Below are 55,254 nucleotides of genomic sequence, written 5' to 3' on the forward strand. Positions count from 1 at the left end.
CGTTCAGAGCGTCTCAAACGGAGCGGGCGTTGATTTTACTCGCTGATTCCGGGCGTCGTTGGATGATTGAGAAAAACAGCTCGCGATCCTTCGTCGACCCGCAAGGGGCGAAGGGACGTAGAGCGCGATCCCGGCAACCGCCAGGCTTCCGGGACGGCGCCTCAGGCCGCTTCGGGCGAGGCGGCGATCTCTTCCGTCGCGCGGATCGGGTTGACGCGGATGCGGCCGCCGCAGGGCGTGAGGCTCAGGGGCAGGGCCAGGGTGGCGGTGTCCGGGCCGAGGCGGACGGTGACGCGCGCGGCCGTCGGGCAGGTCGTCTGGCCCTGGGCCTCGTTCGGCACGACGTTCCAGGCGATGTCGAAGAAGGCGCGACCGCCGGCCAGAAGCGTGACCGGCGCGGCCGTGCCGGGGTTCTGGTCCGAGCGTACGCCGGTGACTGGGCGGCCGTTGGCGTCGAGGAGCGACACGACGGGATAGCCCGACAGGGTGCACGACGCGGTCCCGGCGTTGGTCAGGGTCAGGATCTGGGCGCGGTTGCCGGCGCCCGCGTCGCCCTCCCCGGCCGCAAGACGGAGATCGGCCGTGCGACAGGCGATCGCCGTCGCGCCGGTCGGGGCCTGCTGGCCGGGCGGCGGAAGTTCAGGGTTGGCGGACGGGCGGCTGCAGCGTTCCAGAACGGCCGTGCCGACCTGATCGTTCGGACCGATGCGGCTGAGCGTCACCTCCTCCTGGCCGTTGCGGCTGGCGGTCCACCACTCCAGCCCAGAGCCGACGTAGCGCGCGCCGCTGCCCGAGACGGCGATGCGCATGGCGTAGGTCTGGCCGTCGTAGATCACCTGGGCCGTCTCGGTGTCGATGTACTGGGCCTGGACAGTCTTGCCGCTCTCGCAGGCGTAGCCGATGGCGGGCGCGGTCGGAGCCGGGGCGGCGACGGGCGGGGCCTGAGGCACGGGCGCTGCCGGCTCTGCGGCTTCGCGGTTGCAGGCGGCGAGCGAAAGGGCGCCCATCAGGACGACGGCGAGCGGACGGGTCGATGTCATGCGGGTCTCCGTTGAACGCCCAAGCTTAACGCCGTTCGATGACAATGGCTGCGCTTGTTTGCGGGTGAGGCGCGGCTTGGCCGGGCCGGGGCTCGCCCGCTAAGGTCGGGACCAAGGAGCGCCCCATGACCGACCGCGACCTCTATCCCGTGCTACCGGAATGGGCTGCGCGCGCCCACATGAACCGGGAGGCTTATGAGGCGGCGCGCGTCGCGGCCCGGGACAGGCCGGACGTGTTTTGGGCCGAGCAGGCGAAGCGGCTGGACTGGATCACGGCGCCGACGGTGATCAAGGACGTGTCGTTCCGGCAGGAGGACTTCCGCATCCGCTGGTTCGCCGACGGGGTGTTGAACGTCTGCTTCAACTGCGTGGACCGGCACCTGCCCGAGCGGGCGGACCAGACGGCCATCATCTGGGAGGGGGACGAGCCGGACCAGTCCGGCGGCCTGACCTATGCCGAGCTGCACCGCGAGGTGTGCCGCATGGCCAATGTGCTGAAGTCGCTCGGGGTCAGGAAGGGCGACCGGGTCACGATCTACCTGCCCATGATCCCGGCCTCCGCCGTGGCCATGCTGGCCTGCGCCCGGATCGGGGCGGTCCATTCGGTGGTGTTCGGCGGGTTTAGTCCGGACAGCCTGGCGGGGCGGATCGAGGACTGCGGCTCGCGGCTGGTCATCACCGCCGACGAGGGCCTGCGCGGCGGAAAGCGCGTGCCGCTGAAGGCCAACGTCGATGCGGCATTGGAAAAGGTGGCGGTCGAGACCGTTCTGGTGATCAGCCACACCAACGCCGACGTGCCCATGACCGGCGGGCGGGATTTTCGTTATGGCGAGCTGAAGCACGGGGTCTCGGACGAGTGCCCGTGCGAGCCGATGAACGCCGAGGATCCGCTGTTCATCCTCTACACCTCGGGCTCGACCGGAAAGCCCAAGGGGGTACTCCATACGACGGGCGGCTATCTGTTCTGGGCGTCGTGGACGCATGAACTGGTGTTCGACTACCGGCCGGGAGAGGTGTTCTGGTGCACCGCCGACGTGGGCTGGGTGACGGGGCACTCCTATGTCGTCTACGGGCCGCTGGCGAACGCGGGGACGACCCTGATGTTCGAGGGCGTGCCCAACCACCCGACCGTCAGCCGGTTCTGGGAAGTGGTGGACAGGCGCAAGGTCGAGATCTTCTACACGGCCCCCACCGCGCTGCGAGCCCTGATGCGGGAGGGGGACGGGCCGGTGCAGGCGACCAGCCGGCAGTCGCTGCGCCTGCTGGGAACCGTCGGCGAGCCGATCAATCCGGAGGCCTGGCGCTGGTACCATGAGGTGGTCGGCGAGGGCCGGCTGCCGATCGTGGACACCTGGTGGCAGACGGAGACGGGCGGGGTGCTGGTCTCTCCCCTGCCCGGCGCGACCGACCTGAAGCCGGGGTCGGCGACGAAGCCCCTGCCGGGCGTGGAGCTGGAGCTGGTCGACGCCGAGGGCGCGGTGCTGCAGGGCGCGACGAGCGGCAATCTGGTGATCACCGACAGCTGGCCGGGCCAGATGCGGACGGTCTATGGCGACCCGCAGCGGTTCTTCGACACCTACTTCAGCGCCTATCCGGGCAAGTACTTCACCGGCGACGGCTGCCGGCGGGACGAGGACGGCTACTACTGGATCACGGGGCGGGTGGATGACGTGATCAACGTCTCGGGCCACCGCATGGGCACGGCCGAGGTCGAGAGCGCGCTCGTGCTGCATCCGGACGTGGCCGAGGCGGCGGTGGTCGGCTTCCCGCACGACATCAAGGGCCAGGGCATCTACGCCTATGTGACGCTGAACGCCGGGGTGGAGGCCACCGAGGCCCTGCGCGCCGAACTGGTCGCGCATGTGAGGAAGGAGATCGGGCCGATCGCGGCGCCGGACGTGATCCAGTGGGCGCCGGGCCTACCCAAGACTCGGTCAGGCAAGATCATGCGGCGGATCCTGCGAAAGATCGCGGAGGGAGAGACCGGAGCGCTGGGCGACACCTCGACCCTGGCCGATCCGACGGTGGTCGAGGCCCTCGTGGCGGGCCGGGACTGATCTCGAACTCACAGCCTCGAGCGCCGCTTGGTCGGGGCGGCGAGGTCTACCTAAGGCTAAGCATCCGGCGCGGACGGTACAGGCTGGCCCCGGGCTCATAGGCCCCCGGCCGTCGACGGGTCAGCGCCAGCGCGAACCCCATCGTCAGCCCCATCGCCAGCATGGACGAGCCGCCGTAGCTGATGAAGGGCAGGGTCATGCCCTTGGTCGGGATGAGGTTCAGGTTCACCGCTATATTGATGCAGGCCTGCAGCCCGAGCAGCATGAACAGCCCCGCCGCCGCCGTCTGCTCGAACGGGTCGTTCAGCATCCGCGCCTTCCGCATGCCGCGCACGACGATGAAGGCGTAGAGCCCGATCATGATGAGGCTGAGGACCAGGCCGAACTCCTCGGCGCCCACGGAATAGATGAAGTCGGTGTGCAGGTCGGGCACCGAGCGCTTCATCACGCCCTCGCCGATGCCGCGCCCGACCAGGCCGCCGGCGCGGATGGCCTCGGACGCGCGGTCGATCTGGTGAGTGTCCTCGGCGCCCGGGGAGACGAACTTGGCCACGCGCGACTGGACGTGGGGGAACAGCAGATAGATCCCGGCCAGACCCGCCGCCCCGATACCACCCAGCACCGCGACCCAGCGCAGCGGCACCCCGGCCATGAAGAAGACGGCCATGAAGGTGGTGGTGATCAAGAGCGTCTGGCCGATGTCGGGCTGGATCAGCAGGAGCGCCACGACGACAGCGTAGGTCCCGAAAGCGATGGAGACGCCGGGCACCCCCTGCCCCTTCTGGCCTTCGGAGAACATCCAGGCGGCGAAGACGATCAGGGCGGGCTTGGCGAACTCTGATGGCTGCAGGCTGAATGGGCCCAGATCGACCCAGCGCGCCGCGCCCTTCACCGTGTCCCCGATGAACGGGAGCAGCATCATCACCACGATGGCACCCAAAAGCGCCAGCACCGCGATCCGCCGGACGCCGCGCGGGGAGAGCAGCGACATCAACAGCATGCCGGTCAGACCGCCGGTCGCGAAGACGATCATCCGCCAGGAGTAGTGGAACGGGTCGGTGATCGATTCATCGGCCAAGATGGCGGCGGGCGAGGAGGCGAAGCTGAGGGCGACGCCCAGGAACATCAAGGCCAGGGCCGCGCCCAGCAGCGCGCGATCGACCGTCCAGAACCATTTGGCGATGGGGCTGGGGTCGTTGCGGCTGAACGGCGGGACGTAAACTGTGGCGGTCGCCTCGGTCATGGTTTCTCAACCTTGAACGAAAGGCGTAGCTCCGAAGTTAAGAACGGCAGCGCGAAAGGCTTCTCCGCGCGCCTCGAAGTCGGGGAACTGGTCGAAGCTGGCGCAGGCCGGCGACAGGAGGACGACCTGGGGTCCTTCCGTCTCGGCGGCCTCGGCGGCGTCGGCGGCGGCCTGACGCACGGCGGTGGCCATGTCGCGGCAGAGGGTGTGGGGCGTGGAGGACAGGGTGCGCGCGAAATCCTCGGCCGCTTCGCCGATCAGATAGGCGTGGGCGACGCGGGGGAAGAGGTCGGTCAGATCCTCGATCCCCCCGTCCTTGGCGCGACCGCCGGCGATCCAGAAGACGCGGCCGTAGCTGGACAGGGCCTGACGCGCGGCGTCGGCGTTAGTGGCCTTGGAATCGTTGATGAAGCGCACGGCGCCGAGGCGAGCGACCTCCTCCATCCGGTGAGCGAGGCCGGGGAAGGTCATGAGGCCCTGGACGGCGGTGTCGTGCGGGACGCCGAGCGCGCGGGCGGCGGCGTAGGCGAAGGCCGCGTTCTGGGCGTTATGGCGCCCGGGGAGCGAGCGGGCGGGGGCGAGGTCGATGGCCTTCCCGTCGGCATGCAGAAGGCCGGGCCACGCCCATGTCCCTTCTCCCCTTGCGGGAGAAGGTGGCTCGCGAAGCGAGACGGATGAGGGGTGAAACTCGGTGTGGGTAGGGTGGGCTGGCGGCAAAGTCTCCTGTGCGACCGCGTACCCCTCATCCGGCCCTGACGGGCCACCTTCTCCCGCAAGGGGAGAAGGGAGACTTCGCACAGCCTCGACCCTCACGCCACGTTCGCCCAGCGCGTTCGCTATCGCCTGCCCTTCCGCCTCATCGATGCCGATCAGCGGCACGGCCTGCGGCCCCAGCGCCTGGAACAGCCGCGCCTTGGCCGCGACGTAGCCCTCCATGCCGCCGTGGCGGTCGAGGTGGTCGGGGCTGATGTTGGTCAGGATGGCGACGTCGGGGGCGAAGCTGGTGGTCAGGTCGAGCTGATAGCTGGAGACCTCGATGACGTAGACAGCCTCCGGGGTCGGGGCGGGAAGCGCCAGGACGCCGATGCCGATGTTGCCGCCGACATGGACGGTCAGGCCCGCCTGCTTGAGCACCCAGCCGATCAGGGCCGTGGTGGTCGACTTGCCGTTGGTGCCGGTGATGGCGACGACCCTCGGACGCCGGCCCTCAGGTAGTGCGGCAAGGGCGCGGGCGAACAGCTCGATGTCGCCGATGACGGGCACGTTGGCCGCCTTGGCCCTGTCAACGGTCCAGTGCGGCTTGGGATGGGTCAGGGGCGCGCCAGGCGAGAGCACAAGCGCCGCGAACCCGGACCAGTCGGCGGCGGTCAGGTCCTCGACGGCGAAGCCTTCGGCCTCGGCCTGCATGCGCGACGACACGCTGTCGTCCCACAGAATGGGCTGTGCACCACCGGCCTTCAGCGCGCGGGCGGCGGTGAGCCCTGAGCGGCCCAGGCCGAAAACGGCGACGCGGCGCCCCTCGAAGCCGGGGACCGGGATCACCGCAGTTTCAGCGTCGACAGGCCGATCAGGGCCAGCATGGCCGCCACGATCCAGAAGCGGATGACCACCGTGGATTCCGGCCAGCCCATCTTCTCGAAGTGGTGGTGGATCGGGGCCATCAGGAAGATGCGCTTCTTGGTGGCCTTGAAGTAGGCGACCTGGATCATCACCGAGGCGGCTTCCACCACGAACAGGCCGCCGACGATGCCCAGCACCAGCTCATGCTTGGTGGCCACCGCGATGGAGCCAAGCGCGCCGCCCAATGCGAGCGAGCCGGTGTCGCCCATGAAGATCTTGGCCGGCGGGGCGTTGTACCAGAGGAAGCCCGTGCCTCCGCCGATGATGGCGGCGCAGAAGATGGCGAGCTCGCCCGATCCCGGCACATGGTGGACGCCAAGATAGTCCGAGAAGATGAAGTTGCCGACGAGATAGGCGATGATCCCGAAGGCCGCCGCCGACATCATCACCGGCACGATGGCCAGACCATCCAGCCCATCGGTCAGGTTCACCGCATTGGAGAAGCCAACGATCGTGAAGGCGGCGAAGGCGACGTAGAACCAGCCGATGTTCAGCAGCACGTCCTTGAAAAACGGAAAGGCGATCGAGGTCTCCAGCCCCGGCGAGGTCGGCGACCGCGTCATCCAGAGCACCACGAGAACGCCCGCGACCACCGACACGGCGATCTGGGCCGCCAGCTTCTGCTTGGACGTCAGGCCGGCCGAGCTCTGCTTGGTGACCTTGGCGTAGTCGTCGACGAAGCCGAGCACGCCGAAGGCGGCGGTCACCAGGGACACGATCCAGATGTAGGGGTTGGTCAGGTCTCCCCACAGGAACACCGCCACGCCGATGCCGGCGAGGATCATCAGGCCGCCCATCGTCGGCGTGCCGACCTTGGACAGGTGGCTGACGGGGCCGTCGGCGCGGATCGGCTGGCCCTTGCCCTGCTTGATCCGCATCCAGGAAATGAACCGGCTGCCCATCGCCACCGCGACGATCATGGCCGTGGCCATGGCCAGGGCGACCCGCACCGTCTGGTACTGGATCAGGTTGAGCAGGGGGTAATCCTGCGCCACGTCGGCGTAGTAGAGATACAGAAGATAGAACATCAGGCCCCCGCTGTGTCCGCCCGCTCTAGCCGTAGGAGCGCCGCCGCCACAAGCGACGCCTTCGATCCGTTCGAGCCCTTCACCATGACGATGTCGTTCGGCCCGACGAGGTCCTCCGCCTGCTCGGCGAGGTCGGCGGCGGTCGGGGCCCAGACGCCCCGGCGCTCGGGCGCGACGGCGTCGTAGAGGTGGCGCATCTCGGGGCCTGCGGCATGGACCACGTCGATGGCGGCGGCCTCGATCGGCTCGGAAAGCCCGGCGTGGAGCACGCGAGACTGGTCGCCCAGCTCGAGCATGTCGGTCAGGACGACGACGCGACGTCCGCCGCGCTGGATCGCCTTGGCCCCCAGCGACAGGAAGCCCGCCTTCATCGACAGGGGATTGGCGTTGTAGCTCTCGTCGATCAGGGTGAAGGTGCCGCCGGCTATATGGACCGTGCGGGTCTCGCCCCGCCCCTTCAGCGGCTCGAACTCGCCGAGCGCGGCCAGCGCCGTCTCGACCGGCACATCCAGCGCGTCCAGCATGAGGATGACGGCCAGGCTGTTGAGGCCCCAATGGAAACCAGACTGGCGGAGCGGGAAGACGTGGGTGCGACCCCACACCTGGGCGGTCACGCGCGCGCCACCATCGAACGGGGCGAAGTCGATCAGGCGGGCGTCGTGGAAGGTCTCCGACCCGAAGGTGGCCACCCGCGCGCCGACGTGCAGCGCGGCCTGATGCAGGGTCTCGAACCAGGGATTGTCGCCGTTGACGACGGCCAGGCCGCCGGGGCCGAGGCCCTGGAAGATCGACGCCTTCTCGCGCGCCACGCCCGCCTCGCCATCCGAAAACGCCTCGATGTGGACCGGGCCGACGGTGGTGACGCAGGCCGCGTGCGGCTGGACCTGACGAGACAGGGGCGCGATCTCGCCGGGCGCGTTCATGCCGATCTCGAAGACCGCCCGCTCGACCGAGGCCGGCATGCGGGCCAGCGTCAGGGGCACGCCGATGTGGTTGTTGTAGCTCTTGATCGAGGCATGGGCCGGACCCGCCAGATCGAGGCCGGCCTTGATGGCTTGGGTGACGCTGGTCTTGCCGACGCTGCCGGTGACGGCCCCACGCCGGATGTGGGGGGCGCGGTCGCGGGCGGCGGCGCCCAGCGCCTCCAGCGCCTTCTGCGTATCCGGCACCACGATACAGGGGCCGCCGTCGACGGGACGCTCGACCAGGGCGCCGGCCGCGCCCGCTTCGAAGGCCGAACCCGCGAAATCATGGCCGTCACGCGCGCCCTTCAGCGCCAGGAACAGGTCGCCCGGCTGGATCTCGCGGCTGTTGTAGGTGACCCCGGCGACGTCGAAGACGCCGCCTTCGATCCGGCCGCCGGTGGCCAGGGCGATGTCTTGCGCCGTCCACAGCGGCGAGTTCGTATCAGGCATGCAGTCTCAGGGCCTCGGCGACTTCGGTGGCGTCGTCGAAGGGGTGGGTCACGCCGCCGACGATCTGGCCCTGTTCATGCCCTTTTCCGGCGACGACGACCACATCTCCGTCCTTCATCATGCCGATGGCCTCGCGGATGGCGGAGCGGCGGTCGCCGATCTCCAGCGCGAAGGGGCAGCCGGTGCGGACCTCGGCGCGGATCGCCTCGGCGTCCTCGGAGCGCGGGTTGTCGTCGGTGACGATGGCGATGTCGGCCAGACGCCCGGCGATCTCACCCATGATCGGCCGCTTGCCCCGGTCGCGATCGCCGCCCGCGCCGAAGACGACGATCAGGCGGCCGGTGGCGTGGGGGCGCAGCGCCTTCAGCACCGTCTCGAGACCGTCGGGCGTGTGGGCATAGTCGACATAGGCCTCGCCGCGACCCGGTCCCGCGATGCGCTGGAGCCGTCCGGCCGCGCCAGTGATGTGTTCCAGCGCCGCCAGCGTCCGCCCTGCGTCCTCGCCCGAGGCGATGCACAGGCCCGCCGCGACCAGGGCGTTCGAGGCCTGAAAGGCGCCGGCGAGCGGCAGAAGCACCTCGTGGCGCTGACCTCGGACGTCGAGGATCAGGCGCTGGCCCTCGGGCACGGCGCGGCGCTCGATCAGGCTGAGGTCGCGGCCCCGCTCGCCCACGCCCATGACGCCCAGCCCGGACATGATCGAGGCGGCGGCGAACTCGGAATAGGCGTCGGAATCGGCGTTCAGGACGGCGGTGCGACCGCGCGGCAGCAAGGTCTCGAACAGCCGCAGCTTGGCCTCGCGATAGGCCTCCATGGTGCCGTGATAGTCGAGGTGGTCCTGGGTCAGGTTGGTGAAGGCCGCCGCCTTCAGCGTCACCCCGTCCAGACGCCGCTGGTCGATGCCGTGGGACGAGGCTTCCAGCGCCAGATGGGTCACGCCGCCTTCGGCCAGCGTCGCCAACAGGCGGGCGGCGTCGGCGGCGTCGGGGCTGGTCAGGCCGGGCGGGGTCAGGGCCTCGGTGGTCTTGCCGGACTGGGCGACGACGCCGAGCGTGCCCATGCTGGCGGACTTCCGACCCAGCGCGGCCCAGATCTGACGGCAGAAGGCGGCGACCGAGGTCTTGCCGTTGGTGCCCGTCACGGCCACGCAGGTGGCGGGCTGGGCCCCGTAGAAGCCGCGCGCGGCCAGAGCATAGGCCCGACGCACGTCGCCGGAGCGGACCAGCAGCGGGGCGACCCCGTCGGGCGTATCCTGGGGCGCGAGGACAGCGGCGGCGCCCTGCGCCAGGGCCTGGGGGATGAAGGCGCGGCCATCGGCGGCCGTGCCCGGTAGGGCGACGAACAGATGGCCGGAGGCGACCTTGCGGCTGTCGGCGGTGATGCCGGTGATCTCCGGGTCCGATGGGACGTCGCGGCGCAGCAGGTCGGACAGGCGGACCGCGCTCATTGGGCCGCCTCGACGGGCGCGGGCGGGTCGATGCGGCGCTGGACACCGAGGAAACCCGCTATGCGGTCGATGACGCGGCCGACGACCGGGGCGGCCACGGCCCCGCCCAGGCGCGAGCCCTGGCTCGGCTCATCGACCAGAACGAAGACGACGTAGCGACGTGCCGTGTCCGGCCCGTCCGCCGGAAAGACCGAGGCGAAGGAGCCGACGCCGTGAGAGGCGTCGTAGCGGCCGTTGACCAGCTTGTTCGCCGAGCCGGTCTTGCCACCGACGCGCAGACCTTCCGCGTCCGCCGAGCGGCCGGAACCGCGCAGCACATTGGCGCGCATCAGCTCGCGGATAGCGGCCGAAGTCTCGGGGCTGACCACGCGACGGCCCTCATCACCGGTTCCGCCGCGCCGTAGGGTCAGGGGACGATAGACGCCGCCGTTGACCAGGGCCGCCGTCGCCGCCGTCATCTGCAAGGGCGTGATCATGATGCCGTAGCCGAACGAGAGCGACGCGCGGGTCGAGTCGTCCCACTGGCGCGGACGGCGCGGCCGGGCGCTTTCCTTCAGCTCGATGGGTGCGGCGTCGAGCAGGCCCAGGCGCTGGAAGTAGTCGCGCATGGTGTCGGCGCCCATTTCGACCGCCAGACGCGAGGTGCCGATGTTGGAGGAGTGGATGAACACCTCCTCCAGCGACAGGATCTTGTTGGTCGCGTGGAAGTCCGCGATCCGGCGGTTGCCGATGTAGAAGGCCTCGGACGCATCGATCATCGTATCCAGGTCGGCCCGGCCGGTGTCGAGCGCGGCGGCGACGGTGAAGGTCTTGAACACCGAGCCCATCTCGTAGTGGGCCGAAGTGACGCGGTTCAGGGTGGCCCCTTCCGGCGCGTCGCCCCGGTCGTTGGGATCGAATGTCGGCCACGACGCCATGCCCAGGACCTCGCCGGTCGTGGCGTCGGCGACGACGCCCACGGCGCCCTTGGCCCCGGCCTCGGTCGCGGCGGCGGCGAGTTCGTTCTCCAGCACGCCCTGGACGCGCAGGTCGATGGACAGGGCGAAGTCCTGGCCCTGCGCCCCCGCCTGACGGATGGCGTCGTCGAATGCCAGTTCGGCGCCGGAGATGCCCTGCCCGCCCGTATCGGCCGCGCCGATGACGTGGGCGGCCGCGGTCCCGAGCGGATAGACGCGGCGATCCTCGGGCTCGAAGGAGACGCCGCCCAGGGCGAGCGCATGAACCGCCTGACGCTCGGCCGGGGTCAGGCCCGGCTGGACGATCAGGCGGCGATCGCCGTCCAGAACGCGACGCAGGCGGCGCGCCGAGACGCCCGGCAGGGCCTGGCGGATCTGGCGGAAGGCGGCCTCGCGGTCCCAGACCTCGGTCGGGTCGATGTAGAGGCCGTAGTGGGTGATGTTGGTGGCCAGAAGCGCGCCGTTGCGGTCGGTCAGGTCAGCGCGCTGGAGGGCACCGGGGGCGGAGGCGAAGCGGGCACCCCCCTGGGGAGCCAGAAGCGCGGCCCGGGTGGCTCCGGCCGCCAGCAGGACGAAGACCCCGATGAACAGCGCCTGGATCAGGACGATGCGGACGCGGGTGTCCTCTTCCGGCTTGGCGTCTGCGCGGGCGCGCTCAAAGGCGTGCTCGACGAACCAGATCGCCTCCGACAGCCAGCGCAGCCAGGGCGAGACCGCCGAGGTCACCGGGCGGGCGCCGGGCGCGGGGCGGAAGGCGCGGTGATCCTGAATGGTCATCGCACCGGCTCCTCAGCGGAGGCGACGACAGGCTCGGCCGAGGCGACGTCGGAGGTCGGCCCGGCGTCGTCGGCAGCAGCCTCAGCAGGCGCCGCCGCGACCGGCACCGGCTCGGGGAGAGGGACGAGACGGTCCAGCGCGCTCGCGTCCGCCTGACGCTCCATCTCGACGGGCGCGAGACCGGCGGTGCGCGACAACGCCTCCAGACGTCCGGGCTGCTCCAGGCGGGCGGCCTCGGCGCGGAGCAGACGGACGCGCTGCGTCGTCTCGGCGATCTCGCGCTCCAGCTGGGCGATCTGGGCGCTCTCGCGGGCGGCGGCGGCCTTGGCGACGTAGACGCCCAGCACCAGGGCGACCACCACTACCGCCAGGATGATCTCGATCCAGCGGATGCCGCGGACCTTCCAGTCGAACAGGGTCTGTACCGGGTTGCGGGTCATGCCGCCGCCCTCCAGGCCGGGGCCTCGGTGCGCACGGCGGCGCGCAGACGGGCCGAGCGGGCGCGGGGGTTGGCGGCGAGCTCAGCCGCCCCGGCCTCACGCGCGCCCTTGAACGACAGGACGAAGCTGGGTTTGCGGGTCTCGACCGCGACCGGGGCGTGGCGCGAGCCGCCCGGCGCATTGCCGCTGCGCTCGGTCAGGAAGGCCTTCACGATCCGGTCTTCCAGCGAATGGAAGGTCACGACCACCAGACGCCCGCCCGGCGACAGGGTCGCCTCGGCCGCTTCCAGCCCGGCGGTCAGCTCGCCCAGCTCGTCGTTCACGGCGATGCGCAGCGCCTGAAAGGTGCGGGTCGCCGGATGGGTCGGAGCCCCGCGCCGGCCGCCCAGCGCCTTCTCCACCACCTCGGCCAGATCCAGCGTGCGGGTGAAGGGATGGCTGATCCGGCGGCGCAGGATGGCGGTGGCGATCCGGCCCGATTGACGCTCCTCGCCATAGAGCTTGAGGATATGGGCCAGCGGCCCGTGGTCCCAGGTGTTGACGATGTCGGCGGCGCTCTCGCCCTCGCCCGACATGCGCATGTCCAGCGGCCCGTCGCGCATGAAGGAGAAGCCGCGCTCGGCCTGGTCCAGCTGCATCGACGACACGCCGATGTCGAACACCGCCCCGTCCAGCCGCGCCTTGCCGCTGTCGGCGAAGGCCTCGGCCAGGCCAGAGAACGGCGTGCGGACCAGCTGGAACTTTCCGGGGAAGTCGTTCGCGACGGCGTCGGCGTGGGGCTGGACCGTCGGGTCGCGGTCGAGCGCAATGACCTCGGCCCCCGTCGCCAGGATGGCCCGGGTGTAGCCGCCCGCGCCGAAGGTCGCGTCGACCACGACGTCGCCGGGCTTCGGGGCCAGGGCCTCGATCACCTCGGCCAGAAGGACAGGCGCATGCGGGCCGCTCACTGGTCGTTCCCCGGCAGGCGGCGACGCGCGAACTCGCCGCGCTCGCGCATAGCCTTGCGGGCCAGCTGGCGACGCTCTTCCTTGCGGCCCATCCAGCGGGCGCGATCCCAGATCTGGAAACGCGGCCCCATGCCGACGATGACCACGTCTTCCGACAGGCCAGCGTCCTCGATCAGGCCCTCGGGCAGGGTGATGCGGCCGCCGGAATCGTAGGCCAGCGGCTTCTGGCCGGCGTACACCGTCTCTTCCAGCGCGGTGCGCCAGTCGTCGCCGAAGGGCAGGCTTTCGATCAGGGCGACATACTCGGCCATCAGCTTGTCGCCGCCGGCCTCCAGACAATCGGATTCCACCGAGAAGAAACAGAACACCCCGTGCTCGGCGCCGTTTTCGGGCGTGCGGAACTCCTGGGGGATCAGGAGACGGCGCTTGCCGTCCAGCTGCTTCTCATAGGTCGAGAGAAACACGCCCTGCCCACCCGGACCCGTCGGCCCGTCCCTGAACTCATCCCCGCGCCCGACATGCCGGCGCCGCACCCCAACTCAGTGATTGGGATAGCATGGGATGGAATGGGTCTCAATGGGATTAGTTGACGAGATTTAACCACGATGCCCGGGTGTGGCCGGCTCTAGACTGAACAATTAGGAACATACACAGAACAGACAAAGTATTAACAAGCTGGGGATCATGCGGCGCCGTCTTGCCTCACGGGTTAACAGCGGCTGGCGATCCAGCATTTGCCTTCCGTATGGGCAGCCGGTTAAGCGTAGCCAAACGAAACGGAGCGAACGCCATGGCCATTCCCGCCTCCCTGACCAAGGGCCTGAAACTGCCGGTGATCGCGGCGCCCATGTTCCTGGTGTCCGGGCCCGATCTGGTGGTCGAGGCCTGCAACGCCGGGGTGATCGGCACCTTCCCGTCGCTGAACCAGCGGACGACCGAGGGCTATCGGGAATGGCTGCAGGACATCAAATCCCGGCTGACACCAGACGCGGCCGCCTTCGGGGTCAACCACATCGTCCACCCGACCAACCCGCGCCTGATGGCCGACATGATGGTCTCGGTCGAGGAGAAGGTCCCGCTGATCATCACCTCGCTGGGGGCCGTGCGCGACGTGGTCGACGCGGTCCACGGCTATGGCGGCGTGGTCTTCCACGACATCGCCAATGTCCGCCACGCCCGGAAGGCGGCCGAGAGCGGGGTGGACGGCCTGATCCTGGTGGCCAACGGCGCGGGCGGGCACGCGGGCATCATCAATCCCTTCGCCCTGATCAACGAGGTCCGGACCTTCTTCAAGGGCACGATCATCCTGTCGGGCTGTCTGTCGACGGGTCAGGACGTGGCCGGCGCCCTGATGATGGGGGCCGACTTCGCCTACATGGGCACGCGCTTCATCAACACCACCGAGGCGATGGCGCCCGCCGCCTACAAGGACATGATCATCGAAAGCGGCGCGACCGACATCGTCCACACGCCGGCGGTCTCGGGCATCCCGGCCAACTTCATGATCAAGTCGCTGCAAGCCAACGGGATCGACCCCAAGACCCTGCCCGAGCACAAGCTGGACATGGGCGACGAGGCCAAGGCGTGGAAGACGGTCTGGTCGGCCGGGCAAGGAGCCGGCGCGGTTCACGACGTCGTCCCGGCGGGCGAACTGGTCGCGCGGCTGCGGTCGGAATACGCTCAGGCGACGGAAGAGTTCGCCAACAAGGTCGGGGTCGCCTAGACGGGGCGGATGTGCCGCGTCCCCGCCTTCGTCTCCGCTCTTCTCCTCGCCCTGCCCGGCCTGGCCTACGCCCAGGATCGTGACAACGCCCGCTATGATCCGGAGCGCGGCTCGCCCTGGACCTTCGAACTGGGCGGCGGCACCGAGAACCGCTCCAAGGGCGCGTCCAAGAGCGGCGGCGACGCCTACGTCTTCGGCGAGGTCCAGTACAACGCCGCCAGCGGCTTCTATGCCGACGCCGAGTTCGAGACGATCGACGCAGGCGGCTCGGACGTCGAGACCGAGGTCGAGGCGGGCTGGCAGTTCTCGGGCGGCGGCTTCGACTTCGACACTTCGGTCTCGCACAAGTGGCGGGTCGACGCCGATCCCGGTCAGGACCACGCCGCCGTGGAGTTCCAGTTCGACGTCATGCGCGACTTCGGCGCCGCCGACGCCCGATTCCGCGTCGAGCATTCGCCCGACGGCCTGGGATCGACCGAAGCCTGGACCTGGATCGAGACGCGCATGCGCTTCCCCGTGGCGGATCGCTGGCAGGCCGGGCTGACCGTCGGCCGACGCGAACAGGACGACGCCCCCGACTACACCGGCTGGAGCGCGGGCGTGGCCTATGAACTGACCGAGATCGTCGAACTGGAGCTCGCCTGGCACGGCACCGACATCAGCGACCAGGGCGAGCAGTATGAAGACGCGCTCGTCGCCGCCGTACTGATCGCCTTCTGACAGGTGCGACCCCTGCGGCGGCTCGCCGCGCGGCAAGCTGCACGGCATCCGGGCCGCAAGCGGGGTCGTCCCTGAGCTGATCGCAGCATGGCGATCGCAAGCTCAGGAACCTCCCATGACGCTCAAGATCCTCGCCGGCGCCGTCTCGGCCGCCGCCCTGCTGGCCGCCGCCCCCGTCGCCCTCGCCGATCATCACGGCGGCGGCCACGGCCAGACCGTCACCGTCGGCGGCGCGGCCATGTATCCGAACAAGACGATCGTCGAGAACGCCGTTAACTCGCCAATCCACACGACCCTGGTCGCCGCCGTCCAGGCCGCCGGCCTGGTCGAGACGCTGTCGGGCCCCGGTCCGTTCACGGTCTTCGCCCCGACCGACGCGGCCTTCGCCGCCCTGCCTGCCGGCACCGTTGAGAGCCTGGTCCAGCCGGCCAACCGCGCCATCCTGACCAAGATCCTGACCTACCACGTCGTGGCCGGCCGCGTGGCCGCCGCCGACGTCATCGCCCTGATCGAGGCCGGCGGCGGCTCGGCCGAGATCACCACCGTCTCGGGCGACACCCTGACCGCCAGCCTGGAGAACGGCGCGGTCGTCCTGACTGACGAGAAGGGCGGCAAGGCCCGGGTGACCCAGGCCGACGTCTTCCAGTCCAACGGCGTGATCCACGTCACCGACGCCGTCTCGATTCCCGAGTAAGCGGGCTCCGGCGGAGGGGGCTCGCCTCCTCCGCCGCCTTCGGGGTCAGGCCAGCGCCTGCTCCAGGTCCGCCAGCAGGTCTTCCAGATCCTCGACCCCCACCGACAGCCGGACCAGATTGTCCGTCACGCCCCCGGCTTCCCGCAGCTCCTTGGGCACCGAGGCGTGGGTCATGATCGCCGGGTGGTTCACCAGGCTTTCGACGCCGCCCAGCGACTCCGCGAGCGTGAAGACCTGGAACCGCTCCAGCACCTGCTTGGTCCGCGACAGGTCGCCGTCGACGAAGAAGGTCACCATGCCGCCGAACCGGCCGTTCATCTGGCGCGCCGCGAGCTCATGCTGCGGATGGCTGATCAGGCCGGGATAGAGCACGCGGCTGACGCAGGACCGGTCCTCCAGCCAGCGGGCGACGGCCAGCGCATTCTCGTTGTGCGCCTTCATGCGGATGCCCAGCGTCTTAAGGCCCCGGTTGACCAGGAAGGCGTCGAACGGCCCCATCACCCCGCCGACGGAGTTCTGCAGGAACTTCAGTTGGGCGGCGATCTCGGCGTCCCTCGCCACCAGCACCCCGGCGATGACGTCCGAATGGCCGTTCAGATACTTGGTCGCCGAATGCATGACGATGTCGGCGCCCAGGCTCAGCGGCTGCTGGCTCCACGGCGTGGCGAAGGTGTTGTCGACGACCAGCACCAGACCGTGCCGCTTGGCGATCTTCGACAGGCCCGCGATGTCGGCCAGCTTCATCAGCGGATTGGTGGGCGTCTCGGCCCAGATCATCCTGGTCCTCGGCGTGATCGCCGCCTCGACGGCCGCCAGGTCCGCCATGTCGACGTAGGCGAAATCCAGCCCCGCCGAGCGCCGCCGCACCCGCTCGAACAGCCGCCACGAGCCGCCATACAGATCGTCGCCGGTGACGATGTGCGACGCGGCGTCCAGCAGCTCCAGCGCCGTGGACGTCGCCGCCATGCCCGAGGCGAAGCCGAACGCCTGGATCCCGCCTTCCAGATCGTTGATGCAGGCCTCGAACGCCTCGCGCGTCGGGTTCTTGCCGCGGGCGTACTCATAGCCCTGGTTCACGCCGGGGCTTTCCTGGGCATAGGTCGAGGTGGCGTAGATCGGCGTCATGACCGCACCGGTCGTGGGGTCCGGCCGCTGGCCCGCATGAATCGCGCGGGTCGAGAAGCCCTGGCTGTTCTTGATCATCGGTCAGGCGGCCTTCAAAGCGTCCCAGCCTTTGCAGGCCAGCAGGATGGAGCGCGGCACCGGCCGCCCTCCGGAATAATAGGCGACGGTTCTGCGCGACAGGCCGAGCGCCTCGGCCGCGCCGCTGAGCGACAGGCCGTTTCGCAGCCGCCACTCGAGAAAGGCGCGCGTGTCTTCCCGCCCCCAGAACGACAAGCTGTCGAGCCACAGCGAATCCGCGCCCATCTCCGTATCACCCGGCCAGACGACCGAGTGCCCCCAGTCGCCCAGCTCGACCTGACTGAAGACGTCTGGATCGGACAACGCGCGGAACGGCCTCGTCTTCACGACGGTCGAGAGATCGATCGTCGCCTGTTCGGCCCCGTTCCAGCCGAGGACCAGCCGGAAGCCCTCCAGCGCCCGGACCGACTCCAGCGCGTGGGTCGCTTCGCCGCTCATGGATTGAGATCCCGCCAGGTTTTCAGCAGTTCCACCTGTCGCCCGGCGGCCCAAGCCGTCGCTTCGATAAAGGCCGCCTTTGGCGGGTCGCCGATAATCAAGTCGAGCGTCGCGATCGACACGGAGCACCTCCAACCCTTGCCTTCGATGTGGAAGTGCGGGACGCCGTGGTCTCGGCCATAGACCGCGATCTTCCACGATGGCGCCCGGTGGAGCGTCACCATGGGACTACATAGTGCATCTGGTGCACTATCCCAACTACCGGTTCAGACTCAGGTGGTTGATGAGATCGACGCGGGCGATCAGGCCGACGAACTTTTCCCCGTCCAGCACGATGGCGACCCGGTCGCGGTCGAACAGAGGGATCAGGGCGTCCAGAGGCTCGGACACCTGAACCGTGTCCAGATCGCGGGTCATGGCCGAGGACACCGGCTTGGCGAAACGTTCCTTCCGCGTAATCTCATCGGTATTCATGATGTGGACGATGTCGCTCTCGTCCAGAATACCGACCAGCCGGCCGTCCTGAATGACCGGCAGCTGGCTGACGTCGGCGCTCCGCATGCGCTTGAAGGCGGTGTCCAGGGTGTCGTCGGGCCCGGCGGTCACCACGTCGCCGTTTTCGTACTTGCGACTAATCAGGTCGGACAGGTCTCCGTGCAGCTCCCGCTCGCCCAGCCCTTGATCGGCCAGCCACGCGTCGTTGTAGACCTTGCTGAGATACTTCGCCCCCGTGTCGCAGACGAAGGTCACGCACCGCTTCGGCTCGGTCTGCTCGCGGCACCAACGGAGCGCCGCCGCGATCAGGGTGCCCGACGACGATCCGGCCAGGATGCCTTCCTTCAGCAGCAACTCGCGGACAGTCGCGACGGCCTCCGCATCAGGAATGGAGTAGGCCTTGTCGATCAGGCTCATGTCGGCCGTGTCCGGCACGAAGTTCTGGCCGATGCCCTCGACGGTGTAGCTGCCCTCCGGCCCCGGGACGCCATCGTTGACGATGCCGGCCAACACCGAGCCGACTGGATCGGCCAGCACGATCTCGGTCTTCGCGCCCCGGCTCTTCAGGAACTGCCCCACGCCCGTAATGGTCCCGCCCGAACCGATGCCCGCGACGAAGGCGTCCATGTCTCCGCCCATCTGTTCCCAGATTTCAGGCCCAGTGGTCTTCACATGGGCGGCGCTGTTTGCGTGGTTGGCGAACTGATTGACGAAGAAGCCGCCCGGGATCTGCTGGGCCAGCCGCTCGGCCATGTCGGTGTAGTATTCCGGATGGCCGTGGGCGACGTCGGAGCGCGTCAGGCGGACATCGGCCCCCATGGCCCTCAAGTGTTGAATCTTTTCCTTGGACATCTTGTCCGGGATGACCAGCAACACCTTATAGCCCTTGGCCTGACCGACCAGGGTCAGGGCCAGACCCGTGTTTCCGGCCGTCGCCTCGACGATGGTTCCGCCCGGTTTCAGCCACCCCTCGGCTTCCGCCGCCTCGATCATCGACAGGGCGATGCGGTCCTTGATGGACCCCCCGGGGTTCTGAGCTTCAAGCTTCAGGAACAGGCGGCACGGGCCGGTGTCGATCCGCGTCACCTCCACCATCGGTGTCTTGCCGATCAGGTCGAGCAACGACCCCGTCGGGGCGATCAAGGTGGGCACAGGCGTGAGGGACATGAACGGCTCCGGATTCGAGGCCGGAAGCTAGAGGCGGCCCGGCGGGGGGACAAGCGTTGTCGGAAGAGCCGATTATGGCTATATTTATGGCCAGAACAGGAGAGCCGTCATGGCCACCTATGGCGTCGCCGAAGCCAAGAACAACTTCACCCACCTGCTTGATCGAGTGCAGGAAGGCGAGAAGATCACCATCACGCGGCATGGCAAGCCGATCGCCGAACTGAACCCGGCGCCCAAGCTGACGGTCGAGGAGCGATGGGCGCTGATCGACCAATTGAACGAGCGACGCAAGCAGCGCCCGCCGCTGGGCATGTCGGCTGCCGAGCTGGTTCGCAGCATGCGCGACGGCGATCCTGAGTGAGCCTCTATTTCGACGCCAGCGCGCTGGTGGCGATCATCGCTGACGAGCCGTCCAGTCAGGCGGTCTATGAGACCCTGCGCCACGGCGAACGACTGCCTCTGGTGAGCGATTTCTGCCGGGCAGAAGCCTCAGCGGCCCTGGCCAAGCGGGTTCGGACAGGTGCGGCCCAGCTAGGCGATATCGATCTCTTCTATGCCGATCTCGACCACTGGGCGCTGAACGCGGGCGAGGCGGTCAAGGTATCGTCGGCTGACATCCATCGCGCAGCGGAACTGGTCCGACATCGCGAGCTCGCCCTTCGCGCGCCCGACGCCATCCACATCGCCGCCGCCCATCGCCTGGGCGCGACCCTTCTGACGCTCGATCGCGGCTTGGCGCGCGCCGCCGCCGCCCTGGGCGTCCCTTATCTCAATCCCGGCGAGGCCGATGCGCCCGGCGAACCGAAAGACTGAATGACAAAGACACCCAAACGACCCGCCGCCGGATTGCCGGACGAGGCCACGCTGCTGGCCTTCCTGCGCGACGCCGGATCAGCGGAGAAGGGCGACATCGCCCGCCACTTCGGCCTCAAGGGCGAGGACCGCCGCCGCCTGCGCGAAATGATCCGTGAGCTCGAAGCGGCCGGAAAGCTCGGCAAGCGAGGCCGCAAGGGCTTCTCCGAAGCCGGCGCCCTGCCCCCCGTCGGCGTGGCCGACGTGACCGAACGCGACGTCGACGGCGACCTCCATGTCCGTCTCGTGGAGGCCTCGGCCGATGCGCCGAGCGCGGTGCTGATTCCAGACAAATCCAAACCCGGCCCCGCGCCGGGCCTGGGCGACCGCGTGCTGGTCAAGTTCCAGCACGGCCCCAACGGCTGGGAAGCCCGCCTCATCAAGCGGCTGGACGCCGGGACGAACCGGGTGCTGGGCGTGATCCGCAAGGCCGCTCGCGAGACCCGCGTCGAGCCCGTCGACCGCCGCTCTAAGGACGTGCTGATCGTGCCAGCCGTTCAGGCGACCGACCTCAAGGACGGCGACCTCGTGCTGGCCGCCATCGAGAAGGGCGACCACCGCTATGGCTTCAAGCGCGGCAAGATCCTGGAGACCATCGGCCGTGAGGACGACCCGCGCGCCGCGTCGCTCATCGCCATCCACGCCCACGGCGTCCCGACCGGCTTTTCCGAAGCGGTCGAGCAGGAGGCCGAGGATCAGGACCTGCCGACGCTCAAGGGCCGCGACGACCTCAGGGACATCCCCTTCATCACCATCGACCCCGCCGACGCGCGAGACCATGACGACGCGGTCTATGCCGCCCGCGACGACGACCCCAAGAACGAGGGCGGCTGGGTGGTCTGGGTCGCAATCGCCGACGTGGCCGCCTACGTCCGGCCGGGCACCAACCTGGACCGCGAGGCCCGGGCCAAAGGCAACTCCACCTACTTCCCCGACCGGGTCGAGCCGATGCTGCCCGAGCGCCTGTCGAACGGGCTGTGCAGCCTGAAGGAGGGTGAGAACCGCGCGACTCTGGCCGTGCGGATGGTCTTCGACAAGGATGGGCGGAAGCTGTCTCACCGCTTCCATCGCGGCCTGATGCGCAGCCAGGCCAAGCTGTCCTACGAACAGGCCCAGTCCGCGATCGATGGCGATATCGACGACGCCACCGGCCCGATCATGGAGACCATCCTCTATCCGCTGTGGAACGCCTACCGCACCATGCTGAAGGGCCGACTGAAGCGCAGCCCGCTGCAGATCGAGAGCGCCGAGCGCCGCATCCGCATGTCGCCGGACGGCGGCATCGCCTCGATCGAGAAGCGCGTCAGCCTGGAGGCCCATCGGCTGATCGAGGAGATGATGGTGCAGGCCAACGTCTGCGCTGCCGAAACCCTGGAGCAGCAGAAGACGCCGCTCATCTTTCGGGTCCACGAAGCCCCCAGCCAGGAGAAGGTCTTCAACCTCGCAGACTTCCTCTCGACCATCGGCAAGCCGTGGAACAAGGGCGAACCGGCGACGACCAAGCGCTTCAACAAGCTTCTCGACGAGACCCGTGACGGCCCCCACGCCGAGGTTGTCAATGAGGTGGTCCTGCGCAGCCAGATGCAGGCGATCTATTCGCCCGAGAACGTCGGCCACTTCGGCCTGAACCTGGACCGCTACGCCCACTTCACCTCGCCGATCCGGCGATACTCCGACCTGATCGTCCATCGCGGCCTCATCCGTGCGCTGGGCCTGGGCAAGGACGGCCTGACCGATCGCGAGATCGCCGAACTGCCCGCCATCGCCGATCAGGTGACGACGACCGAGCGCCGCTCCATGGCCGCCGAGCGCGACGCCATGGATCGCTACATCGCCGCCTTCCTGGAGGACCGCGTCGGCGCGACCTTCACTGGCCGCATCACCGGCGTGACCCGCTTCGGCCTGTTCGTCCGGCTGGACGAGACGGGGGCCGACGGACTGGTGCCCGTGTCGTCGCTTGGCAACGAATATTTCACCCACGACGACCGCGCCCACGCCTTGGTCGGCGAACGCAGCGGCCAGCGCTACAGCCTGGGCCGCATGGTAGAGGTCAAGCTGACCGAGGCCACCCCGGTCACGGGCGGCCTGCTGTTCGAGATGCTGAGCGATCCCGAGCCGCGCGATCCCAATGCGCCGGCTCCGCGGCTGGGCATCCGGGGACGCGGTGGCGACGCACGCCCTTCACGGGGCAAGGGACGGCCAGGCGGGCCCAAGCCCCGCAACGACGGCCGAGGGGGCGGCAAATCCTCCGGCGGACTGAAAGGCGTGCGCAAGGGCAAACGGCGCTGAAGCCGGGTCGAGGGGCGCATGGCCAATAGGTCACGCTTCCCGCTGGGGACCGGACGCCCTAAGTCAGCCTGCAGGTCTTGAAGGAGTGATCGGCATGGCGCGTTGGGTTCTGGGTCTCTCGGCGGTCGCGGCGTTCGCCGTCTCGGCGTGCGGCGAGATCGATGTGGAACAGGCCGGGCGCAACGCCGCCCTCGCCGCGCTCGAGGCCAGCAACCCCGAGATCGTCCAGGGCATCCGCGCCGCCCAGACCCTGCGCCAGGCCGCCGCGACCTGCGGCTGGCAGGACGTGGACGCGACCCGCTTGGCCCAGACCGCCGTCGCCGGCATCGAGGAGCCGCCGCTCCGCGCCGCCGCCGAGAGCCTGGTCGAGGACCTGATCGTCGCGCCCGCTCCGACCGCGTCGGCCGAGGCCACTGCTCCCGCCAGCGAATGCTCGCCCGAGGTTCGCCAGGCGCTGGAAGCCCAGATCGCGGCCATCGCCAGCAGTGAAGGCGGCAGCGAAAGCGAGGCCGAGGGCGGCTGATCACGGTCTCGCGATGTTCGGGTCAGGGTGCCTTGCGCCATTCCGTGAGTTGGCGCGCAAGGATCCCGGGTTCGCAGGGAACCTCGCCTGTCAGCCACAGCCTGAGCACGGCCAGTTGCGACGCAGCGACCGCCGCCGCAGTCAGAGCGGCGGGAACCGTGCCGGCACGGTCTGACGGCAACCGCGCCTCGATCATGGCCGCGAGCTTGCGCTGGAGTTTCGGCCCAAGCGGCGGCTCGAACATGACGCGGGCAAGCGCCCGGCGCTCCCAAAGATGGTCCAGCACGAAGTGCAGGCGCGGCAGGCTGGCCCGCCCCGCCCCCGCCTCGGCCAGCGGCTCGAACACCGGGTCGATGGCCCATACCATCACGTCGTCCTTGTTGCGGAAATGCTCGTAGAAGGTCGAACGGCCGACGCCGGCCTCCTCGATCAGATCGGTCGTGCGGATGGCGTTGTAGCGGCGCGTAAAGATCAGCCGCGTGAAGGCCTCGAAGATCGCCTTTCGCGTCCTCTGGCTGCGCCGGTCGAGATCGTGAGCCTCCGACATGGCCCCGAGCCTAGCCCATCAGCCCCGCCGCGCCAGCCGTGGTCACGCATCAAATGCGGACACTTTGCCCGAACTGTCCGGTAGCGGCCGGAGCGTCCGCATCGTTCGTCGCCACAGCGCCCCTCGCCGCGCGACACATTCGGCACGCAAGGGGAGGACGAACCGTGACCACCAAGACCCATTCAGACGACCGCAACGACGGCGTCCTGATCGCCGGAGCCACGCTCGCGGCCCTGTTCCTGATGCTGCACCACCCGACGTCGGCGTCAGGCGCGGGCGAGGACGGCCATCTGCTGTCGGACTGGAGCAACAGCCTCGTCCACGGCGCCATGATCGCCTGCCTGATCGCGCTGTCGGTCGGGCTGGACGGCGTGCGTCATCGGATCGGCGAGCAGGCCCTGCTGACCCGCGCGGGCGCCATCCTGATCGGCGGGGGCTTCCTCGCTCTGGCGGGCGCCGCGCTGGTCAGCGGCTTCGCGACCGGACGGCTCGTCGCCCAGACGACCGACCCGGCCGTGCACGAATCCGGCAGCCATGTCTTGTGGGCACTGAACCAGAGCCTGACCTCGCTCGGCAGCCTGCTGGTCGCGGCGGGCGCGGCGGCCTGGGCACCCCGAATTTGGGGACTCGGCGTCGCGGGCAAGGCCAGCGCCACTTTGGGCGTCGGCATGGCGGGACTGGCCGTCTGGTGGAACGCGACGGATGGAGGCTTCGGCCTGATCGTCGCGGCGACCAGTCTGGCCGTCTTCGCCCTCTGGTCCCTGTCGGTTGCCGCCGTCATGCTCACCGGCACCAAGGGAGACGCCCAATGAGTGGACAACACCACGTCGCGGCCATCGTCCCAGCCCGCGACATCGACGCCTCTGAGGCATTCTACCGACGCCTCGGGTTCGAGACGGTCAGCGACCACGGCGACTATCGTTTGATGGACGACGCCCGAGGGTGGCGACTGCACCTGCGCGCCACGCCTGACTGGCCGCGCCGGATCGAGGACAATCCGCTGGGCCTATACCTCTATGTCGACGACGTGGATGCGGTGGCGGACCGGGTGCGCGATCTGATCCTGGAGCCCCAAGGCCCCCACGCCCGCGCCTGGGGCACCTATGAGTTCTCGATCAGCGATCCGAGCGGCACCTTGATCCGGATCGGCCACGTGCTCGGCTGACCAGCCTCAGATCGCCACCCAGACGAGCGCGATGCCCGCCAACAGGGAAATCGGAGCCAGCAGGCGAACGGCCCAGACCGGAATGCGCGCCGCCCACCAGCTGGAGTATCGCGCATGCCATCGGCGCGGGATAAGCATCAGAACCCCGGCGCTGATCATCAGGAAGCCGCCGATGGCGGCCACGGTGACGGGATAGCGGGTCGCCGGGGCACCCAACACGAAGATCCCGCCGACGACCGCCCGTAACGAAAGCTCGCTAAAGTGGATGGTCGGTGTCGAACCGAACCGCGACAGCGCCTGAAGCGCACGGCCAGGCGCGGCGAGGATCAGCAGCGACAGGACCGCAAGCCCGACACCCGTCGCCGCGATCAGGAACGCGCATATGGAAGCGAGCAAGTCCCAGCCCTCGCACACAGCACAGGTCGCGCCCTCTACGCCTCTTGGGGCGCGCCCGCAAAGGCGTTAGCTCGTACGCGGTGACCAAGCCACCCGAACCCTTCGACGCCGCCCAGGACCTGGCCGACGCCCCGGCGCGTCTCGGCGTGCGCCAGCGACCAAAGGACGCCGCGACCCTGATCCTCGTCAGACGCGGCAAGCATCCCGAGGTGCTGATGGGCCGGCGGGCACCGGGACACGTCTTTATGGCCTCCAAGTGGGTGTTTCCCGGCGGACGCATCGACCGGTCCGACTTTACGGCCGCCGCCGCCCGCGAACCGGACGGAACCACGCGCGCCCGGCTGGAAGCCGAGGTCGATCCCCGTCGGGCACGCGCCCTCACCCTGACCGCCGTGCGCGAGACCTTCGAGGAGACGGGTCTGATTGTGGGCCACCATGCCCCGGCCGCCTCCGTCGCCGGGCCGTGGCGGGAGTTTCGCCAAGCGGGCGCCCTTCCCGATCTGGCCGCCCTGACCTACGTTGCCCGCGCCATCACGCCACCGGGCCGCACGCGACGGTTCGACGCCCGCTTCTTCCTCGCCGACGCCAAGGCGCTGCTGACGCCCGAACCCACCGCAGGATCAGGCGAACTGGACGAGATCGCCTGGCTGCCGCTGGCCGACGCCCGCGCGCTGGACCTGCCCGCCATCACTCGCTTTGTGCTGGCAGAAGTGTCGGAGCGGCTGTCGAACCCGGATCGCCCCCTGCCATTCGTCCGCTGGCATCGCGGGGCGCACAAGGTGACGCATGACTGAGACCCTGACCCTGCGCCTGACCATCGCCGATCCGGTTCAGGGTCTGCACTACAGCCTGCAGGACCCGAAGAACGTCCCGGTCGACATCCGGATCTCCGGCGGCGGGCCTCTGTCATTCGATGTGCCCGTGACGTTGCGCCCTGATGGCAAGCTTTCCGGGCCGTTCGTTCGGCGCGAGGGCAAGGAACGCCGCTTCGTCTACATCGCAATCGCCGGTCAGGCCGGGCAGGCCGACGCAGCGGGCCAGCGCATCAGCCGCCGAGCCAAGATCGACGTCCACAACATCCCCGCCGAACTCCTGCTGCCAGGCGCGACGCTGGAGGCCCGGCTGCCCGGGCGCGGCAAGGACGGCACGCCGGCCTGCGCCACGGTGCGCCCGCTCGGCGCCTGGACCCGGATCGGCTGAGCCCGCCCTGATCCCGCCACGGTCGCTGTTCAGCGTGTCTTGGTCGGCGGGGAGGGTGCGTGGCGCACGCGGCGTTCAGTATCGCGAAGGCGACCGGCCTGACGGACCCTGCAGGGCGACGCAGGGCGGCGATCCTGCTGGGATCGATCGCCTTTCACGTCGCTGTCCTGACCCCGCTCGCGCTGCGGATGGTCGACACTTCGGATGCACCCGCGTTCGATGCGACGCCCTCGCCGATCTTCCTCGAAATAGAGCCGCGCCCGCTGCTGGAGGGGGAAACCGCGCGCGAGCCGACCTTCGCCCGCGCCGTCGAGACCACGCCCGCCCTGTCCCGCGCCACGAACGCGGAGCGCACGCCCAGCCTCGATGACGAAGACGACATCCCCACGCCGCCCTCGCCCCGCATCGCCGCCGGAGCGCCGCCGGGATCGCCCCCCGCCCCGGCCAACGCCTGGCGCGTGACGCCCGAGAGCACCGGCGCGGCGATCGCCCGCTCCATGCGCACCGGCGCGGGCGGCTGCCGCATCATGGACGGACGCCTCGATCCCGGCGAGCAGGCGCTTTGCGACGAGCGGTTCAACGAGGCTGCCGGACGCGCCGGGCCGCTCGGTCCTCGCACGCTGAACGCTTCCGAGGCCCGCCGCGAGGCCCAGTTCGCCCGCGACGGAGCTCAGGCCCTGGCCCAGTACGAGGCGCGGCGCCGTCCGCTTTCGGGTGGGGTGGGAATCGTCGGGCCGGGCGACTGTCCGGGCTCGAACCTGGGGGCCGGATGCGCGGGGGCCCATCTGGACCCGGCCATGCGCCAGGGGGCGACAACCGTGGGCAATCCCGGGATAGGGTTGAACGACCTGACGCCGATGCGGCCGATCCCCGGTTCGGAATAGGGTCTACCCCTCAAGATCCAGCGAATAGCCCGCCGACCGCACGGTCCGGATCGGATTGGCGCTCTCGTCGACGTTGAGCGCTTTCCGCAGGCGACCGACGTGGACGTCGACGGTCCGGGCCTCGACGTAGACGTCCGAGCCCCAGACCGCGTCCAGCAGCTGTTCGCGGCTGAACACCCGCCCCGGATGGCGCATGAAGTGGTCCAGCAGGCGGAACTCCGTCGGGCCCAGGTGCACCTCCTTGCCGGCGCGCTTCACCCGGTGGGCGACGCGGTCGATGATGATGTCGCCGTGGCCCACGCGGTCGTCGGCCAGGCCCGGACGAATGCGGCGCAGCACCGCCCGGATGCGGGCGATCAGCTCGGTCATCGAGAAAGGCTTGGTCAGGTAGTCGTCCGCCCCGGTATCCAGACCACGCACGCGGTCCGACTCCTCGCCCCGCGCGGTCAGCATGATGATCGGCAGGTTGCGCGTCTCGGGTCGGCCACGGATGCGACGGCAGACCTCGATCCCCGATACCTTGGGCAGCATCCAGTCGAGCAGGACGAGGTCGGGCTGACGCTCATCTATCTGGACAAGGCCTTCCTCGCCGTCGGCGGCGACGACGACGTCGTAGCCTTCCTTCTCGAGGTTGTACTGGAGGAGCGTCGCCAGCGCGTCCTCGTCTTCCATCACCAGGATATAGGGCTGCACGATCTACTCTCCGTCGGGGCAGGCGTCAGTTGGCGGGCGGCGTCGGGCCGCTGAAATCGGCGTCCCAGTCGCCTGGCGAGGGCTGCCAGCGCGGCCGCTCGCCGGTCATCTCGTCGCCGGTAATCTCGTAGTGGATGACCTCGGCGATGTTGGTCGCGTGGTCGCCGATCCGTTCCAGGTTCTTGGCCATGAACAGCAGGTGGGTGCAGGCGCTGATCGTGCGCGGGTCGCCCATCATGTAGGTCAGCAGTTCGCGGAACAGGGCGTTGTAGTGTTCGTCAACCTCGTCGTCCGAGGCCCAGACGGCCATGGCCCGGTCGATCTCCGACGCCGTGTAGGCATCCAGCACGTCGCGCAGCCGCATGGAAACCAGCTTGCCCATTCGTTCGATCGAGCGGGTCAACGGCTGCATGGGCTCGGTCTCGGCCAAAGACAGCGCCCGCTTGGCGATGTTCTTGGCCAGGTCCCCGGTACGCTCCAGATCGGTGGCCAGCTTCATGGCCGACAGGGTCTTCCTGAGGTCCGACGCCACGGGCTGGCGCAGCGCGATCAGGCGGATGGCCTTCTTCTCGATGTCGCGGTGCATGGCGTCGAGCTTGGAATCCCGTTCGACCACGGCACGGGCCAGGGCGATGTCGCGCCGGGCCACGCTTTCGACGGCGTCGGCGACCTGGGCCTCGGCCAAACCGCCCATGCGAGCGACCTCAGCCGTCAGCTGGTTGAGCTCGTCCCCATAGGCCTTGACGGTGTGCTGGTTCATCAACGCCCTTAGCCGAACCGGCCGGTGATGTAGTCGAGCGTGCGCCGTTCGCGGGGATTCGTGAAGATTTCCTCGGTGTCGCCGTGCTCGACCAGGCGGCCGAGGTGAAAGAAGGCCGTTCGCTGGCTGACGCGGGCGGCCTGGGCCATGGAGTGGGTGACGATGACGATGCAGTAGCGTTCGCGCAGCTCGTCGATCAGCTCCTCGATCTTGGCCGTGGCGATGGGGTCCAGAGCCGAGCAGGGCTCGTCCATCAGGATGACTTCGGGATTGACCGCGATTGCGCGGGCGATGACCAGGCGCTGCTGCTGGCCGCCTGACAGGCCGGTGCCGGCGGTGTGCAGCCGGTCTGCGACCTCGTCCCACAGGCCGGCGCGCTTGAGCGACGCCTCGACGATGCCGTCCATCTCCGCCTTAGAGTTCGTCAGGCCGTGGATGCGCGGGCCGTAGGCGACGTTCTCGTAGATGGTCTTGGGAAAGGGGTTCGGCTTCTGGAACACCATCCCCACCTGGGCGCGCAGAAGCACGGGGTCGACCGAGCGGGCGTTGACGTCCTGGCCGTCCATCAGGATCTGGCCGGTCACCTTGGCGCCCTGGATGGTGTCGTTCATCCGGTTGATGCAGCGCAGGAAGGTGGACTTGCCGCAGCCCGACGGGCCAATGAAGGCGGTGACTGTCTTGTCCGGGATGTCCAGGCTGATGCCGTGCAGCGCCTGCTTCTCGCCGTAGAAGACCGAGATGTCGCGCGCAGCGATCTTGGTCGGGCCGACCGGCGCCTTGGGGGCGGTGACAGTGGGCGTGAAGGACTCCTCGGACGCGGCCTCGCCCTGCGGCAGGACGGTCTCATCGCGACGGTTGGCGTCGGCCGTGGGCTCGGCGGTCGTGCCGCCCTCGCGGCCGTCGGGGCTGCGGAAGAAGGGGAGTTTCATTGCACTTACCACCGGCGTTCGAACCGCCGGCGCAGCAGGATGGCGGCGGCGTTCATGACGATCATGAAGGCGAGGAGAACCAGGATCGCGGCGGCTGTCCGTTCGTGGAAGGCCAGCTCGGATGCGTTCTCCCAGATGTAGACGAGCGACGGCAGGGCGCCCGCCGGCTCGGTGATGGCGCCCGGGATGCCCGGCACGAAGCTGACCATGCCGATCAACAAGAGCGGCGCGGTCTCGCCGAGCGCATGGGCCATGGAGATGATGGTGCCCGTCATGACGCCCGGCATGGCCAGGGGCAGGACGTGGTGGAAGACTGTCTGTGTCTTGGACGCGCCCATGGCCAGCGCGGCCTCGCGGATCGAGGGCGGCACCGCCTTCAGCGACGACCGCGTGGCGATGATGATGGTCGGCAGCGCCATGAGCGCCAGCACCAGCCCCCCGACCAGCGGCGAGGAGCGCGGCAGGTGGGCGACATTGATGAAGAGGGCCAGACCCAGTAGGCCGTAGACGATCGACGGCACCGCCGCGAGGTTGTTGATGTTGACCTCGATCAGGTCGGTGATCCGGCCCTTCCGGGCGAACTCTTCCAGATAAACCGCCGCGCCGACGCCCAGCGGAATGGCGATCAGCGCCGTGACGAGCAGCATCAGCGCCGAGCCGACGACGGCGCCCAGAACACCAGCCAGCTCCGGCTCGGTCGAGTCGCCTTGCGTGAACAGCAGGCTGTTGAAGCCGGTGGTGACAGTGCCGTCGCGCTTGAGCGCATCCAGCCAGTCCATCTGCTGATCCGAGATGCGGCGCAGTTCGGCGGGCTCAGACCGCTTGATCTTGCCCTTCAGATAGAGGTCGGCGTCGTCCGACACCGGCGCGGTGATCTGGACCGTCTGGCCGATCACCGAGGGGTCCTCGCGCACCAGTTGGGCGGCGCGGAACTTGAGCTCGGAGGACAGCAGGGTGCGATAGGCGTTGGCCTGCGTCCCCTGGGCGTCGTCGGTCACGCCCATGGCCGCCAGCCGCTGCTGCGCCACCATCAGCTGAAAGTTGGTGCCCTGCGGATAGTCGCGGTCGATGCGGGCCGGGTCCATGTAGACCGGCACGGTGATCTGGTTGGCGTAGAAGGCCGTGTGCCCCTGCTCGATGATGCGGCCGAGCAGCAGCACGAGGAACCCGAGCGCAACCGCGATGGCCAGAAGGCCATAGGTGCGGAACCGCGCCTCACGGGCATAGCGGCGCTTCAGCCCCTTCTGCAGGGCGTCGGCGCGGGCCGCGCGGACCGCGCCGGGATCGACGGTCGCGTCAGTCATACTGTTCCCGATAGGTCTGGACGATCCGCTGGGCGACGATGTTCAGCAGCAGGGTCACGAGGAACAGCGTCAGGCCGAGGCCGAAGGCGGCGAGCGTCTTGGCGCTGTCGAACTCCTGATCGCCGGTCAGAAGCGTCACGATCTGCACGGTGACGGTGGTGACGGTGTCGAGCGGATTGAAGGTCAGGTTGGCTGCCAGACCCGCCGCCATGGTCACGATCATGGTCTCACCGATGGCCCGCGACACGGCCAGCAGCAGCGCACCTGCGATACCCGGAAGCGCGGCGGGAAGGAGGACGCGGCTGACGGTCTCGGACTTGGTCGCGCCCATCGCGTAGGAGCCGTCGCGCAGACTCTGCGGCACGGCGTTGATGATGTCGTCCGACAGCGAGGACACGAACGGGATCAGCATGATCCCCATGACGGCACCCGCGACCAGGGCCATCTGGTTCTGAACCAGCATCAGATACTGCCCGAGCCCATCCAGCGGCCCGCCAACCAGAAGGGCCCCGAAGCCGTTAAAGAACTCGCGGAAGGCCGGCCCGACCGTCAGGGCGGCGAAGAAGCCGTAGACCACGGTCGGAACGCCCGCGAGCACCTCCAGCAGGGGCTTGACCACGCCGCGCGTCACCGGCCCGGCGTATTCCGAGAGATAGATGGCCGAGAACAGGCCGACCGGCGCCGCCACCGCCATGGCGATCAGCATGATCAGGAAGGTGCCGGCGAACAGCGGAACGGCGCCGAAGGCCCCAGTCGACCCGACCTGGTCGGCGCGGATGGCGGTCTGGGGGCTCCACTGGGTGCCGAACAGGAACTCGGTCACCGGCACCCGCTCGAAGAAGCGCAGGGCGTCGAACAAGAGCGAGAAGACGATGCCCACGGTCGTCAGGATGGCGACCACCGAGCAGGCGAACAGCAAGGCCCCGATCCAGGTCTCGACGCGGTTCCGCGCCCGCATGTTCGGCCCAATCTGGGCGAAGGCGAGCAGGCCGCCCAGCACCGCCGCGATCAGGGCTCCGGCGATGGAGCCCCACAGCAGGGTCCGCTGGATGCTGGCCGACCGCGCGGCCTCGGACTGGAGCAGAGTGTCGAACGGCGCGTCCCAGGTCTGGAACGGGCGCTGGCCCTCGCCCAGCAGGCGGGCGTCGTTCAGGAAGGCGTCGCGCCGGAACGGCTCCATCTCCTGCACCGCCTCGGGCAAGCCTGCGGACACCAGGTTCTGGCTGACCGGCCCGGAGAAGATCCCGGCCAGGATGATGATGGCCAGCGCCGGAACCGCCACCCAGATCAAGGCGTAGTAGCCGTGCTGCTGGGGCCGGGAATGCGGCTTGGCCCCGGCGAACCGGCGCTTGGCCACGGCCAGGCCGACCGCATAGGCGGCGAGGGCCAGAACGGCGACCACGGGAATCAGAAACCAGATCATCAGGCCCCTAGCGACACGCGCCGGAATCAGAGGGCGCGCCGATCATCGGCCCGTCTCGCGGCGGAAACTGCCCTCGGATGGTCAGCGGATTAGGACGGTTCCATGACAGTTCTGCAAAGGCGACGGTCGGCCTGTCGCGCCCCCGTCACGCGGCGTTCAAGGTCGCATGGCCCACGACGGAAAGCGCTGCCGGCTGCGGGAAGTAGGCGACCAGAACCGTGCCCTCACCGGGGATGCTCTCGACCACGAGGCCACCTCGGTGCCGGTTGACGATGTGCTTGACGATGGCGAGCCCGAGCCCTGTCCCCGGCCGGTCCCCGCTCTTCTGGCCTTCCACGCGATAGAAGCGTTCGGTCAGACGCGGCAGATGCTCGCGCTGCATGCCCGGCCCGTGGTCACGCACGGCGACGGCGACGTACCGAGCGCCGGGATCGCGGTCCGGCGTCAGCAGCGACAGCCGCGTCGCGCCGGGCAGCCTCGCCGCTCCAGCGGCGTCGGCGTCGAGGTCGCCCCGAATGGTAAGCTCGACCATGCCTCCGACCGGCGAGTATTTGATGGCGTTGTCCGTCAGGTTCTGGATCACCTGGACGATCTCGTCGCGGTCGCCGGTGATGCGCGCCTCGCCCGGCGGCGTGTCCAGCAGCACCGTCACGCCCTTCTCCTGCGACAGCACGCTGACCGCGTCGACCACGTCCGACGCAGCCCGCGCCACATCGACCCGGCCCGAGGGCGGAATGTGCTCGTTCAGCTCGATGCGGCTGAGCGACAGCAGGTCCGCGACCAGACGGCTCATGCGGTTGGCCTGGGTCGCCATGATGTCGAGAAAGCGGTCCCGCGCGACCATGTCGTCACGCGCATGGCCCTTCAGCGTCTCGATAAAGCCGCTCAGCGAAGCCAGCGGCGTGCGGAGCTCGTGGCTGGCGTTGGCCAGGAAGTCGACCCGCATCAGCTCCATGCGCCGCACGTCGGTCTCGTCGCGCAGGCCCAGGATCGCCGTCGGCCGCCCGCCGCGATTGCCAGCCAGAGGCCGGACCCAAGCCTTCCAGTGCCGCTCTCGCGACCCTGCGGCCGTATAGTCCGTGGTCCGACTGACCCCGCCGAACAACGCCTCGTCCACGGCCTCCAGCACGCCGGGATCGCGCATCGCCGAGACCAGCAGCCCGCCTTCACGCGGAATACGCAGCAGGTCCCGCGCGGCGCTGTTGGCCAGCACAATCCGGCGCCCCGCGATATCGTCGGCCTCGCCGCCCGAGACGATCATGATGGGATCATCCAGCGCCTCGAACACCGCCTCCAGAAGCCGCGCGTCCTCACCATCCGCCGTCGGCACCACGGTCATCACGCCCGGCTCCTGCGCTGTGGAACCCGCCGTCGGCCGACTTCCAAGCCAGGTCACCACGCCCACCAGCGCCGCACCGGCGAGCAGCCACATCGCCATATCGGGCCGCGCGGCCGCCAGCAGCAGCATGATGACAACGGCCACGCCGCCGGTCGTACTGGCTGTCCACAGCCGGGAACTGGGGAGAGGCGCGACGGGCGAAGGGCTATCGGAATAGGGCATCAGTCATCCGGCCGGGCCAGAGCCGGCGCTCTCGATTCGGCCGACCCTAGCATCAGGGCGCGGCGGGACCATGACGGATGCGAGGCGCCATTTACATCGGTTACAGGGCGCGACCGCTTTTTTTACCTCTTGGCGTCACGATGACCCGGAACATCGGGGGACGCCGCGTTTGGATTGGCTCATCGATTACCTGACGGTCCAGCATGACTGGCGGCTGGTGCTGCTGGCGGCGGGCGTGTGCGTAACCGGCCTGGCGACCTGCATCACCCTGATCGGGATGGCGCGGCGTGCGGCCTCGCGTCGCCGCGCGGTCGTTGGGGCTGTGGCCGGGCTTGTTGGCGGTCTGGCCATCTGGGCCACCCACTTCCTGGCCATGCTGGCCTATGTATCGGATGCCCGCCTCTATTACTCAGCGGCCGAGACCCTGGCGTCTCTGGGCATCGTCGTCGTCGGTATGATGCTCGGCATCGCACTGGCGCTCGATAACAATCGGCGGAGCACGAGGGTCCTGGTTGCACTGGTCGCCGCCTCCAGCGTCGCGGCGATGCATTTCATCGGCATGGCCGCAATCCGCCTGGATGGGGCCATTGTGGTCTGGAGCATCAAAGGCGCAGCCGCCTCGGTGATCGTCAGCACCCTGCTCGCCCTCTGCACGGCAGCCTGGGCCAACCGCGACGGCTGGTGGCGCGTTCCCGCCAACACCACCTTCGGAGTGCTCAGCGTCTGCGCTCTGCACTTCGGCACGATGTCCTCCTTCGAAATCCTGCCCGATCCAACGGCAGTGCACCCCTACACTGCGATGTCGGAATTCGGCTTGCTGAATTGGGTGGTCGCTGGCGCAACCCTGGTCGTCGCCATCGCCGGCATCGTGACCGGGCTTGGGATCTGGGGCCGCAACACTGCGCTGAGCCAGTTGCGCGAAGCCATCGACACCATGCCAGACGGCCTCGGCTTCTACGATGCTGACGATCAGCTGATCATCTGGAACGCCCGATATGCCGAGGTCAATGCCGAGCTCGCCGACGCGCTTGGGGTCGGCATCAAGTTCCGCGACATGCTGAAGCTCGGCTTGGACCAAGGGCTCTATCCGGAGGCCATCGGGCGCGAAGAGGACTGGATCGAAGAGCGGCTGGCTGCCAGGTCGCGCCTGTCCAACAGCACAGAGCAGCAGTTGTCCGGCGATCGTTGGCTACGCATCCAGGATCGCCGCACCGCCCTCGGAGGCATCGTCACTGTCGTCAACGACATCACCGACCTGAAGCGCGATGGCAAGGCCTTGGCCGAGGCCAGGGATGCGGCTGAGCAGGCAAATCGAGCCAAGTCGGAGTTCCTGGCCAACATGAGCCATGAAATCCGTACGCCGCTGAACGGCATCATCGGCCTGACGCAGGCCCTGGCCAAGACGCAACTGGATCTTCACCAGCGCGAAATGCTGGATCTGATACAGTCCTCCGGCCACACCCTTAAAACGCTGCTGAGCGACATTCTCGACCTTGCTAGGGTCGAGTCCGGACGCCTGGAAATTGCCGACGAGCCCTATGACCTGGGCCGGGCGATCCGCGAGGCAGCGCAACTTTATCGTGTGCCTGCGGCCGACAAGGGACTTCAATTCTTCGTCGAGATCGATGAGGCCGCAGCAGGCTGGGCACGCGGCGACGTCGTACGCGTCAAGCAAATTCTGACCAATCTGGTATCAAACGCCGTCAAGTTCACGGCCCAGGGTTTCGTCAGCCTGACCGCGACAGCGGGCCGCGATGGCAGCGGCAATCCGGTGCTGCGCTTCACGGTCGAAGACACGGGCGTTGGCTTCGACGCGCAGACCAAGGCGCGGCTGTTCACACGTTTCGAGCAGGCCGACGGCACGATCACCCGCCGGTTCGGCGGCACGGGTCTTGGTCTGGCTATATGTCGCCAGCTCGCCGACATGATGGGTGGCTCGCTGGACTGCGAGAGCGAGCCGGGCGGAGGCTCAACCTTCATCCTGACACTACCGCTGATCCGGGCCGAAGGCCCGGCTGTGGAACCGATCGCCGTCGCCGCGACCGCCGAACCGGATGCCCAGCGCACCAAAGTTCTGATCGCCGACGACCACCCGACCAACCGCAAGGTGGTCGAACTGATCCTTGGAACCGCCGCCGTGGACCTGACCTCCGTCGAGGACGGGGCCCAGGCGCTGGAGGCGGCCAAGGCGCAGGCGTTCGACCTGATCCTGATGGACATGCAGATGCCCGTCATGGACGGGCTGACGGCGGTGCGCGAACTGCGCAAGCACGAGGCCGCGACGGGGGCCAAGCGCACGCCGATCGTGATGCTGACGGCCAACGCCCTGCCCGATCACATCGCGGCGGGTCAGGCGGCGGGCGCCGACCGCCATCTGGCCAAGCCGTTCGACGCAGCAGAGCTGCTGGCCCTGGTCGGAGAACTTGGCGGCGAAGGTCGCGCCCTCGCCGCCTAAGCCCTTCGGGGGAAGTCTATTCGTAGCCGTGGGCGGCTTCGTTGATGACCTGGCTGGGCATCTTGGAAAAATCGACCGCGATCGGGGCGGTCGCGGCGGCCTTGGCCTGGAAGGTCTTGATGACGTGTTCCAGGCGGCGGCGCACCTCCTGCTCGGCCTCGGCGCCGGGTTCGAGGTTCAGGGGGGCCAGGCAGAAGTCGATGATGGCCTGGGGTCTGCTGAGCGGTTCCATGGGTTGTTTCCTTTCAGTCTGATCAGGCCGCGAACTGCGCGGTTTCGGTCGAGTCCTTCAGCGCCGTCGTGGATGACGTGCCGTTGGAGATGACGGTGGCCACCTGGTCGAAGTAGCCGGTGCCGACCTCGCGCTGGTGACGCGTGGCCGTGTAGCCGATGGCCTCGTTGGCGAACTCGCGCTGTTGCAGCTCCGAATAGGCCGCCATGCCGCGGTCGCGGTAGCCATCGGCCAGCTCGAACATCGAGTTGTTGAGCGCGTGGAACCCGGCGAGCGTCACGAACTGGAACTTGTAGCCCATGGCCCCCAGCTCGCGCTGGAACTTGGCGATGGTGGCGTCGTCAAGCTTGGCCTTCCAGTTGAAGGAGGGCGAGCAGTTGTAGGCCATCAGCTTGCCCGGATACTGCTTCTGGACCGCCTCGGCGAACTTCTTCGCATCGTCCAGATCGGGGTGCGAGGTCTCCCACCACAGCAGGTCCGCGATCTTGGCGTAGGACAGGCCGCGCGCGATGCAGTGCTCCAGCCCCGTGCCTTCCTTGAGGCGATAGAAGCCTTCGACCGTGCGGTTGTCGCGGTCGATGAAGGGGTGGTCGCGCTCGTCGATGTCCGAGGTGATCAGCTGGGCGCTCTCGGCGTCGGTGCGGGCGACGGTGATCGTCGGCGCGCCCATGACGTCGGCGGCGAGGCGCGCGGCGATCAGGTTGCGCTCATGGGCCTGGGTCGGGATCAGGACCTTGCCGCCCAGGTGGCCGCATTTCTTTTCCGACGCCAGCTGGTCCTCGAAGTGGACGCCGGCGGCGCCCGCCTCGATGAAGGCCTTCATGATCTCGAAGCTGTTCAGCGGCCCGCCGAAGCCGGCCTCGGCGTCGGCGACGATCGGCACGAACCAGTCGCGCTTGGCCCCGCCCTCGGCGTGCTCGATCTGGTCGGCGCGCTGCAGGGTGCGGTTGATGCGGCGGCACAGCTCGGGCGCGGCGTTGGCCGGATACAGCGACTGGTCCGGATACATGGCCCCGGCGGTGTTGGCGTCGGCCGCGACCTGCCAGCCCGACAGATAGATAGCCTTCAGGCCCGCGCGGACCATCTGCATGGCCTGGTTGCCGGTCACGGCGCCCAGGGCGTTGATGTAGGGCTCGGAGTGCAGCAGCTCCCACAGGCGGTTGGCGCCGCGTTCGGCCAGGGTGTGGGTGATCGGCACCGAGCCGCGCAGACGCAGGACGTCCTCGGGCGTGTAGGGGCGCTCGATGCCGTCGAAGCGGCCGGCGGGGGCGGGAACGAGGTCGGCGAAGGTCGTCATGGCGGGCTCTCGAGGTCGATGCGGTGGGACGAAGGTCGTCCGGTGCGCCTAGAGAACACGCGGTTGTCGGATTTGATACAGCCGAGCGGCTCGGTGCAGTGTCAGTTTGTCATGATATGACATTGGCTGATCAGTGATGATATGACAAAGTCGCGCCCGTCTCGCCGAAGGCTGGCACCAAGCGGTTGTTTGAATGGCCTTCGGCCAAAAGGAAAAGCGCATGGACGTCGCGGTTGACCGGAAGCTGTTCCTCGGGGCTCGCCTCAAGCGCCTGCGGCGTGAGCGGGGGCTGACGCAGACGGCGATGGCCGGCGACCTGGGAGTCTCGCCCAGCTATCTGAACCATATCGAGCGGAACCAGCGCCCGGTCACGGCCCAGCTGCTGCTGAGGCTGGCGGAGACCTATGACGTCGACCTGCGCGCGCTCGGCCAGGCCGGACCGGCGGGGGAGCAGGCCCTGGCCGAGGTGCTGGCCGATCCCCTGTTCCAGGGCCTCGATACGCCGCGCCACGAACTGCTGACCCTGACCGAGGAAGCCCCCGGCGCCGCCGAGGCCCTGCTGCGCCTCTACCGCGCCTTCACCGAGCAGAGGGACCGCGCCCGCGCCGCCCTGATCGAGGGCGCCGCCGCCGAAGGCCCCTCCCCGTCCGACTGGGTCCGCGACTGGATCCAGAGCCGGTCGAACTATTTTCCCGAACTGGATGGGCTGGGCGAGACGCTGCACGCGTCGCTCGACCCCACCATGACCGGCGAGGGGTGCGAGGCCCTGGCCCGGGCGCGGTTGGCGCAGCGGCACAATCTGACGGTCAAGGTCATGCCCGCCGAGGTCATGGTGGAATGGACCCGTCGTTTCGATCCACATCGGCGCCGGCTGCTGCTGTCGGAGACGCTGGACCCGTCCAGCCGCGCCTTCGCCATCGTCTATCAGCTGGCGCTGGCCGAGCACGAGGCCGAGCTGAACGCCATGGTCGACGCGGCGCGGGCCCCGGATGCGGCGACGGCCGCCCTGTTGAAGGTGTCGCTGACCAACACGCTGGCCGCCGCCATCCTGATGCCCTACGCCGCCTTTCAGCGGCTGGCCGAGGCGACGGGATACGACATCGCGCGGCTGCAGGCGCGGTTCTCGGTGTCGTTCGAGCAGGTGGCGCACCGCCTGACGACGCTCAGCCGCCCCACCGCCCGGGGCGTCCCTTTCTTCCTGATCCGGGTGGATCAGGCGGGCAATGTCTCCAAACGCTATGCCTCCGGCGCCTTCCCCTTCGCCCGGTTCGGCGGGGCCTGTCCCCGGTGGAAGCTGCACAGCGCGTTTCGGACGCCCGGGCGGCTGGTCACCCAGATCATCGAGACGCCCGACGGGAACCGCTGGTTCACGCTCGCCCGTACCGTGGACCGGCAGGGGGCGCTGCAGGCGCAGGGGGGACAGGGCGAACGCTATGACCTGGCCATCGGCCTGGGCTGTGAGCTGAAGGAGGCGAAGCGGCTGGCTTATGCGCGGGGGCTGGATCTGGCCGCGCCAGAGGTCACGCCTATCGGCCCGGCCTGCCGCCTGTGCCACCGCCACCCCTGCGCCCAGCGCGCGGCCCCGCCGGTCGATCGCCCGCTGAAGGTCGACGACTGGTCCAAGTCGGTCAGCCCCTATCCGTTCGGGGCGGGGTGAGAGTCGCGAAAAAGCGACTCTCACTTCTCTCACTTGCCCCTGGACTCAGCGATCATTTCCGCCACGCGGGCCTTGTAGGCCGCCCATTGCTCGGCCGGGTCGGGGTCCTCGGCGTGTATGGCGGCGGCCTGCTCGCGTCGGACGACGTCGCAGAGCGACTCGTGAACACGGAGCCACCGCTGGGCCTCGGCCGCCCGTCCGTGATCCATCGCCCGGACCATGCGTCGCCAGGCCTTGTCGCGCGTCACGGCCGTCGGCTCGACCGGCGCTTCAGGATCGACCGGCTCGGGCGCCGGGGAGGTCGCGTCGCGCCTCAACCAGCCCTCGGCGGCGGCGCGCCGCCAGAAGGTCGAGGGGGCGAGATCGAACTCGCGGCAGACGAAACTGCCGGTCGCGCCGGAGAGATAGGCGTCGCGTGCGTGGGTCCAGATGTCGTCGGTGGGGGCTGCGTCGGTCATGGCGCGCAGACTGACATGCCGATACGTCAGAATCGGACGTAGGCTCAGTCCGCGAGAATCACCCGGCCGCCCTCATGCCGATGCGCGACGCCTGTGGCCTGAAATATGGCCGCGATATCGGCGGCCGGGTCGCCGCCGCCTTGGTCCAACATGCGCTCGATCGTCTGGCGCAAGGCCGGGTCACCGGTCGCCTGGGTGAAGGCGGTCAGCCATTCATCGCGGGTCAGAATGCCGTCGGTCTGGGTGGCGCGGAAGTCGCGCAGGATGTCGAACCAGTCGCCGCCGTCGGACGCCCGCCGGGCGGCTTCGAACGCCAGGGCCCAGACGGCGCCGCAGGCGTAGAAGGCGCGGTTGTCGCCCCGATCCCCCGCCTCGGCCAACGGACCGATGGCGACGAGGGCGATGCAGTCGTCGACCGATCGCTGCAGCACCGGATCGCCGTTGTATCCGGAGTCGAGCGAGGAGATGGCGCGCACGGCCATCAAGTCGGCCCCGCCCTCGGTGATCCAGGCGTCGCGGGCCGCCGCATACCGCAGACCTTGGCTGCCTAGCCAGAAATGCCCCGCTTCGTGGCCGATGAACCAGCGCCCGGTGTCAAGCACGCGACGGGAGCGGTCCAGCACGCCTTCCCCCTGAAAATCCATGACGATCAGATTGGGCAGGACGCTGCCGGCCATGCTGGTCATGCCCTCGGTCGGGCCGCTCCAGCTGACCATGAGGGTCGGGAGATCCCCGGCGCGCGGGCCGATCCGGTCGGCGTAGAAGGCGAGCACCAGAGGCGTGAAGTCACTGAGCTCGCTGACGAGCCAGGTCGGCAGGCCGGGATCAAAGATGGCGGCCACCGCGCTGCCCCCCACGGCCTCGCCCTGACCGAAGTAGACGTAGGTTCCCGCGTCCGAGGCCGAGGCCACCTCCGCGCGCTGTCCGCGGAACAGCACCGGACCGGAGGTGTCGCGCCAAGTCACCCAGGTTGGGCCGAAGGAGAAATCGAACCCGTTGAGATCGCGCGGCAGGTCGGCAGCCGCCTGCGCCGACTCCAGCGGGATCAGGTCGAACTGCTCGGTGAACAAGGCGACGGCCCCATCGGAGAAGACGAGCGAGGGCGAATACTCCGCCTCCAGGTCACCCCCGGCCGGATGCATGAGGATACGGATGCGGCGCGGCAGGGGCTGGCCGTCGATGGACCGCAGCACGTCGTAGGCGCCGATCCGGTCGAGCACGACGCCGGGCGTCTGGACCGTCCAGCGCTCGCGGCGCCAGGCGCGGCGGCCTTCGCGCGTCAGGGCGGAGACCTGGAAGGCGTAGGCCGGGCGATCCAGAGTGAACTCATAGTCGACGGTGAAGGCGTCGCCCTCGCGCACGACCGAGACCTCGGCGAGACGGGGTGCGGCATCCTGCGTGGCCGCATGAACCGCAGGGGCGAACATCAGGGCCAGGGCGGCGGTCAGGATCAGCGGCTTCATCGACATTCCCCCGGTCTTAGGACCCGCCAAGGGCTAGGGTGGGACTGGCGCAGCGTCACCTTACGCTTTGCTCATGCTTGCGGCGTCGGCGAGGCTCAGAGGCCTCACACCAGAGCCCGCTTCGCCGCCGCGATCTCCTCGGCCATGACGGACTTGAGGCGGTCCGGCGCGAGGATGGTGATCTGATCGCCCCAGGTGAACAGGTGCCAGGCCAGCTCGCGCATGCCCGACGCGCGGAAGCGGACGAGGACGGCGCCGTCGGGCTGATCCTCAAGCTCTTGCGTCGGGTGCCAGCGCCAGCCGCGGGCCTCGGCGGCCTTTTCACCGGGGGCGACGCGCAGAACCACGTCTTCGACCTGGTCCTGATAGATGCCGAAGGACTGGCTGGCGAAGGCGGCGAGGTCGAAGTCCTCGGGCGGGGGGGCCAGGCCTTCCTGACGCTCCACCGCGCTCATGCGGTCCAGGCGGAAGGTCTGGATGCGACCCGTCTCGCGGTCGGCGGCCACCAGATAGTTGGCGCGGCCGAACATGAGGCCGCAAGGGGCGACGGAGCGGCGGCGCGGCTCGGCGTTCGGGCGGCTGTAGGTGAAGCCCAGCGGCGACTGGGCGAGGACCGCGGCGCGGATGGTGGCCAGCATGGCCTCATCGGCCGTCGGGCGGGGACCGGCCTGGACGGCGATGGTCTCGGCGCGGACCAGGGCTTCCAGATCCGGGGCCATGCGGTTGAGCGCTGTGGACCGCATCGCCGCCTTCAGCTTGCGTTCCAGGCTCTCCAGCGCGGCGGCGCGAGCCGGTTCGCCCGACGCCCGCAGGGTCTGGGCCGCCTTGGTCAGCTCCAGCATCTCGGTCGCCGTGGGAGCCTGTTCGAAGGCCGATAGCCCGCCCCGGATACGCCACCGTTTATGAGGGGGATCGAACACCTCCTCCGCCGTCGGGAACAGGGCGATGACCGCGTCGCGCATGCGCTCGGCCGTGCGGCGGGCGACGCCGATCTCGCGCGCCATGTCGTCCAGCGTCAGCCCCTCGGCCGAGGCGGCCATGCGCCGCGCCAGTTCGATCAGCTGGAACGCCTTGTCGTGGCGCATCTCAGGAGCCTCGTGAAAAAAGAACGCAGACGGAACGCGATACGTCCGTTTTTGACGTATCACGCATCCACAGTCTCCTCAACGGCACGACGCCGAACCCGGAGACAGACAAATGGCCCGCATGTTCGCCCCCCGCCCCGCCACCTTCAGCCCCGCCGCCGCCGTGGCCGCCAACCGCTATCTGATCGTGCCCTGCGAGGCCGACGGCTGCGGCGACCTGGCGGTCATCTGGGACCGGCTGGAGGAACAGGTCATCGACGTGATCGATGCGCGAGCCAGCGCCCGCTACTCCGACGAGGACGCCCTGTGGGACGAGGCGCGCGGGGGTGTGGAGCAAGAGTGGCGGATGGCGGCGTGACGCCCCTCAATCCGGATGGCGATCCTTCAGCGTCTTCATGCTCCACTTGGCCATCTCGGCGATGACGCCGGTGTCCACGTCGGCCAGACGGTTCAGATAGATGCAGGCCTTGCCGACCTTGTGCTTGCCCAGCCGCGCGAGGAAGTCGTTCCGCCCGTCGCCATAGGCGGCCATGTAGAGCACGAGATTGGCCTTCCGCGGAGAGAAACCGACCAGCGGCGCCTCGCCGGAATGGCCGCTGTCGTAGGTATAGCGATACTTGCCGAACCCGATGATCGACGGCCCCCACATGACGGGCGGGTGGCCGGTGGCCTCCGCCAGCAGGGCGAGGACGGCATGGGCGTCCTCGCGCCGGCCGGGATGATCGACGGAGTCGATAAAGGCCTCGGGCGAGACGGGCGTGGGTTTGGTCTTGGCTTCATAGGCCATCGTCAGAGCCCCTTCACGATCCCTTCGACCATCTTCTTGGCGTCGGCGAACAGCATCATGGTGTTGTCGCGGAAGAAGAGCTCGTTCTCCACCCCCGCATAGCCCGCCGCCATGCCGCGCTTGATGAACAGGACGGTGCCGGCCTTCTCGACGTCCAGGATCGGCATGCCGAAGATGGGGCTCTGGGGGTCGGTCTTGGCGGCGGGGTTGGTGACGTCGTTGGCGCCGATGACGAAGGCGACGTCGGCGGTGGCGAACTCGGCGTTGATGTCCTCAAGCTCGAAGACCTCGTCGTAGGGCACGTTGGCCTCGGCCAAGAGCACGTTCATGTGGCCCGGCATGCGGCCGGCGACGGGGTGAATGGCGTATTTCACCTCGACGCCCTCCTCCTTCAGCTTGTCGGCCATTTCGCGCAGCGCATGCTGGGCCTGGGCCACCGCCATGCCGTAGCCGGGCACGATGATGACCTTCGAGGCGTTTTTCATGATGAAGGCGGCGTCGTCGGCAGAGCCCTGCTTGACCGGACGGGTCTCGACCTTGCCGCCCGCGCCCGCGGCCGCGTCTCCCCCGCCGAAGCCCCCCAGGATGACCGATATGAAGCTCCGGTTCATGCCCTTGCACATGATGTAGGACAGGATCGCGCCCGAGCTGCCGACCAGGGCCCCGGTGATGATCAGGGCGATGTTCTCCAGCGTGAAGCCCAGCGCCGCCGCCGCCCAGCCGGAATAGCTGTTCAGCATCGACACCACGACCGGCATGTCGGCCCCGCCGATGGGGATGATCAGGGTCGCGCCGAGGATCAGCGCGATGGCGAAGATGCCCCAGAAGGCCCAGATCGCTGTGCCGCCCGAGCCGATCATGATGCCGATCAGGAAGATCAGGGCCAGCGCCAGGGCGATGTTGATCAGGTGCCGGGCGGGCAGGAGGATCGGCGCGCCCGACATGTTGCCGTTCAGCTTGGCGAACGCGATCACCGAGCCGGTGAAGGTGACGGCCCCGATGGCGACGCCGAGCGCCAGCTCGACGATCGACAGCATCTTGATGCCGCCGTCCTCGGTGGCGATGCCGAAGCTCTCGGGCGCATAGACTGCGCCGACCGCGACCAGACAGGCGGCCATGCCGACGAGGCTGTGGAAGGCCGCGACCAGCTGGGGCATGTCGGTCATGGCGACGCGCTTGGCGATCAGGGCCCCGGCCCCGCCGCCGACGATCACGCCGCCCGCCAGAAGCGCCAGCGTCAGGGGATCGAGCGCTCCGGTCGTGCCGAGCGTCAGCAGTGTGATCCCGACGGCCAGCGCCATGCCGACCATGCCGAAGGTGTTGCCCTGACGGCTGGTCTCCGGGCTCGACAGACCCCGCAGCGACAAGATGAAGAGGACGCCGGCGGCCAGATAGGCCAGGGCCGCGATGGATGCGTTCAACGTCTGTCCCCCGTCATTTCAGTGTCCTTGCGCCCCGCCCGCCGTGCGCCCCAGCCGCCACAGGGCGGCGGCGATGAACAGCGGGCCGAGCAGACTCATGGCCCAGTCGAACGGCGTCATGGCGCGCTCCTGCACCACGATCCGCGCCAGAATACCTGCGAAAAGCAGGATGACGCCGCAGTCCCGCAGACGCAGCTTCTGGATCGCGTCCTTCTCGCCCAGCCAGCTCCACAGCCACAGGCCCAGGCCGATGCCCGTGGCGATCCACGAGACAGTCTGGGCCACGGCGACCGGGCTGGCGAACAGGGCGTCGGCGGTCATGTCAGCCCTTGGCCTCGGCCTTCGCCGGCCGTTCCTTCTTCTTGTACATGGCCAGCATGCGGCGCGTGACCATGAAGCCGCCGAAGATGTTGACGGACGCCAGCGTCACGGCCGCCACGCCCGCGCCCTTGGCGATCCAGCCGCCGACGCCGTCGCCGGACGCCGCCGCCGCCGCGATCAGCCCGCCGACGATGATCACAGAGGAGATGGCGTTGGTCACCGCCATCAGCGGCGTGTGCAAAGCGGGCGTCACCGACCAGACGACGTAGTAGCCGACGAAGATCGCCAGCACGAAGATCGCCAGGCGGAAGACGGTGGGGTCGACGTGTTCCATCAGCGGGTCTCCTTGGTCGGTTGGGCCTTTGCAAGCCGGCTGAGGACCAGACCGGTGATGACCATCCACCCAGCCGACTGGACGATCGCGATGCTCGGCAACAGGGTGGTCCAGCCCAAGGCCTCAGCGACGAACAGGCCGAAGGAGGCCATGAGCAGGATCAGGCCCAGGCCCATCGAACCATACGCGAAGCCGACGATGACGCGGCGGAAGCCTTCGTTGGCGATCATCGGTCTTGCCCTCGGGCCAGGTCGGGGCCGGCTCGGGCCAGACGGTCCTCCAGCGCGATGACGCGCTCTTTTAACGCGATGATCTCGCCAAGCATGAAGGCCGTAGCAAGTCCGCCGAGAACCGCTAGGCCGAGTTCTGTGTCGGATGTGCGACCAGTTATCCTAGTGTAGATCAACGCCAGGCCCGCCAGGACAGCCAGGCCACCGGCGAATAATCGGAGCGTCTTGAGGTAGGACACGTCACGCCGTGCGATCCCCTCCATCCGTGATCGATCCAAAGCGGCTCGGTTGAGACTTTCGACGGTCATCCCCGAACCCCCTCATGCACCACGGCGCCGCCGTGCGTGACCACGGCCGCCTTCAGGATCTCGTCCTCCAGGTCCGGGGCCAGCGCTCCCTCATTGATCAACAGACCCGCGAACGCCACCAGGTTCTTGGCGTAGAGGCTCGACGCATCCGACGCGATCCGGCCAGGCAGGTTGGCGAGGCCGACGATCGTCACCCCGTTTGCCGTCGTCACCACCTCGTTCAGCTTCGCCCCTTGGACGTTGCCGCCGTTCTCGATGGCCAGGTCGACGATGACCGAGCCCGGCTTCATCGAAGCGACGTGGTCGGCGGTGACCAGAACCGGCGCCGGGCGGCCGGGGATCAGGGCCGTGGTGATGACGATGTCCTGCTTGGTGATATGCGTTGCTGTCAGCGCCGCCTGCTTGGCCTTGTAGTCGTCCGACATCTCCTTGGCGTAGCCGCCGGCGGTCTGGGCGTTCTGGAACTCCTCGTCCTCGACGGCGACGAACTTGGCGCCCAGCGACTCCACCTGTTCCTTGGTGGCGGGGCGCACGTCGGTGGCGGTCACGACCGCGCCCAGACGCCGCGCGGTCGCAATGGCCTGCAGCCCCGCGACGCCCACGCCCATGACGAAGACCTTGGCGGCGGCGACGGTGCCGGCCGCCGTCATCATCATGGGAAAGCCCCGGCCATAGGCGTTGGCCGCCTCGATGACCGCGCGATAGCCCGCGAGGTTCGCCTGCGACGACAGGGCGTCCATGACCTGGGCCCGGGTGATGCGCGGCACGAACTCCATGGCGAAGGCCGTGGCGTTGGCCTTGGCCAGCGCCGAGACCGTGTCCTTCTCGCGATAGGCGTCCAGCAGGGCGACGACGACCGCGCCGGGCTTCAGCGCCGTGATTTCCTGCTGGGTCGGCCCGCGCACCTTGAGCAGCAGGTCGGCCCCGTCCAGCACCGCGCGGGTGTCGGGCTTCACCGTGGCACCGGCGGCCGTGTAGTCGGCGTCGGGAATGGACGACCCGGCACCCGTTCCCGCCTCGATCGAGACGGCCGCGCCCAAGGCGACGAACTTCTTCACCGTTTCCGGAGTGACCGCACAGCGGGTCTCGCCCTGATGGCGCTCCCGGGTCACGGCGATGGTCAGGCCCACGCGAATCCCTCCGTCCCTATGGACGGATGAACGTTAGGCGGCAGAAGGCGGCCGCGTCAAAGGCGCAAGCGCGCGAAGGCGCTTGGTCGCATCGGCCTCGCGCACAAGCCGCGAGCGACCGCGTCGCGAGCGGTAGCGCCCTTAGTGACCGGCTTTCGGGCTCTTGAGGAAGAAGAAGCCCGCCACAGCCAGAACACCGGCACCGATCAGGCCCGTGATCAGGCTGCCGTTCGGCATGAACCACAGGGTCAGCAGCAGCAGGATCGCCGCCACCGCCAGCGAGCCCCACTTGGTCAGGCCCATGAACAGGTCCCACGTCTGGCGCTGCTCCTCGATCGTCATCGAGCCGCGGACATAGGCCCCGGCGTCATGATCGGCGGCGTCGTGCGAGGTGTGGTGCGGGTGGTCGGCCATGAAGAGTGCGAGTCCGGCGGAAGGGGGCGGTGGCGTCTTATAGCGATGACGGGCGGTGGCTCAAGCCTCAGACCAGCGCCTCGAACTGGTCGATCAGCCGCTCCAGCCGCCGCGTGCCGATGGTCCAGAAGGCCGGGTCGCGCGGGTCCAGCCCGAACGGCTTCAGCGCCTCCGCATAGGTCAGGGTCCCGCCCGCCGCGAGCAGGTCGCGGTACAGCGGCGTGAAGCCCGCCGGATCCTTGGCGCGGGTTTCCATAAGGGCGGCCACCAGCAGGTCCCCGAACGCATAGGCGTAGACATAGAAGGGCGCGTGGACGAAGTGGCTGACGTAGCTCCACCAGGCGTCATAACCCTCGTTCAGCTTCACCGCCGGGCCCAGTGACGCGCCCATTTCCTCCAGGAACAGCTCGCCCAGCCGCTCGGCCGAGACCTCACCCTTCGCCCGCTCGTCGTGGAAGCGGATCTCGAAGCGGTGGAAGGCGATCTGGCGCACCACGGTGTTCAGCCCGTCCTCGATGCGCCCGGCCAGCAGGCCGCGCTGTTCGGCCTTGGGCGCCGTCGCCAGCAACCGGTCGAACGTCAGCCCCTCGGCGAAGATCGACGCGGTCTCGGCCAGCGTCAGCGGCGTCTCGGCCAGGAGCGTGCCCTTCTCGGCCGCCAGGGTCTGGTGCACCCCGTGCCCCAGCTCGTGCGCCAGGGTCAGGACATCGCGCCGCTCGCCCATCCAGTTGAGGAACACATAGGGGTGCCGATCCGCAGTCACCGGGTGGGCGTAGGCGCCCGATTGCTTGCCCGGCCGCGCCCGCCCGTCGATCCAGGGCTTGTCGAAGAACAGCCCCGCCCGGTCGGCGAACTCGGTGCCGAGATCGGAGAAACTCTCCAGCACCAGATCGCGCCCCTGACCCCAGTCGAAGCCGCGCGGGGCGCTGGTCTCGAGGGGCGCGTTGCGGTCCCACTGATCCAGCTTCGCCTTGCCCAGCACCCTGGCCTTCAAGGCATAGTAGCGGTGCGACAGCTTCGGATAGGCGGCGGCGACCGCGTCGGCCATGGCGTCGACCGCCTCGCCATCGACCTCGTTGGCCAGGTGGCGGCTGTCGGCGGGGCGCTTGAAGCCGCGCCAGCGGTCCTCCATCGCCTTGTCGGCCGCGACGGTGTTGAGCACGAGCGCCAGCGTCGGCACGCGGGCGGCGAGCGCCACGTTCAGCCCCTCGGCCGCCGCCCTGCGCCACGCCTCCTTGGGATCGGACAACTGGTTCAGGGCCTCGGCCAGGGTCAGGGTGTCCTTGCCAGCCTCGACCTTCAACGCCGCCAGAGTCTCGTCGAACAGCCGCGGCCACTGGGCGTTGATGGGCATGCGCTCGGCGACGAAGGTCTCCAGCTCCTGCGACAGCTCATGCGGCTTCATCGCCCGCACCCGCCGCAGCCACGGTCGCCACCGCGCCGCGCCGGCATGGGCCGCCAGCGCCGCCTCCAGCTCGGCCTCATCCAGCTGATTGATCTCCAGCGTCAGCCAGACGGTCGGCGTGGCCACCGTCGTGATCTTCTCCCTCAGGTCCGCCTCGAACCCCTGCGCCGCCGCGTCGCTCCGGTCCGTCGACGCCGCCAGGAAGGCATAGGCCCCCAGCGCGCCGAGCTTCTCCGACGCCTGCTCGTAGAGCGTGATCGCGCGATCCAGCGTCGCGCCGAGAGCCGCTGCATCTGCCCGCTCCGCCAGCATGCGGCCCTGCAGCCCGTTCAGCGCCGCCACGGCGGTGCGCGCGGCCTCCAGATCGGCCGTCACCTTCGCGTCGTCCCGCGACGCATAGAGATCGGACAGGTCCCACAGCGGGGGCTCGACGGCGGGGGCTTTGAAGGGCGCGTTCATGAGGGGCTTTGTGGGGACGACGGCGGCCCGGCGCAACGTCCGAAAGCCGCCAGACGATCCTTCGCCGCAGGGCCAGGGTGCGGCTCGAAACGGAGACCGCCATGACCTATCGCATCGAACCCCTGCCGCTGGAGCCCTTCCAGCCCCTGTTCGCTCTGGACGACGCCGAGCTGGAGGCGATCGGCGCGCGCCGCATGATCGCCTCGACCCCCAACAGCGCGCCGTGCCGCGTCAGCCTGGCCGACGCCGAGCCGGGCGAGGCCCTGATCCTGGTCAACCATGTCCATCTGGACGCGCCGGGATCGCCCTATCGCGGGGGTGGGCCGGTCTTCGTGCGCGAGATCGCGACCGAGGCGGCCCCCATCGCCGACGCCGTGCCCGAGGTGCTGAGCCGCCGCCTCTTGTCGGTCCGCACCTATGACGCCCACGGCCTGATGCTGGACGCCGACGTGGTCGAAGGCGCGAATCTGGCCGCGCGCCTCATCGACTGGTTCGACGATCCGCGAACCCATGAGGTCCATATTCATACAGCACGGCGTGGCTGCTATCTCGCACGGGCGGTCAGGAACTGACCGCTTTCCACGGCGCCTGTCCCAAGTCCAGAGTGTCCCCGTCAGGCGGGGAGGAATGGACATGACGGACGCAGGGGACGCGGGCGGACGCGCTGGGCTGGGAGGTCAGACGGGGCGCACGGCCGTGCTGATCCGGCTGGCGATCGGCCTGGCGCAGGGGCTGGCGCTGTATCTGCTGTTCCGGGCGACCGAGGGCGAGCCGTCCTGGTCTGAAAGCCATCCGGTCGCCTTCGCCATGATGGTGCTGCCGACCCTGTTTCTGCCGCCCATGATGCTGGCCTCGGTCGAGCGGTTGAGGCCGCTGACGCTTGGGGTCTGGGGCGGGACGGCGGCCGCGACCCTGGCTCTGCTGGCCTGGCACGACGTGGCGCGCCAGTCGGGGGCATCGGCCCAGCCGACGCCGCAGATGTTCCTGTTCTCGGCGGCGGCCCTGTTCATCGCCCACCACCTGATCGTGCCCGGCGACCGGGAGCGGCGGCTTCTGGCGCCCTACCCGGCCTATTTCGATACCGCCTGGATGGCGGGGGTTCAGTTGGCGGCATCGGTGGCGTTCACCGGCGTGTTCTGGGCTCTGCTGGGCCTCGGGGCCGCCCTGTTCAATGTGATCGGCCTGTCCTTCCTGGGCGACCTGTTGGTCAAGCCTTGGGTCTTCCTGCCGCTGACGGGCCTGACGTTCGCGACGGCGGTGCATCTGACCGATGTGCGCGAAGGCCTGATCCGGGGCGTGCGCACTATCGCCCTGATGCTGCTGTCGTGGCTTCTGCTGGTCCTGACCCTGCTGGTCGGGGGCTTCCTGTTCGCCCTGCCCTTCACCGGCGTCGAGAGTCTGTGGGGGACCGGATCGGCCACGGCGCTGCTGCTGGCCACAGCCGGGGGGATGATCGTCCTGATCAACGCCGCCTATCAGGACGGGCGCGAAGACAACCTGCCGCCCGCGGTCCTGCGAATCGCGGTCCGGGTCGCATCGGTCCTGCTGGCGCCCCTGTTGGGGGTTGCGCTGTGGGGGCTGGTGCTGCGCATCGGTCAGCACGGCCTGACGCCGGACCGGATCATCGCCGCCGCGTGCATCGTCGTGGGCGTCGTCTATGCGGCCGGATACGCCTATGCCGCGCTCAGGGCGCTGTGGATGCGGACCGGCGACTGGATGGCGCCGCTGGAGCGGACCAATGTCGTCGCAGCCGTTCTGGCCGTCGTCACGATTCTGGCCCTGTTCACACCGGTGGCCGATCCTGCGCGGCTGTCGGTCGCCGACCAGACCGCGCGGCTGGAACGGGGCGCCGTGTCGGCCGAAGCGTTCGACTATGGTTTCCTGGCCTTTGACAGCGGCAAGGCGGGGCGGGCCGCCCTGGAACAGCTGACCGCATCGGACGATCCGGAGGTGGCCCGGCGGGCCAGCGAAGCCCGGGACGCAGAAAACCTGGCGGAGCTGACGACCCCGATCGAGCCGCAAGATGTAACGCCCGTGATCTCGGTCTGGCCGAGAGGCGCGCAGCTGCCCGAAGGGTTCATTGTCGAGGTCGGCGATACCGATCCTCGTTCGACCTGTCGGGCGAGCAGCGACTGTCTGGCGGCCCTGCGCGATCTGAACGGCGACGGCCAGGACGAGGTGCTTCTGGCGCGTCAGTACGAGATCACCCTGTTCGCCCGCACCGAAGAGGGTTGGGCCGCGCAAGGCGAGTGGCGGACCCGCCGGTGCGATGGCGAGGATCGCATCACGCCGCAGGACGCCATCCGTCGCGACCTGATCCGCCCCGTTCCCTCGCCCTGGCCTGACCTGATGGCCGGTAGCCAGGTGGCCGGACGGTTCGAGCCCGCCAATCCGGAGTGCGTGGTCTACCCCGGCATGGGCGGCCTGTTCGGCGGTTAACCCGCGGGACACCACGTCGGCCAACCCGATCTTCACCGCGTCGGGCCTAGAACCGTCCCGAAACGAGCCAGTCCCTTGCGTGAGGACCGGCCGATGAAGGGGTGTCCGTTCCATGGCCAAGACCGTTCTGGTGGTCGACGATGATCCGGCGCAGCGCCGTCTGGTGCAGGCGGTGCTGGACCGCGAAGGCTATCAGGTCGTCCATGCGGAAAGCGGCGGAGAGGCCATCGACCGGCTGACCAAGGGCGGCGGGGCCGATGTGGTGCTGCTGGACCTCGTCATGCCGACCATGTCCGGCATGGAATGCCTGGCCGAGATCCGCACGGCGGGCGTGACCACGCCGGTCATCGTGCTCACGGCCAACGGCGGCATCGAGACGGTGGTCAAGGCCATGCAGGCCGGGGCCCAGGACTTCTTCGTCAAGCCCGCCAGCCCGGAACGCATCCTGGTCGGGATCCGAAACGCGCTGCAGTTGACCCAGCTGACCGCCGAGGTCGTCCGCCTGAAGAAGCATGTCTCGGGGCGCACGACCTTCGCCGATCTGGTCGGCGACAGCCGCCCCATGCAGATGGTCAAGCAACTGGGCGCGCGCGCCGCGAAATCGTCGATCCCCGTCTTGATCACCGGCGAGAGCGGCGTCGGCAAGGAGGTCATCGCGCGCGCGCTGCACGGCGCGTCGGACCGGGCGGGCAAGCCGTTCGTGGCGGTCAACTGCGGGGCCCTGCCGGCCAACCTGGTCGAGTCGATCCTGTTCGGCCACGAGAAGGGCAGCTTCACCGGCGCCCACGACAAGCACCTGGGCAAGTTCGCGGAAGCCAACGGCGGCACGCTTTTTCTGGACGAAATCGGCGAACTGCCGCTGGACATGCAGGTCAAGCTGCTGCGCGCGCTTCAGGAAGGCGAGATCGACCCGGTGGGCTCCAAGCGCGCGGTCAAGGTCGATGTGCGCATCGTCTCGGCGACCAACCGCGACCTGTCCGGCGCGGTCGCGGCGGGGACGTTCCGCGAAGACCTGTTCTATCGCCTGAACGTCTTCCCGATCGAGGCCCCTGCTCTGCGCGACCGACGCGACGACATCCCGGCCCTGATCGATCACTTCGTCGCCCGCTTCAACGCCGAGGAGGGCAAGCGCATCATGGGCGCCTCGTCCGAGACCCTGGCGCTGCTGACCGCTTTCGACTGGCCCGGCAATGTGCGCCAGCTGGAGAACACCATCTATCGCGCCATCGTGCTGGCCGACGCGCCGTTCCTTCAGCCCCACGACTTCCCGGCCATCTCGGGCGTCGCCATGCCGCTGGAGACCCAGCCCTCGGCCGCCGTCGCCGCCACCCCCTCCTACGGCGACCTGCCGCCCCTGCCCGAGCAGCCGATCAAGATCCTCGACGAGCGCGGCCATCTGCGGACCCTTGAGGACATCGAGCGCGATCTGATCCAGCATGCTATCGAGGTCTATGCCGGTCATATGTCGGAGATCGCGCGCCGCCTCGGAATCGGCCGCTCGACCCTGTATAGAAAGGTCCGCGAGCAGGGTCTGGAAGGCGCGCTCAAGGAAGCAGGGTGAGCCAGGCGTGACACCGGGGTCACACTCCGGTTGTGTTACAGCGCACTGTAACAAATCGCCTCATTGACGCCGCGACGGAACCGCACCACTGGCGCGTGAAACTGGACTGGCCTTTCGCCGTTCGTCCGAACCGGATGAGCGCTGGACGACCGTTCTCCCCGCCCCCGCCTCAGACGAGTTCCCATGACCATCGCCTCCGCCCTGCTCGCGGCGCTCGCCTCGGGCGCGCTCCAGACCGCGCCGGCCCAGACCGCACCGGTCCAGTCGCAGACGACCCCGCCGGTCGCCCAGGAGGACCAGGAGGACGACCAGCCATCGGGAGCCTCGGCCCCCGGCGACGCCGACTACGTCCTGCCCGAGGTCCAGGTCGCGGGCACGCGCGGCCGGGTCCAGGGCGACATCGAGCCCGAGATCACGCTCGATTCCGGCCAGCTGATCGCCTATGGCGCGACCAACGTTGCCGAACTGCTGGCGGCGTTGGAACCCCTGACGCGGTCAAACCGGGGTCGCGGAGGTGGTGGGCCGGTCGTGCTACTGAACGGACGTCGCACCTCGGGCTTCCAGGAGATCCGGACCATCCCGTTCGAGGCCATCGAACGAACCGAGATCCTGCCCGAGGAAGCCGGTCTGGCTTATGGCTTCGGTGCCGACCAGCGCGTGGTGAACATCGTGCTGAAGGCGAACTTCACCCAAGCGAACGCTGACGTCAGCTATCGCGCTCCGACACAGGGCGGACGCAACTCAACCGAGGTTCGCGGCGGCTATTTCTCGATCGTGGGCGGCAACCGGCTGAATGTCAGCCTGGAGCGGGAACACGACACCGCCCTGTTCGAGACCGAGCGCGACATCGTGCGCGATCCGGGTAGCCAGCCGTTCGACCGCATCGGCAATGTCGCGGGCATCCCCTACGGCGCCGAGATCGATCCCGCCCTGTCGACGCTGGCCGGGCGCACTGTCACGGTCGCGGCCAATCCGGGGGTGTCGAACCCGACGCTGGCGGGTTTCGCAGCCGGGGCGAACAGCCCGCGCACCGGGGACCTGACGCAGTATCGCACCCTTCTTCCCCGCGGCGACGAGACGACGCTGAACGCCTCGCTGGCGCGCGACCTGAACGAGACGATCAAGGGCACGATCAGCCTGAACCTGGAACAGACCACCAGCTTCTCCTACCTGGGCCTGCCGGGCGTCACCCTGACGGCGCCGGCCGGGCGCAATGGCTCGCCATTCACGCGCGACGTCGCCGTCTATCGCTACATCGACGATCCCTTCGCCGTGACGCGGGACAATGAGACGACGACGGCCAATCTGGGCCTGCTGCTGGACGGATTCCTGGCCGACTGGCGCTGGACCCTGTCGGGCAGCTACGACCGGGTCGAGACCGACACGGTGACGGGCCGCGGCCTGAGCGCCACGGCGGCGCAGGCCGCGGTCACCGCCGGCACGCTGAACCCCTTTGGTACACTGGACCCGTCGCGCTTCACCCGCCTGGTGGACACGGCCAACTCGGTTTCGAGCGGCGGCAGCGTCGAGGCCAACTTCAACGGCGACCTGTGGGCCCTGCCCGCCGGCGATATGTCCGCCAGCTTCAAGGTCGGCGTCGACACGCGCGATCTGTCCTCCGAAAGCACCCGTTCGGGCGTCTTCACCGACCGCACCATCGGCCGCGACCGGGTCTATGGCTCGACCAACCTGACCCTGCCGATCTCCAATGGCGTGGACGTCCTGCGTCCTATCGGCGACGTGTCGCTGACGCTGAACGCCAGCTATGACGAGGCGTCTGACATCGGCGGCCTGACGACCTGGGGGGCCAGCATCAACTGGTCGCCGATCGACCCGCTCGGCGTCATCGTCAGCTACACCAA

56 protein-coding genes (1 of these 56 only partly in view) are annotated in these 55,254 nt (G+C 68.9%); 20 read left to right on the forward strand and 36 right to left on the reverse strand.

Translation table 11 applies throughout. The features are described from left to right. Positions 1-161: 161 nt before the first annotated feature. Positions 162-1,040 carry a DUF4232 domain-containing protein gene (locus tag Q333_RS0104790; protein WP_029415604.1) on the reverse strand — a complete coding sequence of 293 codons (879 nt, stop codon included), beginning with the start codon at positions 1,038-1,040 and terminating at the stop codon, positions 162-164. Positions 1,041-1,165: 125 nt separating this feature from the next. Here Q333_RS0104790 and acs point away from each other — a divergent pair, with 125 nt between their 5' ends. Next, the gene (acs, locus tag Q333_RS0104795) at positions 1,166-3,097 is read left to right on the forward strand and encodes an acetate--CoA ligase (RefSeq protein ID WP_029415605.1); all 1,932 of its coding nucleotides are present in this window, start codon (positions 1,166-1,168) and stop codon (positions 3,095-3,097) included. A 46-nt stretch (positions 3,098-3,143) separates the two neighbouring features. On the opposite strand, the gene ftsW is transcribed toward acs, so the two are convergent. From ftsW to Q333_RS0104840, 9 genes are read right to left on the reverse strand one after another with little or no spacing between them, the layout of a single operon-like run. Then, positions 3,144-4,340 (reverse strand): putative lipid II flippase FtsW, encoded by a 1,197-nt coding sequence (ftsW, locus tag Q333_RS0104800; RefSeq protein ID WP_029415606.1) that lies wholly within the window; start codon positions 4,338-4,340, stop codon positions 3,144-3,146. A gap of 6 nt (positions 4,341-4,346) precedes the next feature. After that, positions 4,347-5,882, reverse strand: coding sequence for a Mur ligase family protein (locus tag Q333_RS0104805; protein ID WP_029415607.1), 1,536 nt, complete (start codon positions 5,880-5,882; stop codon positions 4,347-4,349). Then, complete coding sequence (mraY, locus tag Q333_RS0104810; RefSeq protein ID WP_029415608.1) at positions 5,879-6,988, reverse strand: phospho-N-acetylmuramoyl-pentapeptide-transferase; 1,110 nt, start codon at positions 6,986-6,988, stop codon at positions 5,879-5,881. The genes Q333_RS0104805 and mraY overlap by 4 nt, the downstream gene beginning before the upstream one ends. Beyond that, positions 6,988-8,403 carry a UDP-N-acetylmuramoyl-tripeptide--D-alanyl-D-alanine ligase gene (locus Q333_RS0104815; protein WP_029415609.1) on the reverse strand — a complete coding sequence of 472 codons (1,416 nt, stop codon included), beginning with the start codon at positions 8,401-8,403 and terminating at the stop codon, positions 6,988-6,990. Before Q333_RS0104815 ends, mraY begins: the two co-directional genes overlap by 1 nt. After that, positions 8,396-9,850: a UDP-N-acetylmuramoyl-L-alanyl-D-glutamate--2,6-diaminopimelate ligase gene (locus tag Q333_RS0104820; RefSeq protein WP_029415610.1), complete on the reverse strand. Its 1,455-nt coding sequence runs from the start codon at positions 9,848-9,850 to the stop codon at positions 8,396-8,398. Before Q333_RS0104820 ends, Q333_RS0104815 begins: the two co-directional genes overlap by 8 nt. Beyond that, positions 9,847-11,583, reverse strand: a complete 1,737-nt coding sequence (locus Q333_RS0104825; RefSeq protein ID WP_035293826.1) for a peptidoglycan D,D-transpeptidase FtsI family protein — start codon at positions 11,581-11,583, stop codon at positions 9,847-9,849. The genes Q333_RS0104820 and Q333_RS0104825 overlap by 4 nt, the downstream gene beginning before the upstream one ends. Continuing rightward, the gene (gene ftsL / locus Q333_RS0104830) at positions 11,580-12,023 is read right to left on the reverse strand and encodes a cell division protein FtsL (RefSeq protein ID WP_029415612.1); all 444 of its coding nucleotides are present in this window, start codon (positions 12,021-12,023) and stop codon (positions 11,580-11,582) included. The genes Q333_RS0104825 and ftsL overlap by 4 nt, the downstream gene beginning before the upstream one ends. Continuing rightward, entirely contained in the window at positions 12,020-12,970 is a 951-nt protein-coding gene (gene rsmH / locus Q333_RS0104835; protein ID WP_029415613.1) for a 16S rRNA (cytosine(1402)-N(4))-methyltransferase RsmH, read from the reverse strand. The genes ftsL and rsmH overlap by 4 nt, the downstream gene beginning before the upstream one ends. Further along, positions 12,967-13,434, reverse strand: coding sequence for a division/cell wall cluster transcriptional repressor MraZ (locus tag Q333_RS0104840; RefSeq protein WP_029415614.1), 468 nt, complete (start codon positions 13,432-13,434; stop codon positions 12,967-12,969). Before Q333_RS0104840 ends, rsmH begins: the two co-directional genes overlap by 4 nt. Before the next feature lie 326 nt (positions 13,435-13,760). Here Q333_RS0104840 and Q333_RS0104845 point away from each other — a divergent pair, with 326 nt between their 5' ends. From Q333_RS0104845 to Q333_RS0104855, 3 genes are all read left to right on the forward strand, one after another. Then, complete coding sequence (locus Q333_RS0104845; RefSeq protein ID WP_029415615.1) at positions 13,761-14,693, forward strand: NAD(P)H-dependent flavin oxidoreductase; 933 nt, start codon at positions 13,761-13,763, stop codon at positions 14,691-14,693. Between the two features lie 9 nt (positions 14,694-14,702). Next, the gene (locus Q333_RS0104850) at positions 14,703-15,413 is read left to right on the forward strand and encodes a TorF family putative porin (protein WP_029415616.1); all 711 of its coding nucleotides are present in this window, start codon (positions 14,703-14,705) and stop codon (positions 15,411-15,413) included. Positions 15,414-15,528: 115 nt separating this feature from the next. Next, entirely contained in the window at positions 15,529-16,107 is a 579-nt protein-coding gene (locus Q333_RS0104855) for a fasciclin domain-containing protein (protein ID WP_029415617.1), read from the forward strand. Between the two features lie 45 nt (positions 16,108-16,152). On the opposite strand, the gene Q333_RS0104860 is transcribed toward Q333_RS0104855, so the two are convergent. Genes Q333_RS0104860 through Q333_RS0104875 form a run of 4 tightly spaced genes read right to left on the reverse strand, consistent with a single transcriptional unit; the run spans position 16,153 to position 19,410 of the window. Beyond that, positions 16,153-17,310, reverse strand: a complete 1,158-nt coding sequence (locus Q333_RS0104860) for a trans-sulfuration enzyme family protein (protein WP_029415618.1) — start codon at positions 17,308-17,310, stop codon at positions 16,153-16,155. Positions 17,311-17,313: 3 nt separating this feature from the next. Then, entirely contained in the window at positions 17,314-17,748 is a 435-nt protein-coding gene (locus Q333_RS0104865; RefSeq protein ID WP_029415619.1) for a DUF2442 domain-containing protein, read from the reverse strand. Continuing rightward, positions 17,745-17,972, reverse strand: coding sequence for a DUF4160 domain-containing protein (locus Q333_RS0104870; RefSeq protein ID WP_029415620.1), 228 nt, complete (start codon positions 17,970-17,972; stop codon positions 17,745-17,747). The genes Q333_RS0104865 and Q333_RS0104870 overlap by 4 nt, the downstream gene beginning before the upstream one ends. Positions 17,973-18,006: 34 nt before the next feature. Further along, positions 18,007-19,410, reverse strand: a complete 1,404-nt coding sequence (locus tag Q333_RS0104875; protein ID WP_029415621.1) for a pyridoxal-phosphate dependent enzyme — start codon at positions 19,408-19,410, stop codon at positions 18,007-18,009. A 109-nt stretch (positions 19,411-19,519) separates the two neighbouring features. On the opposite strand from Q333_RS0104875, the gene Q333_RS0104880 reads away from it, so the two are divergent. The 4 genes from Q333_RS0104880 to Q333_RS0104895 all read left to right on the forward strand — a co-directional run bounded on the left by Q333_RS0104880 (position 19,520) and on the right by Q333_RS0104895 (position 23,074). Next, positions 19,520-19,771, forward strand: coding sequence for a type II toxin-antitoxin system Phd/YefM family antitoxin (locus Q333_RS0104880; protein ID WP_029415622.1), 252 nt, complete (start codon positions 19,520-19,522; stop codon positions 19,769-19,771). Next, a complete protein-coding gene (locus Q333_RS0104885) occupies positions 19,768-20,223 on the forward strand; it encodes a type II toxin-antitoxin system VapC family toxin (protein WP_029415623.1) in 456 nt (151 codons plus the stop codon). The genes Q333_RS0104880 and Q333_RS0104885 overlap by 4 nt, the downstream gene beginning before the upstream one ends. Further along, positions 20,224-22,551: a ribonuclease R gene (gene rnr / locus Q333_RS0104890; RefSeq protein ID WP_029415624.1), complete on the forward strand. Its 2,328-nt coding sequence runs from the start codon at positions 20,224-20,226 to the stop codon at positions 22,549-22,551. Positions 22,552-22,645: 94 nt separating this feature from the next. Continuing rightward, positions 22,646-23,074, forward strand: a complete 429-nt coding sequence (locus tag Q333_RS0104895) for a hypothetical protein (protein WP_157072373.1) — start codon at positions 22,646-22,648, stop codon at positions 23,072-23,074. 22 nt (positions 23,075-23,096) lie between these two features. On the opposite strand, the gene Q333_RS16860 is transcribed toward Q333_RS0104895, so the two are convergent. Then, positions 23,097-23,621 (reverse strand): TetR/AcrR family transcriptional regulator, encoded by a 525-nt coding sequence (locus Q333_RS16860; protein WP_051651133.1) that lies wholly within the window; start codon positions 23,619-23,621, stop codon positions 23,097-23,099. 164 nt (positions 23,622-23,785) lie between these two features. On the opposite strand from Q333_RS16860, the gene Q333_RS0104905 reads away from it, so the two are divergent. Continuing rightward, complete coding sequence (locus Q333_RS0104905; RefSeq protein WP_029415627.1) at positions 23,786-24,433, forward strand: hypothetical protein; 648 nt, start codon at positions 23,786-23,788, stop codon at positions 24,431-24,433. Further along, positions 24,430-24,786: a VOC family protein gene (locus tag Q333_RS0104910; RefSeq protein WP_029415628.1), complete on the forward strand. Its 357-nt coding sequence runs from the start codon at positions 24,430-24,432 to the stop codon at positions 24,784-24,786. Before Q333_RS0104905 ends, Q333_RS0104910 begins: the two co-directional genes overlap by 4 nt. A 6-nt stretch (positions 24,787-24,792) precedes the next feature. On the opposite strand, the gene Q333_RS0104915 is transcribed toward Q333_RS0104910, so the two are convergent. Next, positions 24,793-25,182 carry a hypothetical protein gene (locus tag Q333_RS0104915; RefSeq protein ID WP_029415629.1) on the reverse strand — a complete coding sequence of 130 codons (390 nt, stop codon included), beginning with the start codon at positions 25,180-25,182 and terminating at the stop codon, positions 24,793-24,795. 80 nt (positions 25,183-25,262) lie between these two features. On the opposite strand from Q333_RS0104915, the gene Q333_RS0104920 reads away from it, so the two are divergent. Genes Q333_RS0104920 through Q333_RS0104930 form a run of 3 tightly spaced genes read left to right on the forward strand, consistent with a single transcriptional unit; the run spans position 25,263 to position 27,266 of the window. Continuing rightward, the gene (locus tag Q333_RS0104920; RefSeq protein WP_029415630.1) at positions 25,263-25,976 is read left to right on the forward strand and encodes an NUDIX hydrolase; all 714 of its coding nucleotides are present in this window, start codon (positions 25,263-25,265) and stop codon (positions 25,974-25,976) included. Beyond that, positions 25,969-26,382, forward strand: coding sequence for a DUF5990 family protein (locus Q333_RS0104925; protein WP_029415631.1), 414 nt, complete (start codon positions 25,969-25,971; stop codon positions 26,380-26,382). The genes Q333_RS0104920 and Q333_RS0104925 overlap by 8 nt, the downstream gene beginning before the upstream one ends. 59 nt (positions 26,383-26,441) lie before the next feature. Beyond that, entirely contained in the window at positions 26,442-27,266 is an 825-nt protein-coding gene (locus tag Q333_RS0104930; protein ID WP_029415632.1) for a hypothetical protein, read from the forward strand. Positions 27,267-27,269: 3 nt separating this feature from the next. On the opposite strand, the gene phoB is transcribed toward Q333_RS0104930, so the two are convergent. The 6 genes from phoB to Q333_RS0104960 all read right to left on the reverse strand — a co-directional run bounded on the left by phoB (position 27,270) and on the right by Q333_RS0104960 (position 33,936). Next, entirely contained in the window at positions 27,270-27,959 is a 690-nt protein-coding gene (gene phoB / locus Q333_RS0104935) for a phosphate regulon transcriptional regulator PhoB (RefSeq protein WP_029415633.1), read from the reverse strand. Positions 27,960-27,984: 25 nt separating this feature from the next. Further along, positions 27,985-28,719 carry a phosphate signaling complex protein PhoU gene (gene phoU / locus Q333_RS0104940; RefSeq protein WP_029415634.1) on the reverse strand — a complete coding sequence of 245 codons (735 nt, stop codon included), beginning with the start codon at positions 28,717-28,719 and terminating at the stop codon, positions 27,985-27,987. Positions 28,720-28,727: 8 nt separating this feature from the next. Continuing rightward, a complete protein-coding gene (gene pstB, locus Q333_RS0104945) occupies positions 28,728-29,648 on the reverse strand; it encodes a phosphate ABC transporter ATP-binding protein PstB (protein WP_029415635.1) in 921 nt (306 codons plus the stop codon). Positions 29,649-29,653: 5 nt separating this feature from the next. Continuing rightward, complete coding sequence (pstA, locus tag Q333_RS0104950; protein WP_029415636.1) at positions 29,654-30,952, reverse strand: phosphate ABC transporter permease PstA; 1,299 nt, start codon at positions 30,950-30,952, stop codon at positions 29,654-29,656. Continuing rightward, positions 30,945-32,375 (reverse strand): phosphate ABC transporter permease subunit PstC, encoded by a 1,431-nt coding sequence (gene pstC, locus Q333_RS0104955; protein WP_029415637.1) that lies wholly within the window; start codon positions 32,373-32,375, stop codon positions 30,945-30,947. The genes pstA and pstC overlap by 8 nt, the downstream gene beginning before the upstream one ends. A gap of 145 nt (positions 32,376-32,520) precedes the next feature. After that, positions 32,521-33,936, reverse strand: a complete 1,416-nt coding sequence (locus tag Q333_RS0104960) for a sensor histidine kinase (protein WP_051651134.1) — start codon at positions 33,934-33,936, stop codon at positions 32,521-32,523. Positions 33,937-34,006: 70 nt separating this feature from the next. Here Q333_RS0104960 and Q333_RS0104965 point away from each other — a divergent pair, with 70 nt between their 5' ends. Further along, positions 34,007-36,391: an ATP-binding protein gene (locus tag Q333_RS0104965; protein WP_245591483.1), complete on the forward strand. Its 2,385-nt coding sequence runs from the start codon at positions 34,007-34,009 to the stop codon at positions 36,389-36,391. Between the two features lie 16 nt (positions 36,392-36,407). Here the strand turns inward: Q333_RS0104965 and Q333_RS0104970 are convergent, their stop codons facing one another. Beyond that, positions 36,408-36,623 (reverse strand): hypothetical protein, encoded by a 216-nt coding sequence (locus Q333_RS0104970; protein WP_029415640.1) that lies wholly within the window; start codon positions 36,621-36,623, stop codon positions 36,408-36,410. Between the two features lie 22 nt (positions 36,624-36,645). Then, positions 36,646-37,920 (reverse strand): isocitrate lyase, encoded by a 1,275-nt coding sequence (gene aceA, locus Q333_RS0104975; protein WP_029415641.1) that lies wholly within the window; start codon positions 37,918-37,920, stop codon positions 36,646-36,648. 220 nt (positions 37,921-38,140) lie between these two features. Here aceA and Q333_RS0104980 point away from each other — a divergent pair, with 220 nt between their 5' ends. After that, positions 38,141-39,577 carry a helix-turn-helix domain-containing protein gene (locus Q333_RS0104980; RefSeq protein ID WP_029415642.1) on the forward strand — a complete coding sequence of 479 codons (1,437 nt, stop codon included), beginning with the start codon at positions 38,141-38,143 and terminating at the stop codon, positions 39,575-39,577. Between the two features lie 29 nt (positions 39,578-39,606). On the opposite strand, the gene Q333_RS0104985 is transcribed toward Q333_RS0104980, so the two are convergent. The 3 genes from Q333_RS0104985 to Q333_RS0104995 form a co-directional block, all read right to left on the reverse strand. Then, positions 39,607-40,035: a hypothetical protein gene (locus Q333_RS0104985; RefSeq protein ID WP_029415643.1), complete on the reverse strand. Its 429-nt coding sequence runs from the start codon at positions 40,033-40,035 to the stop codon at positions 39,607-39,609. A gap of 44 nt (positions 40,036-40,079) precedes the next feature. Further along, complete coding sequence (locus tag Q333_RS0104990) at positions 40,080-41,498, reverse strand: hypothetical protein (protein ID WP_157072374.1); 1,419 nt, start codon at positions 41,496-41,498, stop codon at positions 40,080-40,082. Positions 41,499-41,602: 104 nt separating this feature from the next. Then, the gene (locus tag Q333_RS0104995) at positions 41,603-42,583 is read right to left on the reverse strand and encodes a helix-turn-helix transcriptional regulator (RefSeq protein WP_029415645.1); all 981 of its coding nucleotides are present in this window, start codon (positions 42,581-42,583) and stop codon (positions 41,603-41,605) included. Positions 42,584-42,695: 112 nt separating this feature from the next. Between Q333_RS0104995 and Q333_RS0105000 the strand changes: the two genes are divergently transcribed. Next, complete coding sequence (locus Q333_RS0105000; RefSeq protein WP_029415646.1) at positions 42,696-42,941, forward strand: hypothetical protein; 246 nt, start codon at positions 42,696-42,698, stop codon at positions 42,939-42,941. Positions 42,942-42,947: 6 nt separating this feature from the next. On the opposite strand, the gene Q333_RS0105005 is transcribed toward Q333_RS0105000, so the two are convergent. From Q333_RS0105005 to Q333_RS0105045, 9 genes are all read right to left on the reverse strand, one after another. Further along, the gene (locus Q333_RS0105005; RefSeq protein WP_029415647.1) at positions 42,948-43,370 is read right to left on the reverse strand and encodes a DUF1801 domain-containing protein; all 423 of its coding nucleotides are present in this window, start codon (positions 43,368-43,370) and stop codon (positions 42,948-42,950) included. 2 nt (positions 43,371-43,372) lie between these two features. After that, positions 43,373-44,791, reverse strand: a complete 1,419-nt coding sequence (locus Q333_RS0105010; protein WP_029415648.1) for an NAD(P)(+) transhydrogenase (Re/Si-specific) subunit beta — start codon at positions 44,789-44,791, stop codon at positions 43,373-43,375. Positions 44,792-44,809: 18 nt separating this feature from the next. Then, on the reverse strand, positions 44,810-45,112 hold the full coding sequence (locus Q333_RS0105015) for a hypothetical protein (RefSeq protein WP_029415649.1): 303 nt from the start codon (positions 45,110-45,112) through the stop codon (positions 44,810-44,812). A gap of 1 nt (position 45,113) precedes the next feature. Beyond that, on the reverse strand, positions 45,114-45,446 hold the full coding sequence (locus tag Q333_RS0105020; RefSeq protein WP_029415650.1) for an NAD(P) transhydrogenase subunit alpha: 333 nt from the start codon (positions 45,444-45,446) through the stop codon (positions 45,114-45,116). Then, positions 45,446-45,676 (reverse strand): hypothetical protein, encoded by a 231-nt coding sequence (locus Q333_RS0105025; RefSeq protein ID WP_029415651.1) that lies wholly within the window; start codon positions 45,674-45,676, stop codon positions 45,446-45,448. The genes Q333_RS0105020 and Q333_RS0105025 overlap by 1 nt, the downstream gene beginning before the upstream one ends. Further along, positions 45,673-45,984: a hypothetical protein gene (locus Q333_RS0105030; RefSeq protein ID WP_157072375.1), complete on the reverse strand. Its 312-nt coding sequence runs from the start codon at positions 45,982-45,984 to the stop codon at positions 45,673-45,675. The genes Q333_RS0105025 and Q333_RS0105030 overlap by 4 nt, the downstream gene beginning before the upstream one ends. Continuing rightward, positions 45,981-47,114 carry a Re/Si-specific NAD(P)(+) transhydrogenase subunit alpha gene (locus Q333_RS0105035; RefSeq protein ID WP_029415653.1) on the reverse strand — a complete coding sequence of 378 codons (1,134 nt, stop codon included), beginning with the start codon at positions 47,112-47,114 and terminating at the stop codon, positions 45,981-45,983. The genes Q333_RS0105030 and Q333_RS0105035 overlap by 4 nt, the downstream gene beginning before the upstream one ends. Positions 47,115-47,255: 141 nt before the next feature. Further along, the gene (locus tag Q333_RS0105040) at positions 47,256-47,528 is read right to left on the reverse strand and encodes an aa3-type cytochrome c oxidase subunit IV (protein WP_029415654.1); all 273 of its coding nucleotides are present in this window, start codon (positions 47,526-47,528) and stop codon (positions 47,256-47,258) included. 67 nt (positions 47,529-47,595) lie between these two features. After that, on the reverse strand, positions 47,596-49,392 hold the full coding sequence (locus Q333_RS0105045) for a M3 family oligoendopeptidase (RefSeq protein WP_029415655.1): 1,797 nt from the start codon (positions 49,390-49,392) through the stop codon (positions 47,596-47,598). A gap of 101 nt (positions 49,393-49,493) precedes the next feature. On the opposite strand from Q333_RS0105045, the gene Q333_RS0105050 reads away from it, so the two are divergent. From Q333_RS0105050 to Q333_RS17815, 4 genes are all read left to right on the forward strand, one after another. Beyond that, positions 49,494-49,964, forward strand: coding sequence for a DUF1203 domain-containing protein (locus tag Q333_RS0105050; protein WP_029415656.1), 471 nt, complete (start codon positions 49,494-49,496; stop codon positions 49,962-49,964). Positions 49,965-50,025: 61 nt separating this feature from the next. Then, on the forward strand, positions 50,026-51,831 hold the full coding sequence (locus Q333_RS0105055; protein WP_051651172.1) for a DUF4153 domain-containing protein: 1,806 nt from the start codon (positions 50,026-50,028) through the stop codon (positions 51,829-51,831). 112 nt (positions 51,832-51,943) lie between these two features. After that, a complete protein-coding gene (locus tag Q333_RS0105060; RefSeq protein ID WP_029415658.1) occupies positions 51,944-53,392 on the forward strand; it encodes a sigma-54-dependent transcriptional regulator in 1,449 nt (482 codons plus the stop codon). Positions 53,393-53,575: 183 nt separating this feature from the next. Continuing rightward, positions 53,576-55,254, forward strand: the 5' portion of a protein-coding gene (locus Q333_RS17815; RefSeq protein ID WP_029415659.1) for a TonB-dependent receptor. It continues 1,096 nt past the right edge of the window; the window shows 1,679 of its 2,775 coding nt (coding positions 1-1,679); its start codon is at positions 53,576-53,578; the stop codon falls past the right edge of the window.

Origin of the sequence: Brevundimonas bacteroides DSM 4726 (assembly GCF_000701445.1) — a bacterium.
Taxonomy (GTDB): Bacteria; Pseudomonadota; Alphaproteobacteria; order Caulobacterales; family Caulobacteraceae; genus Brevundimonas; species Brevundimonas bacteroides.

What these genes read in the sequence shown, in the direction of transcription:
- Q333_RS0105055 (WP_051651172.1), top strand. Translation starts at nt 50,026, where the DNA reads ATGACGGACGCAGGGGACGCGGGCGGACGCGCTGGGCTGGGAGGTCAG.
- Q333_RS0104965 (WP_245591483.1), top strand. Translation starts at nt 34,007, where the DNA reads ATGACGGATGCGAGGCGCCATTTACATCGGTTACAGGGCGCGACCGCT.
- Q333_RS0104860 (WP_029415618.1), bottom strand. Translation starts at nt 17,310, where the DNA reads ATGATCAAGAACAGCCAGGGCTTCTCGACCCGCGCGATTCATGCGGGC.
- Q333_RS0105030 (WP_157072375.1), bottom strand. Translation starts at nt 45,984, where the DNA reads ATGACCGTCGAAAGTCTCAACCGAGCCGCTTTGGATCGATCACGGATG.
- Q333_RS0104970 (WP_029415640.1), bottom strand. Translation starts at nt 36,623, where the DNA reads ATGGAACCGCTCAGCAGACCCCAGGCCATCATCGACTTCTGCCTGGCC.
- Q333_RS0104880 (WP_029415622.1), top strand. Translation starts at nt 19,520, where the DNA reads ATGGCCACCTATGGCGTCGCCGAAGCCAAGAACAACTTCACCCACCTG.
- Q333_RS16860 (WP_051651133.1), bottom strand. Translation starts at nt 23,621, where the DNA reads ATGTCGGAGGCTCACGATCTCGACCGGCGCAGCCAGAGGACGCGAAAG.
- Q333_RS0105005 (WP_029415647.1), bottom strand. Translation starts at nt 43,370, where the DNA reads ATGGCCTATGAAGCCAAGACCAAACCCACGCCCGTCTCGCCCGAGGCC.
- Q333_RS0105020 (WP_029415650.1), bottom strand. Translation starts at nt 45,446, where the DNA reads ATGGAACACGTCGACCCCACCGTCTTCCGCCTGGCGATCTTCGTGCTG.
- Q333_RS0105025 (WP_029415651.1), bottom strand. Translation starts at nt 45,676, where the DNA reads ATGATCGCCAACGAAGGCTTCCGCCGCGTCATCGTCGGCTTCGCGTAT.
- Q333_RS0105000 (WP_029415646.1), top strand. Translation starts at nt 42,696, where the DNA reads ATGGCCCGCATGTTCGCCCCCCGCCCCGCCACCTTCAGCCCCGCCGCC.
- aceA (WP_029415641.1), bottom strand. Translation starts at nt 37,920, where the DNA reads ATGACGACCTTCGCCGACCTCGTTCCCGCCCCCGCCGGCCGCTTCGAC.
- mraY (WP_029415608.1), bottom strand. Translation starts at nt 6,988, where the DNA reads ATGTTCTATCTTCTGTATCTCTACTACGCCGACGTGGCGCAGGATTAC.
- phoU (WP_029415634.1), bottom strand. Translation starts at nt 28,719, where the DNA reads ATGAACCAGCACACCGTCAAGGCCTATGGGGACGAGCTCAACCAGCTG.
- Q333_RS0104910 (WP_029415628.1), top strand. Translation starts at nt 24,430, where the DNA reads ATGAGTGGACAACACCACGTCGCGGCCATCGTCCCAGCCCGCGACATC.
- Q333_RS0104875 (WP_029415621.1), bottom strand. Translation starts at nt 19,410, where the DNA reads ATGTCCCTCACGCCTGTGCCCACCTTGATCGCCCCGACGGGGTCGTTG.
- Q333_RS0104820 (WP_029415610.1), bottom strand. Translation starts at nt 9,850, where the DNA reads ATGAGCGCGGTCCGCCTGTCCGACCTGCTGCGCCGCGACGTCCCATCG.
- Q333_RS0104870 (WP_029415620.1), bottom strand. Translation starts at nt 17,972, where the DNA reads ATGGTGACGCTCCACCGGGCGCCATCGTGGAAGATCGCGGTCTATGGC.
- Q333_RS0105040 (WP_029415654.1), bottom strand. Translation starts at nt 47,528, where the DNA reads ATGGCCGACCACCCGCACCACACCTCGCACGACGCCGCCGATCATGAC.
- pstC (WP_029415637.1), bottom strand. Translation starts at nt 32,375, where the DNA reads ATGATCTGGTTTCTGATTCCCGTGGTCGCCGTTCTGGCCCTCGCCGCC.
- Q333_RS0104850 (WP_029415616.1), top strand. Translation starts at nt 14,703, where the DNA reads ATGTGCCGCGTCCCCGCCTTCGTCTCCGCTCTTCTCCTCGCCCTGCCC.
- Q333_RS0104995 (WP_029415645.1), bottom strand. Translation starts at nt 42,583, where the DNA reads ATGCGCCACGACAAGGCGTTCCAGCTGATCGAACTGGCGCGGCGCATG.
- Q333_RS0104855 (WP_029415617.1), top strand. Translation starts at nt 15,529, where the DNA reads ATGACGCTCAAGATCCTCGCCGGCGCCGTCTCGGCCGCCGCCCTGCTG.
- Q333_RS0104845 (WP_029415615.1), top strand. Translation starts at nt 13,761, where the DNA reads ATGGCCATTCCCGCCTCCCTGACCAAGGGCCTGAAACTGCCGGTGATC.
- Q333_RS0104895 (WP_157072373.1), top strand. Translation starts at nt 22,646, where the DNA reads ATGGCGCGTTGGGTTCTGGGTCTCTCGGCGGTCGCGGCGTTCGCCGTC.
- acs (WP_029415605.1), top strand. Translation starts at nt 1,166, where the DNA reads ATGACCGACCGCGACCTCTATCCCGTGCTACCGGAATGGGCTGCGCGC.
- Q333_RS0104925 (WP_029415631.1), top strand. Translation starts at nt 25,969, where the DNA reads ATGACTGAGACCCTGACCCTGCGCCTGACCATCGCCGATCCGGTTCAG.
- Q333_RS0104790 (WP_029415604.1), bottom strand. Translation starts at nt 1,040, where the DNA reads ATGACATCGACCCGTCCGCTCGCCGTCGTCCTGATGGGCGCCCTTTCG.
- Q333_RS0105060 (WP_029415658.1), top strand. Translation starts at nt 51,944, where the DNA reads ATGGCCAAGACCGTTCTGGTGGTCGACGATGATCCGGCGCAGCGCCGT.
- rnr (WP_029415624.1), top strand. Translation starts at nt 20,224, where the DNA reads ATGACAAAGACACCCAAACGACCCGCCGCCGGATTGCCGGACGAGGCC.
- Q333_RS0105015 (WP_029415649.1), bottom strand. Translation starts at nt 45,112, where the DNA reads ATGACCGCCGACGCCCTGTTCGCCAGCCCGGTCGCCGTGGCCCAGACT.
- pstB (WP_029415635.1), bottom strand. Translation starts at nt 29,648, where the DNA reads ATGAAACTCCCCTTCTTCCGCAGCCCCGACGGCCGCGAGGGCGGCACG.
- Q333_RS0105050 (WP_029415656.1), top strand. Translation starts at nt 49,494, where the DNA reads ATGACCTATCGCATCGAACCCCTGCCGCTGGAGCCCTTCCAGCCCCTG.
- Q333_RS0104825 (WP_035293826.1), bottom strand. Translation starts at nt 11,583, where the DNA reads ATGACCATTCAGGATCACCGCGCCTTCCGCCCCGCGCCCGGCGCCCGC.
- Q333_RS0104865 (WP_029415619.1), bottom strand. Translation starts at nt 17,748, where the DNA reads ATGAGCGGCGAAGCGACCCACGCGCTGGAGTCGGTCCGGGCGCTGGAG.
- Q333_RS0104815 (WP_029415609.1), bottom strand. Translation starts at nt 8,403, where the DNA reads ATGCCTGATACGAACTCGCCGCTGTGGACGGCGCAAGACATCGCCCTG.
- Q333_RS0104980 (WP_029415642.1), top strand. Translation starts at nt 38,141, where the DNA reads ATGGACGTCGCGGTTGACCGGAAGCTGTTCCTCGGGGCTCGCCTCAAG.
- Q333_RS0104960 (WP_051651134.1), bottom strand. Translation starts at nt 33,936, where the DNA reads ATGCCCTATTCCGATAGCCCTTCGCCCGTCGCGCCTCTCCCCAGTTCC.
- Q333_RS0104985 (WP_029415643.1), bottom strand. Translation starts at nt 40,035, where the DNA reads ATGACCGACGCAGCCCCCACCGACGACATCTGGACCCACGCACGCGAC.
- ftsL (WP_029415612.1), bottom strand. Translation starts at nt 12,023, where the DNA reads ATGACCCGCAACCCGGTACAGACCCTGTTCGACTGGAAGGTCCGCGGC.
- Q333_RS0104990 (WP_157072374.1), bottom strand. Translation starts at nt 41,498, where the DNA reads ATGAAGCCGCTGATCCTGACCGCCGCCCTGGCCCTGATGTTCGCCCCT.
- Q333_RS0105045 (WP_029415655.1), bottom strand. Translation starts at nt 49,392, where the DNA reads ATGAACGCGCCCTTCAAAGCCCCCGCCGTCGAGCCCCCGCTGTGGGAC.
- pstA (WP_029415636.1), bottom strand. Translation starts at nt 30,952, where the DNA reads ATGACTGACGCGACCGTCGATCCCGGCGCGGTCCGCGCGGCCCGCGCC.
- ftsW (WP_029415606.1), bottom strand. Translation starts at nt 4,340, where the DNA reads ATGACCGAGGCGACCGCCACAGTTTACGTCCCGCCGTTCAGCCGCAAC.